Consider the following 56,751-nt stretch of genomic DNA (forward strand, 5'->3'; position numbering starts at 1 on the left):
ATCGAACTTCTCAGCCTTCAATTCCGACAACTCACGCTCGGCCGGGTCGAAGGCATGCGCATCCACCCCGCTGCGCTGCAAAGCAGCCAGCACCGCCGCACCGCTCTTCAGCGACACTTCGCGCTCGGCCGAACGGCCGCCCAACAACACCGCCACTTTTCCGAATCTATTCACTTGACGCTCTCTCCAACGATCTTCACTTCCGGATGCAAGTTGATGCCCGTCTTCTGCAGCACCGTCACTTGCACTTCACCAATCAGATTCTCGATATCCGCCGCGCTTGCTCCGCCCGTGTTGACGATGAAGTTCGCATGCTTCTCGGACACCTGCGCACCGCCGATGCTTTTGCCTTTCAGCCCGCATCCCTCGATCAACTTCGCCGCATGCTCGCCCTGCGGGTTGCGGAACACGGAGCCCGCATTGGGCATCTGCAGGGGCTGGCTTGCGCTGCGCTTCTCCATCAGCGCCTTGATGTCCCGCTTCGCCGCCTCGACGTCGCCTTCGCCGAACTTCAGCCAGGCAGCAACGAAGAACTCCTCGTTCTGCTGCTTCAGTGTGACGTGGCGATAACCGATGTCATATTCCTGCGGCGTACGCTCGACCAACACTCCGCTGCGCGTCAACACCTGCACACGCTGCACCGCGCTCCAGGTCTCTCCGCCGTAGCAACCGGCGTTCATCGCTAGCATGCCGCCCAAAGTGCCGGGGATCCCGACAAAGAATTCCGCGCCACACAACTTGTTACTCGCCGCGAACCGCGCCAGCTTCGCCCCCGGCACGCCGGCCTGCGCGTAGATCGACCCATCTTCCATGCGCAGCTCGGTCAGCGCGCCCACCATCAGGAGCACCGTGCCGCGATATCCACCGTCGCGCACCAGCAGGTTGCTGCCCAATCCGACCGCCAGCAGCGGTTCGTCCGCCGGGATCTGCTGCAGGAAGACTTGCAGATCCGCCAGATCGGCCGGCTGGTACACGCGCTGCGCGACACCGCCCGCACGCCAGCTCACATGGCGCGACATCGGTTCGTCATGGAGTAACTCTCCACGCAGAACTTCCGTATTGAACTGTGTCGGCTCACTCATATTCATTTGCTGGTCAGTTTCACCACTTGGTTCGGCACACCGCCGATGGAACCTGCGCCCATGTTCAGCACCACATCGCCGTCCTGCGCCATCTGCATGATGGCCTGCGGCATGTCGGCGATGTTCTCCACGAACACCGCATTGGTCTGCCCCGCCACCCGCAAGGCATGCATCAGCGCACGACCGTCTGCCGCCACGATGGGCGCTTCGCCTGCCGCGTAGATATCTGCCAGCACCAGCGCATCCACACCCGACAGGACTTTGACGAAATCTTCGAACAGGTCGCGTGTGCGCGTGTAGCGATGCGGCTGGAAGGACAGCAGCAGACGTTTGTCCGGGAACGCGCCGCGCACCGCAGCGATGGTCGCTTTCATCTCCACCGGGTGGTGTCCATAGTCATCGATCAAGGTGAATGAGCCACCGGATGACAGGGCGATCTCGCCATAGCGTTGCATACGACGGCCCACGCCCTCGAACTCGGCCAGCGCATCGGCGATGGCTTGCGGTGCGACACCCACTTCAAGGCCGATGGCGATTGCCGCCAACGCGTTCAGCACGTTGTGCTCGCCCGCCAGATTGAGCGTGATGTCCATATCCAGCGGCTTGCCGTCGAACAGACATTTCTCGTCATGGCGGCACTGTGCGGTGAAGCGCATCCGACCGGCTTCATGTCGCACGTTCACCGCTCGGATCTGCGCTTCCTCACTCATGCCATAGGTGGTGATCGGCTTGCTGATGCGCGGCAATATCTCGCGCACGTTCGGATCATCCGCACACAACATGGCGCGACCATAGAAGGGCAAGCGCTCCAGGAAATCGACGAAGGCCTGCTTCAATCTGTTGAAGTCGTGACCATAGGTTTCCATATGGTCGGCATCAATGTTGGTGACCACGGCAAGGATAGGTGTCAAGTGCAGGAAGGACGCATCCGATTCATCCGCCTCCGCTACGATGAACTCGCCAGTACCTAGGCGCGCATTCGCCCCGCTGCTATTCAGGCGTCCGCCGATGACGAAGGTCGGATCGAAGCCGCCCTTGGCCAGCACACTGGTCACCAGCGACGTGGTGGTGGTCTTGCCGTGCGTGCCGGCGATGGCGATTCCCTGGCGCAGACGCATCAGTTCGGCCAGCATCACCGCGCGCGGTACCACCGGCACATGTTGTTCACGCGCGGCGATGACTTCCGGGTTGTCCGCCTTCACCGCCGTGGAGGTCACCACCGCATCCGCGTCGCGCAAGTGCGTGGCATCGTGTCCGATGCTGATGTTCGCGCCCAGATCACGCAAACGCATGATGACCGTGCTGTCCGCGATATCGGAACCGCTCACCTTGAATCCCAGGTTGAGCATCACCTCGGCGATACCGTTCATACCGGAACCGCCGATGCCCACAAAGTGGATGTTTTTGACTTTATGTTTCATATCTTCTATCCCGCTAAGGCAACGCAAACTTGCGCTACTTGTTGTGTCGCATCCGGTTTGGCCAGACTGCGTGCGGCTTGCGCCATCGTCAGCAGCTTTTCCCTATCCAGCTCACGCAATAGTTGCGCCAGCTTTTCCGCACTCAATTCTTTTTGCGACAACAGGATCGCCGCGCCGCGTTCGCTCAGGAAGCGTGCGTTGTGCGTCTGATGATCGTCCACGGCGAACGGGAACGGCACCAGCACACTCGCCACGCCGGCCGCCGCCAACTCTGCGATGGTCAGCGCGCCTGCGCGACAGATCACTACATCAGCTTGCGCATACTGCTGCGCCATGTCGTCGAGGAAGGCACGCACATCCGCCTGCACGCCGGCCTGCGCATACAACTGCTGCACCGACTCGAAATGCCGCTTGCCGGTCTGGTGGATCACCTGCGGACGCACGGTCTCATCCATCATCGCCAGCGCCTTTGGCAGCGCTTCGTTCAATGCCTGCGCACCCAGACTGCCACCCACCACCAGTACGTTCAGCTTGCCGCTGCGCTGTGTGAAGCGCGCTTGCGGCGTCGGCAACGCGGCTATGTCAGCACGCACCGGATTGCCGCACCATTCGGTGTCCCGCAACACATCCGGAAAACCGCTCATCACGCGCGACGCCAACTTGGCCAGCACCTTGTTGCTCATGCCCGCGATGGAGTTCTGTTCATGCACCACCAGCGGACGGCGCAGGAAAGCCGCCATCAGCCCGCCCGGCATGGTGATGTAGCCGCCCATGCCCAACACCACATCGGGACGATGGCGCAGGATCGCGGCCGCACTTTGCCCCAGCGCGCGCAGCAAAGTGAATGGCAGGGTCAACAGACGCAGCACCCCTTTGCCGCGCACACCGCTGAAGTTCACCCACGCCACCGGGTAGCCGTGCTTGGGCACCAGCTCCGCTTCCATACTGTTCGGGGCACCCAGCCAGACTACGTTCCAGTCCTGCGCGCGCAATGCATCGGCCACGGCCAAGCCAGGGTAGATGTGCCCGCCGGTGCCGCCTGCCATGATGAGGATGGTGCGGCTCATATCGGCAACCCTCGCGCAACGCGTCTGTTCTCGTAGTCAATGCGCAGCAGCACCGCGACCGCCACCATGTTCACCACCACACCGCTGCCGCCGAAGCTGAGGAAAGGCAGGGTCAGGCCCTTGGTCGGCAGTACGCCCATGTTCACGCCGATGTTGATCATCGCCTGCACACCCAGCCACACGCCGATGCCCTGTGCCACCAGTGCGGCATACAACCGGTCGGACATCGCGGCCTGACGGCCGATGGCGAAGGCACGCACGATCAGCCAGCCGAACAGCAGTAGCACGGCGGTCACACCGAACAGGCCCAGCTCTTCAGCGATCACCGCCAGCAGGAAGTCGGTATGCGCTTCCGGCAGATAGAACAGTTTCTCCACGCTGCCGCCCAGGCCGACGCCCAGCCACTCGCCGCGTCCGAAGGCGATCAGCGCATGGCTCAACTGGTAGCCCTTGCCGTAAGGATCGGACCAGGGATCGAGGAAACCCAGCACGCGCTGCATGCGGTATTCGGAAGAGAAGATAAGTGCGGCGAAGGCCAGCGGCAGTGCGACGGTCAACGCGCCGAAGATCTTCAGATTGAAGCCGCCCAGCCACAGCATACCCATCGCGATCGCGCAGATCACCACGAAGGCCCCCATGTCCGGCTCCAGCAGCAGCAAGGCGCCGACTAGCGCCATCACGATGAACATCGGCACGAAGGACTGCACGAAGCGGTGACGCACCGCGCCTTTGCGCACTGCATAGTCGGCCGCATACAACACCGCGAACAGCTTCATTAGTTCCGAAGGCTGCATGTTGAATACGACCAGCGAGATCCAGCGTCGGCTGCCGTTCACCGATTTGCCGATGCCGGGAATCAGCACCAGCATCAGCAGCACCACACCGATCACGAACAGCACCGGCGCGTATTTCTGCCATTTCTGCGTGGGCACCATGAATGCCGCCATCGCAACTGCCAGACCGATCGCCATGAACAGACTGTGTCGCACCAGATAGTAGGTCGCCTGATGACCGGTATAACGGCCCGCCTCGGCAGTGGCGATGGATGCGGAATACACCATCACCAGACCGATGGCGAGCAGCGCGGTGACCAGCCAGGCCAGCACGGTGTCATATTCGGCCATGGCGCGACGCGGCGCGTTCAATGCGGTGTTCAGCATGTTGCCTCCGCTTGCAGTTTCCGCACCGCAGCGATGAATGCTTCCGCGCGGTGCAAGTAGTTGCGATACATGTCGAAGCTGGCACAGGCGGGCGACAACAGCACCGCGTCACCGCGCTGTGCGTTGGCTGTTGCGATATGCACCGCTTCATCCATATCGCGCGCATTCAATACCGGCTTGCCGCAAGCTGCGATGGCGTTTGCAATCAGCGGCGCATCGCGACCGATCAGCACTACAGCACGCGCATGCTTTTTCACTGCCTCTTTCAATGGCGAGAAATCCTGCCCCTTACCGTCACCGCCGAGGATGACGACGGCCTGCTTGCCCAAACCATTCAGCGCCGCTTCGGTCGCGCCGACGTTAGTACCTTTGGAATCGTCGTAATAGGTGATGCCGTTCACTTCGGCCACTTTTTCCACGCGGTGCGGCAAGCCCTTGAAGGCGCGCAGTGCCGCGACCAGCGGCGGCAGCGGCAGATCGAGCGCACGGCACAGCGCCAGTGCAGCCAGCGCGTTCGCCACGTTGTGCAGACCGGCCACTTGCAATTCGTCGGCGCGCATCACCTTCTGCGCGCCCTGCATCAGCCAGGTGATGGCGCCTTCTTTGCCGATCCCCCAGTCCAGCTCGCTGCTCGGCGGTGTCAGCCCGAAGGTCACTTGTTTACGTCCGCTCAGACCCATCGCAGCACTGCGTGCATCGTCACGGTTCAGCACCTGCACGCCGTTGCCGTTGAAGATCCGTGTCTTTGCGGCAGCGTACAGATCCATGTTGTTCGCATAGCGGTCCAGATGATCTTCGCTCACATTGAGCACCACGGCCGCGTCGGCATCCAGCGTGTGCGTGGTCTCCAACTGGAAGCTGGACAGCTCCAGCACCCATGCTTGCGGCTGGTGCCCGCCGCGCTCGCGCAAGGCATCCAGCACGGCCGGCGAGATGTTGCCCGCCACTTGCGCATCCAGCCCAGCGGCGGCACACATCGCACCGACCATGCTGGTGGTGGTGGTCTTGCCGTTTGCACCGGTGATGGCGATGACTTTCGGTGTCGGCTGCGCCTTCGCGATCTGCTGCGCCAGCAATTCGATGTCACCCTCGACCGGGATACCCCTTGCGACCGCACGCTGCACGAACGGTTCGAACATCGGCACGCCGGGGCTGATCGCGATACGGTCTATTCCTTGCAGCAGCGCATCATCAAATACACCGCAACGCAATTCGGCCTGCGGCATCTCGCTGCGCAGGATGTCCACGCCCGGCGGCGAGGTGCGACTATCGGCGACGCGCAGCCGCGCGCCCTGCGCGTGCAGATAGCGCGCAAGCGACAACCCGGTCTCCCCCAGACCGAGTATCAGCACCGATTTGTCGCGCAAAGTTGTCATCTCAGTTTTAGTGTCGACAGTCCGATGAGCACCAGCAACATGGTGATGATCCAGAAGCGGACGACCACCTGCGTCTCCTTCCAGCCCTTTTGCTCGAAGTGATGATGCAGCGGTGCCATCAGCAGGATGCGCTGGCCGGTGCCGTATCGCTTCTTGGTGTATTTGAACCAGGACACCTGCAACATCACCGACACCGCTTCCACCACGAACACGCCCCCCATGATGAACAGCACCAGTTCCTGACGAATGATCACCGCTACTGCGCCCAATGCCGCGCCCAACGCCAGCGCGCCGACGTCACCCATGAACACCTCTGCCGGATAAGCGTTGAACCACAGGAAGGCCAACCCCGCTCCCGCGATGGCGGCGCAGAACACGGCCAGTTCGCCCGCGCCGGGAATGGCGGGCTCACCCAGATATTTGGCGAACTCGGCGTGGCCCGCGACATAGGCGAAGATGGCCAGTGCCGCCGCCACCATCACAGTCGGCATGATGGCCAGGCCGTCCAGACCGTCAGTCAGGTTCACCGCGTTGCTGCTACCGACGATGACCAGATACACCAGCACGATGAAGCCAACCATGCCGAGCGGGATGACGAAATTCTTGAAGAACGGCACGATGACCTCGGTGTGCTGCGGCAGCGTGGCATGCGTCCACAGATAGATGCCGACCGACAGCGCGATCAGCGACTGCCAGAACAACTTGGCGCGCGCCGACAGGCCGTCCGGATTGCGGTTCACCACCTTGCGGTAGTCATCCACCCAACCGACTGCGCCCACGCCCAGCGTGGTCAGCAACACCACCCACACGTAGGCGTTGTGCAGATCGCCCCACAGCAAGGTGGTGATGGCGACCGACATCAGGATCAGCGCGCCACCCATGGTCGGCGTTCCAGCTTTCACCAGATGCGTCTGCGGGCCGTCGCTGCGCACCGACTGGCCGATCTTCATCGCGGTCAGTTTGCGTATCATCCACGGCCCGAGCACGAAGGAGATCATGAGTGCGGTCATCGCCGCCATCACCGCGCGCAGCGTGATGTAGTTGAACACGCTGAACGCGCGTACATCCTGGGATAGCCATTGGGCTAATGCGAGCAGCATGTTTCCTCCTGTTTGGCCGCGCACGCCTGCACGACACGTTCCATCTTCATGAAGCGCGAACCCTTGATCAGCACGGTGGTCTGCGCATCCATTACGTCTTTCAATACAGCAAGCAATCCGTCGACATCGTCGAAATGTGCTGCTCCTTTACCGAACTCGGCGACTGCCTGTCTGCTAAGTTCTCCCAGCGCATACAGGCGCTCGATGCCCAGTTCGCGCGCGGTGATGCCGATCTCGCGATGGAACTGCGCCGCGTCTTCACCCAACTCGCCCATATCGCCCAGCACGAAGATGCGCGTACCTGTCGCCTGCGCCAGCACTTCCAGTGCGGCATGCATGGAAGCCGGATTGGCGTTGTAGGTATCGTCGATCAGCGTCGCGCCGGACAGCGCCTGTTTGCGTTGCAAGCGTCCGGCCACACCGCCGAAGGATTCCAGCGCATGTTCGATGGTTTCCAGCGGCACATGCACTGCCAGAGCGGCCGTCGCAGCAGCCAGCGCATTGCGCGCGTTGTGTTCGCCTGGCACCTGCAACACGGCACGCAGTTCGCCCGCCGGGGTATACGCGCGCAACTCGCCGCCAAAACCCTGTGCCTGCCATTCGCCTTTCACTGCTGCGGTGTGTACCAGCGCGAAATCGAACACACGGTGTTTGTCTGCCAGCGTGCGCCACAGTCCGGCGTGCGCATCGTCCGCATTGATGACCGCAGTGCCGTTGCTTTGCAGTCCCGCGAATATCTCGCCTTTGGCGCGCGCCACACCTTCCACCGACCCCAGCCCTTGCAGATGCGCACCGCTGGCGTTGTTGACCAGCGCCACATCGGGCTGTGCAAGATGTGTGAGATATTCGATCTCGCCGGGATGGTTCATACCCATCTCGATCACGGCATAGCGATGTTGTTCGCGCAGCTTGAGCAGAGTGAGCGGCATGCCGATATCGTTGTTGAAGTTGCCGCGCGTTGCCAGCACAGACTCTTCACCGGCATGCGCGCGCAGGATCGCAGCCAGCATCTCCTTCACCGTGGTCTTGCCGTTGCTGCCCGTGATAGCAAGCAGCGGAATGTCGAAGTGCTTGCGCCAGAAAGCAGCCAACTTGCCCAGCGCGAGGCGCGTATCGGGTACGAACAATACGGGGCAGCCCACTTCTTCCAGCACACTACCTTCCTTCACGATGGCCGCGACCGCACCGGCTTGCGCGGCCTGTGCGACGAATTGTGCGCCGTCGAAGTGCTCGCCCCGCAACGCGACGAACAAGTCGCCCGGCGCGATGTTGCGCGTGTCGGTCGAGACTGCGGAAAAGCGCACATCCGCTCCATCCATGCGGGCATGTAATGCGCTAGCGGCCTGGGAGAGCAGCATCATGACCAGCGCTCCTCGGGTTTCCACATGCTCAGCGCGCGCTGCGCCAGCTCGCTGTCGGAGAAGGGATGACGCACACCGGCGATCTCCTGATAATCCTCGTGCCCCTTGCCGGCGATCAGCACAGTATCGTTGATGCGGGCATGGTCGATGGCCTGCGCGATGGCACGTGCGCGATCTTCGATCACCTGGCACTCGCCCTGCATGCCGCCGCGGATCTGCCCGATGATCGCCAGCGCATCCTCGCTGCGCGGATTGTCGCTGGTGATGATGCGCACATCGGCAAATCGCTCGGCGACCGTGCCCATCATCGGACGCTTGCCGCGATCACGGTCACCGCCGCAACCGAACACACAGATGACACGGCCGCCGGCCGGTTCCGTCGCCGCGCGCAATGTCTGCAGCACGTTCTCCAGCGCATCCGGTGTGTGCGCATAATCCACCACCACCATCGGCACATCCTTGCCGCCCAGTGTCTGCATGCGTCCGGCGACCGCTTTTTGCAGCCCCAGTTCGCGCACCGCGTCTTCTATATCCACCTCGCTCACCAGCATCACTGCCAGCGCGCCCAGCAGGTTGGAGGCATTGAACTCCCCCACCAGACGGCTGTTCATATCCGCCGCACCCCAGCTGGTATGCAGCGACAAAGACATGCCCTGCATATCTGCGCGCACCAGCTTGCCGTGCACCATGCGCAGGCCGAGACGGCCTGCGCGCTGCAGCGCCTCGTCGCTCAGGCCATAGCCGATCACTTCCGCCGCGCCGTCGCGCAACGATGCAGCCAGCTCGTCGCCGAAGGCATCGTCCAGATTGACCACGGCGAATTTCAGGCCGCTCCAGTCGAAGAGTTTTCGCTTGGCCGCAGCGTAGTGCTGCATGTCGCCGTGGTAATCGAGATGGTCGCGTGTCAGATTGGTGAGCAGTGCCACATCGAACTGCATGCCATTGACCCGGCCTTGCGTAAGCGCATGCGAAGAGACTTCCATCACCGCAGCCTGTGCGCCCTGCTGTATCCCCTCTGCCAGCAGCGCATGCAGACGCAGCACATCCGGCGTGGTGTTCACACTCGCCTGCAGCGCATCCGGAAAACCGTTGCCCAGCGTGCCGATCACCAGACTCTTGCTGCCTACCGCCGCGAAACTGCGCGCCAGCCACTGGCTGATCGAGGTCTTGCCGTTGGTGCCGGTCACGCCCACCGTCCACAGCTTGGCGGACGGGTGGCCATAGATGTTGTCGGCGATGAATCCGGCCTGTTGACGCAGACCATGCACCGGCAGATTGGGCACCGCCCACTCCGGCATCCAGGCGAAATCCTGCGCTTCCCAGATCACGGCATTGGCTCCGTTCGCGATCGCCTGCGCGATGTAGCGGCGGCCATCATTACCTTCGCCAGGATAGGCGACGAAGGTGTCGCCCGCCTGTACCGCGCGACTGTCCGAGACGAGGCGTGTGACCTCGACACCCAACATACCTAGCTCACCGAGTCGAAGCGCGTTCATGTCTCCTCCTCCACCAGTTGTGCGGACTGCAAGACATTGTTAAGCGGTGCATCGTAGGGGACGTCCAGCGCGCGCAACGAGGCACTCATCACGCTTTGGAAGACAGGTGCGGCGACCAGGCCGCCGTAGTATTGGGCACCGGACGGCTCATCCACCATCACCGCCACGATCAGGCGCGGATCGGAGGCCGGCGCCATACCGACGAAGGACGCGACGTATTCATCCACGTAACGACCGTTCTGCAATTTGTGCGCGGTACCCGTCTTGCCCGCCACGCGATAGCCGCGAATCTGCGCCAGCGGCGCGGTGCCACCCGGCTTCACCACCAGTTCCAGCATGTCGCGCACCGCGCGCGCGGTGCGGATCGAATAGACCGGCTCGCCCGCCGTGCGCTCGACTTGTCGCAACATGTTGATGGGCCTGAGTTCGCCGTCGTTGGCGAACACGGTGTAGGCGCGCGCCAGTTGCAGCAGGTTGACAGAGATACCGTTGCCGTAGGACATGGTCGCCTGCTCGATAGGTCGCCATGTCTTGAAGTCGCGCAGGATGCCGCTCGCCTCGCCGGGGAAGCCGCTGCCGGTGCGCATGCCAAAACCCGCCTCGCTCAAGTGCCCCCAGAATGTCTGCGGCGTCAGCGACAAGGCCATCTTGGCCGCCCCCACGTTGCTCGACTTCTGGATAACCTGCGACACCGTCATCACACCGTCCGGATGTGTGTCATGGATGGTTCGACCGTTGATGGTCATCCTGCCGTCGCCGGTATCGATACGCGTATCCGGCTTGTACTTGCCCTCTTCCAGCACGGCGGCCGCCGCGAAGGCCTTCATGGTCGAGCCGGGTTCGAACAGATCGGTGACGGCCCGATTGCGCATCACTGACAACGTCGCGCCTTTGCGATTGTTCGGGTTATAGGTGGGCCAGTTCGCCAGCGCCAGCACTTCGCCGCTGCGCGCATCCAACACGACGATGGAACCGGATTTGGCTTTATTGTCGATCACCGCCTGCTTGATCTCGCGGAAGGCCAGGAACTGCAGTTTGCTGTCTATGCTGAGCGCGACATCGCCACCCTCTTTCGGGGCGCGCAGACTGGCCACATCTTCGATGATCTGTCCGCGCCTGTCCTTGATCACGCGCTGGCTGCCCGGCTTGCCGCCCAGCTTATCCTGCAGCGCCAGCTCGATCCCTTCACGTCCGTTGTCGTCCACATCGGTGAAACCGAGCAGATGCGAAGTCACCTCGCCAGCCGGGTAATAGCGCTTGTATTCACGCTGCAGCGACACACCGGGAATGTTAAGTGCCGCCACTTTGCGCGCCTGCTCGGGCGGCAACTGGCGCTTCAGATAAACGAATTCACGGCGCGCCTGCAATTTATCCCGAAGTGCTTCGGGCTTCATATCCAATGCCCGCGCGAGATTCATCAGCTGACGCAGATCGATCTCCACCTCGGCCGGGCTGGCCCAAACGGACTCCACCGGCGTACTGATCGCCAGCGGCTCGCCGTTGCGGTCGGTGATCATGCCGCGATGCGCGGGTACCTCGATCACGCGCGCATAACGCGCATCGCCCTTCTGCTGCAGGAAGTCGTTGTTGATGCCCTGCAGGTAGACGGCACGGGCGAACAAAGCCAGCATCACCAGCAGCAACAGGACGAACAGCACGCGCGAGCGCCAGGCAGGCAAGGCGAGTTGCGCGGACGTCTGTGGCAGTGTGGCGTAATTCATGGCTGCACCCCGCTACCGTCGATACGCACCAGATGCATCTGGTCACCGGCGGGCAAGTGCATCTGCAATTGCTGGCGTGCGAGCTTCTCCACGCGCGTCGGCATCGCCAGCGTGCTTTGCTCCAGCTGCAATTTGCCCCACTCGACATCCATCTGTTGCGCCCGTTCTTTCTCGTACTGCAGATCCATAAACAACTGGCGCGCCTTGTGCTGGGAGGTGACGACACCCAACGCACATGCGATGACCAGAATTAACAACAAAACATTCAGCCTAGCCACCCAGCCGCTCCGCCACTCGCAATACCGCGCTGCGCGCGCGCGGATTGGCCGACAGTTCGCCATCCGAAGCAAAGACCGGCTTGCCGACCAACTTTATCTTTCCCTGGGGCACATCCACCGCGCGGATCGGCACGAACTTGGGCACCTTGTCGCCCTGCGCCATATCGCGCATGAAACGTTTCACGATGCGGTCTTCAAGGGAATGGAAACTGATGATGGACATGCGCCCGCCTTCTTTCAGCTGCTCCACACACTGCGGAAGGATGCTCTCGAGCTCTTCGAGCTCGCGATTGATATAAATCCGTATAGCCTGAAAGGTTCGCGTGGCCGGGTTCTTGCCCGGTTCGCGCGTGCGCACGCACTGTGCCACGATGTCGCTGAGCTGTTTGGTTGTCTCGATAGCCCGCTCCTGGCGCGCAGCAACAATCGTCCTTGCAACCTGCCTAGCAAACCGTTCTTCGCCGTAATCACGTATCACCTCCGCCAGTTCTTTTTCTTCCACCGTCGCCAGCCATTCCGCTGCCGTCTGCCCGCTACTCGTGTCCATACGCATATCCAGCGGCGCATCGAAACGAAAACTGAAACCGCGCTGCTCGTCGTCCAGTTGAGGCGACGACACTCCCAAGTCCAACAACACGCCGTCCACTTTGCCCACGCCCAACTCTTGCAACACCTGCGCCAACTGCTCGAACCCGCGATGCACCAGCGTGAACCGCGCATCTTCGATCGCCCGACCTGCTGCTATAGCTGCCGGATCCTTGTCCAGCGCGATCAAACGACCTTGCGCACCCAGCTGCTGCAAGATCAGGCGACTATGCCCACCGCGCCCGAAGGTGCCGTCCACATAGATGCCATCCGGCTGCACCTGCAACGCATCGACCGCTTCGTTCAACAGGACGGTCGCATGCGCGAACGCCTCACTCACAAGGTGAACCCTTCCAGCTCAGGCGGCAGATCGTCCATCGAGAAACTCGTCATCTTCTCGTACTGCGCCTGCCAGCGCGTTTCGTCCCACAATTCGAATTTGTTGCCCTGACCGACCAGCATCACGCGCTTGTCCAGCTTGGCGTAATCGCGCAGGGTCGATGAGATCAGAACGCGCCCGGCAGCATCCATCGCCACCTCTTCGGCATGGCCGACCAGGAAGCGCTGCAAGGCACGTATCTTTGGATTGAGCGCAGAAAGCTTCATCAGCTTCTCGCGTATGGGTTGCCACTCGGGCTGGGGGTAGACCAGCAGACAGCCATCCGCATCGGCGGTCAGCACCAACTGACCGGCGCAATGGGCCAGCAGCATGTCGCGATACCGTGTCGGTATCGTCAGCCTGCCTTTGCCGTCCAGATTGAATTGCGCCGCCCCTTGGAACATAAAACCCCTTGCCTCCCATTTATTCCCACTTTTTACCACTGGGACCCACTATATTGAAAACAATGGGGTCGGTCAAGCAGGAAAATGGATTTTTTCTTTTCAGGACAAAGAGTTAGCGGCCTTCTTTAATGAAAAACAAATTTGCTTAAAAAGCAATGAATTGCGCAAATCAGCTAAAGTTGTTTGTGATGGGAGGTCTATATACTTGGGAGGACGATGCGAGATTTCGCATCGTTTGATGGTGGTGCCGTGCAGCAGAAAAGACTCAGTTGAGTGTCGGCTCGCCGCCCTTGGGGAACAGCACCCACATGCGGCCGCGCTGCTTCATGCGCCCCGCCTTGGCACCAGCCAACTCACCGAAGCCCCAGAAGAAGTCGGCTCGCACCGCACCTTTGATGGCACCGCCGGTGTCCTGAGCGAACATGAGGCGATTGAGCGGCTCTTCGGAATTCGGCTGGGTCGTGGAAAGGAACACCGGCACACCGAGCGGCATGGCGCTCCGGTCGACTGCGATACTGTATTCGTTGGTGAGCGGCACGCCCAATGCGCCTACGGGTCCCGAGATCGCATCCGGCAGTTCACGGAAGAACACATAGCTGGGATTGTGTCCCAACAGCACTGCCAACCGCTCCGGATTCATCTCCGCCCAACGCTTGATGCTTTGCATCGAAGCCTGATCCGCCGTCATCTCACCCATATCGATCAAGCGCCGCCCGATGGAGGCATAGGGATGACCGTTCTGATCGGCATAACCGATCTTCACCCTTGTGCCGTCTTCAAGCTGAACACGCCCAGAACCCTGTATCTGCAGGAAGAACAACTCCACTTCATTGTCCACCCACAGGAAGGCATGCCCTTGCAGCGCCTCGGCCTGGCCGGCATCGATCTCGGCGCGGTTGTAGTAGGGCACGACACGCTTGCCATCCAGACGCGCACGCACGCGCTTGCCGCGGAATTCCGGATACAGCTCGCCCATCTCTACCATCAGCATATCTTCCGGCGGCGCATAGATCGGGTAGGGATATTTGGCGCTCTGCTTGCGACTGCCGTGCAGCAGCGGTTCGTAATAGCCGGTGACCAGACCGGTATCCGTACCGTCCGGATTGAGGATGCGATAGGGCGTGAACCAGGTCTCATAGAAAGTGCGCTGCGCCATCAGGTCGTCCGGTGCGACGGCTTTGGCCGCATCGCAGATCGGTAACCACAGCGTCTTGTAGCGCAGCGCACTGCAACTCTGCTCGAACGCGGGCCACGAGGCCGGCAACTCCTGATTCAGCCAGTCCGGCAACTCTGCCCAGCTCGCCAGCATGAAATCAGGCGACACCTTGCCCACCGGCGGCACCGGTTCGACCACGGCAGGCTTGAATATGTTACAGGCTGACAACCAGACACTGAGAACCAGCAACAAGGCCAGATTACGAACAGAGGAAAAAGACTTCATTGCTTCCTATCTAATGCAGCGTGCGCGGCACGCTCAATACGAACTGGGGCACGGGGATCGTGAACTCGCCACCGTCCAGCACTTGCATGCGGTAGCTGCCGGACATTGTACCGACTTGGGTGGCCAATACGGTGCCGCTTGAATATTCGAACTTCTCGCCCGGCTTGATCACCGGCTGCTCACCGACCACGCCCTTGCCTTTCACTTCCTGCACGTGATTGTTGGCATCCGTGATGATCCAGTGGCGGCTCAACAACTGCACCGCCTGCGAGCCCTGATTGGTGAGGGTGATGGTGTAGGAGAATACGAAGCGTTCATCGGCTTCATCGGATTGTTCCGCCAGATGGCGCACCTGCACGGCAACATGAATACGATATCGAGAAGGATCTTCCATCGCTGCATTTCACCGTATTTTGCATGACATGACAAGCCGCACAGCGGCGAAGTACGCATTTCAGGTAAAATGCGCGTCCAAAATTCAAACCCCTCTCAATTAAAGGAACTCTCATGGATTATCAGATCGCCCCCTCCATCCTTTCCGCAAACTTCGCCAAACTGGGCGAGGAAGTGGACAACGTGCTGGCCTCCGGCGCCGACATCGTGCACTTCGACGTGATGGACAACCACTATGTACCCAACCTGACCATCGGCCCGCTGGTCTGCGAAGCGCTGCGCAAGCACGGCGTGACCGCCGACATCGACGTGCACCTGATGGTCAAGCCGGTGGACCGCATCATTCCCGACTTCGCCAAGGCCGGCGCGACCTACATCACTTTCCACCCGGAAGCTTCCGAGCACATCGACCGCACCATCGGCCTGATCAAGGAACTCGGCTGCAAGGCAGGCCTGGTATTCAACCCCTCCACACCGCTGGACATCCTGGAATACACCCTGCCCAAGCTGGACATGGTGCTGCTGATGTCGGTCAACCCCGGCTTCGGCGGTCAGAAGTTCATCCCGCACGTGCTGGATAAGGCACGCAAGGTACGCGCCATGATCGATGCGGGCGGCTACAAATGCCGTCTGGAGATCGACGGCGGCGTCGGCCCGGCCAACATCAAGGAAGTGGCTGAAGCAGGCGTGGATACTTTCGTAGCTGGTTCCGCCGTGTTCGGCAAGAAGAACGACAAAGACGCCAACCACTACAACACCATCATCGCTGAGCTGCGCGCCGAGCTGGCCAAAGTCGGCAAGTAATGGCGTTCAAGGACTTTCCGCTGGCCGTGTCGGCCATCGTCATCGATCTGGACGGTACGCTGCTGCATACCGCGCCGGAGTTGGCTGAATCCGCCAATCGCATGTTGCGTGACATGGGCCGCGCGCCCGTGTCGCAAGACCTGCTGATGAGCTACATCGGCAACGGCATCCACTGGTTGGTGAAGCGTGCGTTGACCGGCGACATGCATGCCGAGCCCGATGCAGCGCTGTTCGATACAGCCTTGCCGATCTTCGAGAAGCACTACACCGAACTGGCCTGCACGAGCAAGACGTTCGCCAATGTGGTGCAGGGGCTGGATGCGATGAAGGCAGCGGGCTACCGTTTGGGGTGCATCACCAACAAAGTGATGCGCTACACCGACCCGATCCTGCAAGCCTCCGGCCTCGCGCCATATTTCGAGATCGTGATCGCGGGAGACACCTTGCCCGAGAAGAAACCGCACCCGATGCCTTTGCTGCACGCGGCCAAATTCTTCGGTTGTGCCATCGAGCATCTGCTGCTGGTCGGCGATTCGCTGAGCGATGCGCAGGCCGCGCGTGCCGCAGGATGCCCCATCATCTGCGTGCCTTACGGCTACAATCACGGCGAACCGGTCGAGACATTGAACGTGGATGCAGTCATCCCCGATCTCACCGGCATATTGCCACTCATCAAAAAACTTTGACATGACACATACAGACCTCTCTTTGCAGACGACCTATTGGCGATGGTGATCCAGCATCACCGGACTTCGCGTCCGCCCATGGTCATCGAACGAACTTTAGAGAGGTCTTTATGTTGTCACCTATCACACTAGAAGAATTCAACGCGCTAGCCGCGCAAGGCTACAACCGCATCCCGCTGGTCGCCGAGACCTTCGCCGATCTGGACACGCCGCTGTCGCTGTATCTCAAGCTGGCCAACAAGCCGTTTTCCTATCTGCTGGAATCGGTGCAGGGCGGCGAACGCTTCGGCCGCTATTCCTTCATCGGCCTGCCGGCCGAGACACGCATCTCGGTGCGCGGACAGGAAGTCACGCTGAGCAATGCGGCAGGCTCGACCACGCAGCAAGTGGAACATCCGCTGGATTTCATCAGCGACTACCAGAAGCGCTTCAAGGTCGCCCCCTTGTCCGGTCTGCCGCGCTTCACCGGCGGTCTGGCGGGTTACTTCGGCTACGACACTGTGCGCTACATCGAACCAAGACTGGCCAAAACACAGAAGCCGGACACGCTGGGTACGCCCGACATCCTGCTCATGCTGACCGAGCAACTGGCGGTGATCGATAACCTGTCCGGCAAACTTACCTTCATCGTCTATGTCGATCCGGCGCAGGACGATGCCTATCCGCTTGGACGCGAACGTCTGCGCGAGCTGATCGGCATGATGCGCTTGCCGGCCGACATCCCGTTCGCACCGCCCGCCAAACATATCGAAGCGAAATCGGAATTCGGCGAGGCCGCCTTCAAAGCGGCGGTGGAGAAGTCCAAGCAATACATCTTCGACGGCGACATCATGCAGGTGGTGTTGTCGCAGCGCATGTCGCAGCCCTTCCCCGCTTCTCCGTTGTCGCTGTACCGCGCGCTGCGCAGCATCAACCCCTCGCCCTACATGTTCTATTACGACATGGGCGACCATCATGTGGTCGGCTCCTCGCCGGAGATTCTGGCGCGACTGGAAGGCGAAACCGTCACCGTGCGCCCCATCGCCGGTACCCGCCCGCGCGGCAAGACGATGGAACAGGATGCCGCACTCGCCGAAGAGTTGCTGGCCGATCCGAAAGAACTGGCCGAGCACCTGATGCTGATCGACCTCGGCCGCAACGACATCGGCCGTGTGGCCGAACACGGCACCGTGAAGCTCACTGACAAGATGGTGATCGAACGTTACTCGCATGTGATGCATATCGTGTCCAACGTAGAAGCCAAACTGAAACAGGGTCTGGATGCGATGGACGTGCTGAAAGCCACTTTCCCAGCCGGCACTGTTTCCGGCGCGGCCAAGGTACGAGCGATGGAGATCATCGACGAACTGGAACCCTCCAAGCGCGGCATCTACGCAGGTGCGGTGGGCTACCTCGGTTTCAACGGCGACATGGACGTAGCCATCGCGCTGCGCACCGCCGTGGTGAAAGACAAGACGCTGTACGTGCAGGCAGGCGCCGGCATCGTTGCCGACTCGGTGGCGGACAGCGAATGGATGGAGACACAGAACAAGGCACGCGCGGTGTTGCGCGCGGCCGAGATGGTGCTGGACGGGCTCGACGCCCAGTCGCACCGCTAGGAGAACACCATGTTATTGATGATAGACAACTACGATTCATTCACCTACAACCTGGTGCAGTACTTCGCCGAACTCGGCGCGGATGTAGTGGTGAAGCGCAACGACGAGATCACAGTCGAGGAGATCGCGCAGATGAACCCGCAACATCTGGTCATCTCGCCCGGTCCCTGCACGCCGAACGAAGCCGGCATCTCGGTCGCAGCCATCAAACAATACGCTGGCAAGATCCCGCTGCTCGGTGTGTGCCTCGGCCACCAGAGTATCGGCCAGGCTTTCGGCGGGCGTATCATTCATGCCAAGACGTTGATGCACGGCAAGACCTCGCTGATCAACCACCACAGCAACAGCGTATTCACCGGCCTGCCGAATCCGTTCACCGCCACGCGCTACCATTCACTGGTGATCGAGCGCGAGACGCTGCCGGAATGTCTGGAGATCACGGCGTGGACCGACGATGGCGAGATCATGGGCGTGCGTCACAAGACGCTGGCTGTGCACGGCGTACAGTTCCACCCCGAGTCCATCCTCACCGAACACGGGCACGACATGCTGAAGAACTTTCTGGAGGGCAAACCATGAAGCCGCAAGACGCACTCAAGCGCATCATCGAACATCGCGAAATATTCCATGACGAGATGGTGTCGTTGATGCGCCAGATCATGGGCGGCGAAGTCACGCCGGTAATGATTGCCGCCATCATCACGGGACTGCGCGTAAAGAAAGAGACCATCGGCGAGATCGCCGGTGCGGCCAGCGTGATGCGCGAGCTTTCCACCAAGGTCGACATCGCAGACGACGCCCGGCTGGTGGACACCTGCGGCACCGGCGGCGACGGCGCGCACACCTTCAACATCTCCACCGCCTCGGCTTTCGTGGCGGCGGCAGCGGGCGCGAAGATCGCCAAGCACGGCGGGCGTTCGGTATCTTCGCAGTCCGGCAGCGCCGATGTGCTGGAAGCGCTGGGCATCAACATCAACCTCACACCAGAACAGACCGCGAAATGCATCAGCGAAGTCGGTTTCGGTTTCATGTTCGCGCCCAACTATCACAGCGCGATGAAACACGCCGCGCCGGTGCGCAAGGAACTGGGCATCCGCACGCTGTTCAACATCCTCGGCCCGCTGACCAACCCAGCTGGTGCGAAGCAGCAACTGCTGGGCGTGTTCCATCGCGATCTGGTCGGCATCCAGGCGCGCGTGTTGCAGCGTCTAGGCAGCAAGCGCGTGATGGTGGTGCACGGCGCGGACGGACTGGACGAGATCACCATCAGCGGCGAGACGCTGGTGGCAGAACTCAAGGACGACATCGTCAGCGAGTACACCATCCGCCCCGAACAGTTCGGTTTGCGCAGCGCCTCGCTGGACGACATCCATACCGACAGCGTGCAAGCCTCGCGCGACATGATCCTCGACGTGCTGGACAACCAGCCTGGCGCACCGCTGGACATCGTGCTGCTGAACGCGGGCGCTTCGATCTATCTCGCGGGACTGGCCGACACGCTGGCACAGGGCATCGAAAAAGCCGCCGAGGTCATTGCCAGCGGCGCGGCAAAAGCCAAGCTGGCGCAACTGGCACAGGTGAGCAACACCTGAGCGGAGATGAACCCACTCGCACATAACGGGACTACCCTGCACAAAGCGGCCTGGCCGCTGGCAGTGCTGGCAGTCTTGTTTTTGATCGTCTGGTTCGCCCCGCCGCAGCATGCCTTCGAAGTTATCTCGAAGTACCAGAGCATCCACCTGCCAGTCGAGACTGCATCACTGATCATCTCCATGCTGATATTCGGCGTCGCCTGGAACGCCTACAGCAAGGATCGCGCGGCGAACATCATCATCCTCGCCTGCGCCTCGCTTGCGGTCGGGCTGATCGACTTTGCGCACATGCTGTCCTTCGCCGGCATGCCGGATTGGGTGACGCCCGCAGGGCCGGAAAAAGCCATCAACTTCTGGCTGGCGGCGCGCTTTATCTTTGCCGCCGCTTTGCTGACCGTCGCACTGCGCTCCTGGCAGCCGCTTGCGCGTCCGAACACCCGCTACACGATGCTGGCGGTTGCGATCCTCGTCAGCGCACTGGTGTACTGGATCGGCCTGTTCCATCAGGATGCCTTGCCGCGCACCTTCATCACTGGCTTGGGGCTGACGACCTTCAAGATCGCGGCGGAATATCTCATCGTCGCGCTGCTGCTAGTGGCCGCCGTGCTGTTCTGGCGTCAGTCACGCCTCGGCAAGCCGCGCGAGGCGGTCGGCCTGTTCAGCGTGGCGGCCATCACCATCCTCAGCGAGTTGAGTTTCACGCTCTATTCCGATGTGACCGACGTGTTCAATCTGCTGGGGCATGTGTACAAGATCATCGCCTATGCCCTGCTCTATCGCACCGTGTTCGTCGGCAGTGTGCAGGAACCATTCCTGCGTGCTCGCACGGCAGAAGACGCCTTGCAGCATGCCAACCGCGCGCTCAAGACGCTGAGTGCGGGCAACAAGACACTGCTGCATGCGCGTGAAGAGCATGCCTTGCTGGAAGCCATGTGCCGTGCCGCCGTGGAGAAAGGCGGCTATCTGCTGGCCTGGGTCGGCTATGTTCAGGAAGACGAGGCGCACTCCATCAAGCCTGTGGTCTGGCATGCCGTGCAGCCCGGCTATGTGGAATCCCTGCTCTCGACCTGGCAGGACATCGCGCTGAACAACGGCCCCTCCGGCGTCACCGTGCGCAGCGGCGAAACCACCATCTGTCAGGACATCGCGACCGATCCGCTGTTCAGCCCGTGGCGCGAACTGGCAATTCAATACGGTTACCGCGCCAGCATCTCGCTGCCACTGCATGACAACGGCACGACGTTCGCGACGCTTTCACTGTATGCCGCCACGCCGCATGCCTTCACCGGTGACGAGATCGGCCTGCTATCCGAGATGAGCGAAGACCTTTCCTTCGGCATCCGCAATCTGCGCATACGTGCCGAGCGCGATCAGGCCCTGCTGGAGAAGCAACGTTTCATGGAAGAGATACAGACCGGGTTGCAGGACACGGTGCAAGCCATCGCCGCTACCGTGGAGATGCGCGACCCGTATACCGCCGGGCACCAGCGGCGCGTGGCCGATCTTGCCGCCGCCATCGCGGGCGAGATGGATCTGCCGCACGAAGAGATATTCGCCATCCATCTCGCCGGTGTAGTGCATGACCTCGGCAAAATATCTATCCCTGCCGAGATATTGAGCAAGCCCGCGCGCCTGAGCGAGATCGAATATTCATTCATCAAGACCCATCCGCAGGCCGGTTACGACATCCTCAAGGACATCGATTTCAAATGGCCGGTGGCCGAAATGGTGTTGCAGCATCACGAGCGCATGGACGGAACCGGCTATCCGCAAGGCCTGCAAGGCGAAGCCATCATCCTCGGCGCGCGCATCCTCGCTGTCGCCGATGTGATCGAAGCGATGGCATCGCATCGCCCTTACCGCGCCGGACTCGGCATCGATTCGGCACTGAACGAGATACGCGATCACCGCGGCGTGCGCTACGATGCGGACGTGGCGGATGCCGCATTACGGCTCTTTTCAGAAAACAAATACCAGCTCTAAACACGACCGATGGTTTCAGTTCAGCATCAATTCCCGCCGCTCACCGGAGACGACAACGCGGATATCCAACACTGGATGTCCGCCCTATCCGATACATTCGCCCCGAAAGAGATCGAACTGATCCGGCAAGCCTGCGAATTCGCTGCCCCGCTCTACCGGGGCAGCACCGACATCACCGGCACACCGTTGTTGCAACACGCACTGGGTTCGGCTGCCATCCTGATCGGCCTGAATATGGACGCAGAGGCCATCGCTGCCACCGCACTGCATGCCGTGCCGAACTTCATCAAGGATGCACACCTCGTACTACGTGAGAACTTCGGCCCCAATGTCGCGGGGCTGGTGGAAGGCATCTCGCGCATGGAACACGTGCGCCAGTTCAGCGAAGTGCGCGCGCAGCCCAGTGCCGAGGAAGCCGCGCAGCAAGTCGAGACCATGCGCAAGATGCTGCTGGCGATGGTGGAAGATATCCGCGTGGTGCTGATCAAACTCGCCGAGCGCACCCAGACGCTGCGCCACCTCTCGCAAGCGAACCCTGAGCTGCAACGACAAGTCGCGCAGGAGACACAAAGCATCTTTGCACCGCTCGCCAACCGTCTCGGCGTGTGGCAGATCAAATGGGAACTGGAAGACCTCTCCACACGTTATCTGGAACCTGTGCTGTACAAACAGATCGCCAAGTCGCTGGACGAGAAGCGCGTGGATAGAGAACGCTACATCACCGACCTCGTCGCGCAGCTGCAGCAGACGCTTAAAGATGCGGGCATAGACGGCGAAGTGAGCGGCCGCCCCAAACACATCTACAGCATCATCAACAAGATGAAGCGCAAGCATCTGGCCTTCGAGGACCTGTACGACGTGCGAGCTGTGCGCATCCTCGTGGATGACATCGAGCAATGCTATGCCGCGCTGTCGCTGGTGCACGAACTGTGGCTGCCGATTCAAAAAGAATTCGACGACTACATCGCCAAACCCAAACCCAACGGCTACCGCTCACTGCACACCGCCGTGCTCGGCCCGCGCCGCCTGTCGGTGGAAGTGCAGATACGCACACGGCAGATGCATCACGATTCCGAACTCGGTGTGGCCGCCCACTGGCGCTACAAAGAGAACAAGAAATCCGAAGGTGGACTGGACGAGAAAGTCGCCTGGCTGCGTCAGGTGTTGGCATGGAAAGCCGAACTGGCAGACAGCGGCGAGATGCAGGAACAGTTCCGCAATGAACTGATTCAGGATCGTGTGTACGTGCTGACCCCACAAGGCAAGGTGATCGACCTGCCGACTGGTGCGACGCCGGTGGACTTCGCCTACGTGTTACACACCGATCTCGGCCACCGCACACGCGGCGCGAAAGTGGACGGCAACATCGTGCCGCTCAAGCATCAATTGCAGACCGGCCAGCGCGTCGAGATACTCACCGTCAAACAAGGTGGCCCCAGCCGCGACTGGGCCAATCCGAAACTCGGTTATCTGAAGAGTTCACGCGCACGCGCCAAAGTGCGCCACTGGTTCTCGGAACAGACGCTGGACGAAAGTATTTCGCAAGGCCGCGCCCTGCTCGATCGCGAGTTGCATCGCATCGGCGTCAACGACATCAATCTGGAAAAGCTCGCGCAGCAACTGCGCTACAACAAACCGGATGACCTGTACGCCGCACTCGGTCGCGGCGACATCACACCGCGCCGCGCCAGCCTCGCGCTGGTGCAAGAAGCGCCCCCACAGCGCAAGGCCCCATCAAGCAGCGGCCAGTCACAAGCGCCAAAACGCGTGTCGATCGAAGGCGAAAGCAGCCTGACCTACAAACTGGCCCTGTGCTGCCACCCCGAATTCCCCGCCCACATCGTCGGCTATGTCACCCGTGACCGAGGCATCACCATCCACCGCCACGACTGCCCCTTCATGCAGCGTGTGCCGGAAGAGCGCGAGGACAGGTTGCTGGATGCAAAGTGGACGAGTTGAAGGGCTGCTTTGCGGCGATGAGAACTCAGGGATAGACTTCGCCTATCGGCCATTAGCAGACATTTGAGAACCCCATCCAATTCTGACATTAGAGACTACCAAGGAGGAGCATGAGCACCCATCAAATAATCTTGCAGCGTCTCACGAAGCTTGGATTGCTGTTGATGATGGGTGTAAGTATGAGTGGCTGTTCAAATACAATGGAATGGAAAGAAGAAGTAAAGTTGAATGACGGCCGAGTGATGGTTGTTGAACGCCACTTTAATCTTGGCGGCTATCCGACGCTGGACGCTCGCGAACGCACTCCACTCGATGAAACCATCGCCTTCATTTTGCCGGATTCAAATATAAAGATTATTTGGAAAACGGAATTTAATGATCATGTGCCAGAACTTAACAGTCTGAGCCCGCTGTTGCTGGATGTGGTTGGGGGCATTCCATACCTTGCCACGAGCCCAGCTGGATGTATCGCCTACAACAAATGGGGGAGACCCAATCCGCCCTATGTACTTTACAAGTATGTCAATGATGAATGGCATCGCATTCCTCTGAAAGAGTTTCCAACTGTGCTAGTTCATTCAAACCTGATAGGCAAGCCGGCTTCAAGCTTACTCAAGCCATACTACACTGTAGAAGCAGCTAAGGCGGAGCGAGAGGATGGGAATATCAGTGATTATGCGAAAACGATTCTGCGGGAGGCGTTATCCAAGGAGCGGATAAATGAAATGTGTCATGACTGGAGTGATCCTAAATACCGATTTCAAAAAGCACCTGACACGGAAACACACTAAAGAGGCTCGAATTATTATTGAGCGTCCGTTATCTGGAAGCTGTTATGTCTCTTATGGGTTAGTTTCTGCCGCCCACCATCGTCTGCTTTCGGGCATTTCATTATTCACCACCTCAGTTTTCAGCAGCTAAATCCTGCCAGCCCAGACCTTCATCCACCCCACCTCTGTTAAACTGCGCGCCGCTGTCGTTTCTGGTTTTGTTCGGCTCGCCGTAGCGCCGTTCCATTTGCATGGATCGGGTCAGACGGTCCGCGTGTAGCTGACATCATCCCGAAGCGATGGAATGTGCCGTATCAACGCGCTGCCAGTGTGCAGGTCTGCAGATCCTATGAGGTACGAAGCTTTGTCGCCGCGCTTGCATCGCAAGCACGCACTCGCTTTTTTCGTCCATGTTACATGGACGTCGTTCGTCATTTCTGTCTTCCCCTGCTCTGTCGGCGCCCATAACTAAAAGGGTCGTCATGTCTTCTTCAAAAATCATCAAAGCATTCTTTGCTATCGCTTTCGCTTCGGTCACATTGCTGACCGCCAGCCTGTCTCAAGCCCAACCGGTGTTGCGCGTTTCCGCCATCCCGGACGAGTCGCCGACCGAGTTGCAGCGCAAGTTCAAACCGCTGGGCGAGTATCTGGAGAAGAAACTGGGCATGAAGGTCGAGTTCACCCCCGTCACCGATTACGCCGCTTCCGTTGAAGGTTTGATCAACGACAAACTGGATATGGTGTGGTTCGGTGGTTTCACTTTCGTGCAAGCCAATGTACGCAGCCACGGCAAGGTGACCCCGCTGGTGCAGCGCGCTGAGGACGAGAAGTTCCAATCCGTGTTCATCACCACACATGCTGACATCACTTCGCTGAAAGACCTGAAAGGCAAGACCTTCACTTTCGGCTCCGAGTCTTCCACTTCCGGTCACCTGATGCCGCACTCTTTCCTGCTGGCCGCGCACATCAATCCGGAAAACGATATGAAGCGCATCGCTTTCTCCGGCGCGCATGATGCGACTGTCGCTGCTGTTGCCGGTGGCAAGGTGGATGCGGGTGCGTTGAACATCTCGGTGTGGAACAAGCTTGTGGCAGCAGGCAAGGTCGATACCAAAGCCGTGCATGTGTTCTACACCACACCGGGCTACTACGATTACAACTGGACCGTACGTTCCGACATGGCTCCCGCGCTGCGCGAGAAGCTGGCCAAGGCTTTCCTCGACCTGAATGCGAACGATACGCACGACAAAGCGATCCTCGATCTGCAACGCGCTTCGAGTTTCATCCGCACCAAGGCTGAGAACTACAGCGCGATAGAGACTGCTGCTCGCAGCGCAGGTCTGCTGAAGTAAACATGTCGTTCGTATTACGCGGCATCAGCGTGCGCCATGTGTCAGCGGCGCGCGCCGATCAGGGCCATGCTTTGCACGGCATCGATCTGCACATCGAACAAGGCGAGCAGATCGCGCTGATCGGCCCGTCCGGTGCGGGCAAGACCACCTTGCTGCACACGCTGGCTTGCGCCCATGCACCGACAAACGGCGATCTATCCATGTTCGGAGTGCAACCGTGGATGCTGCCACATGCGGCGCGCCATGCACTGCGCACACGCCCGTTCCTCGCACCGCAAACACCGCCGCTGCCGCCACGGCAGCGCGTGGTGACAGCGGTGCTGGCCGGACGTTTGCCGCAATGGGGTTTCTGGAAATCCATCGCTTCGCTGATAAAGCCTGCAGATCCCGATGTGGCGTATGACGCCTTGTCGCGCTTCGATCTGCAAGACAAGTTGTATGCACGTGTGGATAGGTTGTCGGGCGGTGAACGTCAGCGTTGCGGCATGGCGCGCTTGCTGGTCTCCAGTGCCGATGCGTTCCTGGTGGATGAGCCGCTATCCGCGCTCGACCCGACCTTGTCGCGGCAGACACTGCATACCTTGCAAGCGGAAGCCGCGACGCGCAACGCCACACTGGTGTGCAGCCTGCATCAGGTAGAACTGGCACTGGAATATTTCCCGCGCATCATCGGTCTGCGTGATGGGCGTGTGGTGTTCGATGCACCGCGTGCAGAGGTGACGCAAGAGATGATCGCCGCGCTGTATCGCAATGCAAAAAATGATGCGCCAGCTGCGGTGGCAACACCTGCACTGGAACCGGCTGAAACACATTTCGCATGAAAGTACGCAGCGCCCATCCCGACCCCGCTTGGCGAGGTCGCATCACCGCCACGGTGATCGCACTGATCCTGCTGTGGCCGATGTTGGTCGCCAGCGAATTCAAACCGTGGATATTGTTCGATGCGCAGAGTTTGAATGCGACTTGGGGATTCCTGTCCGGCTTCTTCCCGCCTGCGCATTCCAGCGAGTTTCTGGCACTGATGCTGGAAGCGACATGGCAGACCATCGCCATCGCCACCGCCGGACTCACGCTGGCATTGCTGGGAGCGATTCCGCTGACATTGCTGGCGACAGAGTCCTTATCCATTTCGCGATTGGAATCGGGACGCATGCGTATTGCGGGTGCGTTCGTTCGACAATGCGCACGCTGGTTGCTGGTGGTGTTGCGCAGCGTGCCGGAACTGGTGTGGGCGTTGTTGCTGGTGCGCATCGTCGGCCTCGGCCCGACGGCGGGTGTGTTGGCTATCGCACTGACCTACAGCGGCATGCTCGGCAAAGTCTATGCCGAGATATTGGAATCATCCGAGACGCATGCCAGCGAAGCTTTGCTGCAAAACGGCAGCAGCCGACTGGCTGCATTGTTCTATGGCGCGCTGCCCGCAGCGGGTTCAGAGTTGGTGTCGTACACCACCTATCGCTGGGAATGCGCGATACGCGGTTCGGTGGTGATGGGTTTCATCGGCGCGGGCGGCATCGGCCAGCGCATGGATGAATCGATGAAGATGCTGGCGGGTGCGGAAGTTTCCACCATGCTGATCATCTTCGTGTTGCTGGTGGCGGGTGCCGATCTGGTCAGCACTTTCTTGCGCAAGCGATTGGGCTGAGATGGATACACGCCGCCCCACGCCACCACCCGTCATCGCACCTGCCACGCTGGCCTTACTGGTCGGTTTGCTGGTGCTGGTCGCTGCCAGTTTCTATTCGCTGAACATCAAATGGGGCGAACTGTTCACGACAAGTGCCGTGCGTTCCAGCATGGAATTCCTGCAAGGTTTTGCGCCGCCTGAGATGGCGACGCCGTTCCTGATCCGTGTTGCCGAGGGCACATTAGAGACGCTGTCCATGTCGGCGCTCGGCACAGGTATCGCGTTCGTGATCGGCCTGGCATTGGCATTGCCAGCCAGCGGCAGGTTCGGCGCTGTTGCGCGCGGCAGTGTGCGACTGGTGCTGAATGTGCTGCGCTCCATCCCGGAGTTGGTGTGGGCGGTGATCCTGTTGATCGCAGCTGGACTGGGGCCGTTCGCGGGAACACTGGCCTTGGCGATACACACCAGCGGCGTGCTCGGCAGATTGTTCGCCGATGCGCTGGAGAATCTGCCGCCCGCCTGCGAGGACACGCTGCGCCTGAATGGTGCCGGTGCGCTGAGCGCGTTCTTCTATGCCGCGCTGCCGCAGATCGCGCCGCAACTGATGTCGTACACCTTGTATCGCTGGGAGAACAACATCCGCGCCGCCGCCATCCTCGGCATCGTCGGGGCGGGTGGCCTGGGGCAGATGCTGAAATATCACCTGTCGCTGTTCCAGATGCAGCAGGCAGCCACCGTCATCATCGCGATGCTGTTGATGATCACTGTGGTGGATGCGGTGAGTTTCTGGTTGCGACGCAGGCTGACTGTAAAATAGCGTTTACGCGATAAAGCGCTGCAATGCTTCAACATCGAACGGCCAGCCGAGTTCGCTGCCGTCATCCATTCTCTTCACCACCGGGATGCGCGTGCCATAGCTTTCCAGCAATGCGTCGTCCTCCACGATATCGACATGTTCCGCCTCGACACCGATCTGTGCGAGCAAGACTTCTGCCTGCTCGCACAGATGGCAATGCGAAGTGCTGTAGAGGACCAGCTTCATCAGTAGTCGGTGTAACCCTTCTCGCCCGGCGTGTAGAACGTCGCCATGTCTGGCGGCGTCAACTCGGCACCGCTTTGCAGCTTGCTCACCAGATCGGGATTGGAGATGAAGGGGCGACCGAAGGCGACCAAATCGCCTTTTTGCGCATCGAGATCGGCATTGGCGCGCGCCGCATCGTAGCCGCCGGAGAGGATGTATTTTCCTTTGAAGTTGGCGCGTATCTTCTGCTTCAACTCGGGGCTGACTTCCGGTGCGCCCATGGAGCTGTGATCGACGATATGGATGTAAACCAGACCGATGGCATTCAGTTCTTCGACCAGTCGCAGATACAGCGCATCCATCTTGGCGTCGGCTGCAGTGCCGTTGAACACGCCGTAGGGAGAGATTCGCAGACCGATACGATCCGCGCCGATCGCAGCCGCACTGGCCTTGGCGACTTCCACCGCGAAGCGGATACGGTTCTCCACGCTGCCGCCCCACTGGTCGGTGCGCTGGTTGGTGGCGGTGTTGAGGAACTGATCGATCAGATAGCCGTTCGCGGCATGTAACTCAACCCCATCGAAACCGGCAGCGATAGCATTCTTCGATGCTTGTGCATATTCGACGATGGCGGTGGTGATGTCTTCCTCGCTCATCTCGGTCGGCGCAGGATAAGGCTGCATGCCGTTGCTGTCCGTCCACATATCACCGGCTAAAGCGACCGCTGACGGTGCGACGATCCTGGTTCCGGGTTGCATATTGGCCGGATGGCTGACGCGTCCGGTGTGCATCAACTGCACGAAAATCTTGCCGCCCTTGGCATGCACCGCATCGTTCACCCTCTTCCATCCCTGCACCTGCTCGCCTGAGAACAGCCCCGGGATACGTGCATAGCCCAGACCGTTGGCTGATGGCGAGGTACCCTCGGTGATGATGAGTCCCGCGTCCGCACGCAGCGCGTAATACTTTTCCATCAGTTCGTTCGGCACGTTGCCGGTGGCGCGCGAGCGCGTCATCGGTGCCATCACGATACGGTTCTTGAGTTGCAGTTTCCCGAGCATGGTCGGGGTGAATAATGTTTGCGTCATATCGTTTCCTTTGTTGCTGCTCTGTTTCCCGCCGGCCTCGTGACCGGCGGCTTGTTCTTTACTGTTTGATCGCTTCCACCGGGATGGTCAATGTCACTTCATCGCCGACGTAAGGAACATTCTTGGCCATGTCGAAGTCGGAGCGTTTCACCTTGGCCGTGGCCGTCGCGCCGCAGGCTTCTTTCTTCACCATCGGGTGCGGCATGCAATGGAAGGAATCGATGGTGAGCGTGACCGGCTTGGTGATGTCCTTGATCGTTAGCTCGCCTGCCACTGACACCGGCTGGTCTCCCTTGAATTTGACCTTGCTCGATTTGTAAGTGATGGTGGGGAACATCTCGGTGTCGAAGAAGTCGGCAGCCTGGATGTGCTCGTTGAACAGGGCAGATCCAGTGTTGACAGACTTGGCATCGATGGTCACATCGACTGTGCCGGTCTTCTTCGCACGGTCCAGCGTGATGCTGCCGGAGACTTTGTCGAAGCGGCTGAGTTGGATGGAATATCCGAGATGGTTGTATTCGAAACGCGGCATGGAATGTGTCGGTTCGATCATGTAGGTCTCCGGGGCTGCATAGGCAGTCGCGGCAAACAATGTGGCGATCAATGTAGTCAGGGTGTGCTTCATGTTGTTCTCCTTTTCGTGGGTTGAGATTACTTCTTATTCGGTGCTGCGGTGACGACAAAATGGAACTCGATCTGTATCTCGTTGGCAACGGTGCCGACATCCGACCATGCTCCTTCGCCGATGGCATAGTCGAGACGCTTGATATTCAGCGCCCCGTCGAACTGACCACGTGCGCCGACGTTTATGAAGGTGACCGGCACGACGACATCCCGCGTCCGGCCTTTGATGCTGAGTTTTCCGCTGGCCTCATAGCGATTTCCGCCCACAGATTTCATGCCGGACGAAACGAAGCTCGCCGTCGGATGAGTTCGGGCATCGAACCACTGCTTGCCGACCACTTCCTCGTTCGCCTCATCCACACCGGTGTCGATGCTGGCGATGTCGATCTCGATACTGGCCCGCGCTTTATCCAGTTTGGCCGGATCGAAAGCAAGTTGCGCAGTGAACCTGCTGAACTTGCCTTCCATAGACACCCCCATCTGGGTGTATCCAAACATCACCGTGCTTTCGTTCGCCTGAACCTGACGATATTCGACAGCATGGGACACGCCGACAGACATCAGTACGAATGCCACGGCCAGTTTCACTATTGCTCCAAACATAGAACTCTCCCTTGGATTCACGCCAACCGCCCGCTGCGATAATCATCCAGCGCCTGATGGATCTCTTCCTGCGTATTCATCACGAATGGGCCGTATTGCACGATGGGTTCGTCGAGCGGTTTGCCTGCCACCATGATCAGGCGCGCATCACCGGCGGTGGAGATCGTCACGCCATCCGCATCGGGCGCATTGCCCAATATCCCCATGCGTTGCGCGTCCACCTGCGTATCGCCGACCTGCACCGCACCGCGATAGACATAGACGAATGCGTTATGCGTGGCCGGTAGCGCAGTGGATAGTCGAGTCGCCGCAGGCAGATGGATGTCCAGATAGACCGGCTCGGTGACTTCTCGCGTCATCGCGCCCACCACACCGTTGCTCTCGCCCGCTATCACGCGCACGGTCACACCCTCCGGCGTGGTGTATTCGGGAATCTCTGCCGACGAAAAATCCTTGTACCAAGGCGCGGCCATCTTGTTGCGTGCGGGCAGGTTGAGCCAAAGCTGAAAACCTTCCATCAGCCCGTCTTCCTGTTCGGGTATCTCGGAATGGATCGCACCGCGTCCGGCGATCATCCACTGCATACCGCCGTTCTCCAGCAGCCCTTCGTGCCCAGCACTATCGCGGTGGCGCATGCGCCCGGACAACATATAGGTGATGGTCTCGAAGCCGCGATGCGGGTGATCGGGAAAACCGGCGATGTAATCGTCCGGATCGTCGCTACCGAATGCATCCAGCATCAGGAATGGATCGAGGCGGCGTTGCAACTTGCCGGTCAACACACGCGTCAGACTGACGCCCGCGCCGTCCGATGTGGCCACGCCCTGCACCAGACGTTCGATGCTGCGTGATCGCTTGAGGGTTGTTGGGGTTGCCGTGTTCATGGCATTTCCTTGGTTGACTAAAGTGGTTGCATATTATGCGTTCCAAAAACATAGATAAACCCAGCATACCGAGATAGACTATCCCACAAATGGAACAAAAGAATATCTCGGCCGATGACATGATCCTGTTCGCCAGCATCGCGGAACAGTCCAGTCTGGTGCGCGCCGCAGAGCAACTCGGCATGCCGAAAGCCACCGTCTCGCGCCGCTTGGGCAATCTGGAAGAGTTGCTGGGACAGAAGCTGCTGATCCGCACCACGCGCCGCCTGTCGCTCACCGAATTCGGACTGGCCTTCCTCGATCACTGCCGCCGCGTCACTGAAGAAGTCGCAACTACCCAGGATTTCGCGCGCAGTCAGGATGTGCAACCGCGCGGCAGCCTGCGCGTTTCCATGCCGGAAGACTATGCCAGACGCACCTTGTCGCGCGCACTGGCCACCTTCATCGAAGCCTATCCGGAGATCGAACTGGAACTCGATTTGAGTTCGCGTCTGGTAGACCTGATCGGCGAACGTTTCGACCTCGCCATCCGCATGGGCGAACTGGCGAACGATTCCACGCTGGTCGCGCGCAAACTGGACGAGCAGCATCTTGCCTTGTATGCCAGTCCCATCTATCTGGCACTGCATCCCGCACCGCGACATCCGGACGAATTACAGCGTCACACCTCGCTGCGCATGGCCTCCAACCTCGGACAGCCGCAACCGTGGAAGCTATTGCGCGGCAAAGAAGAATGGGCGGGTGTGCCGCCGGGACGCATGACGCTGAATTCCATCAGCGTCATCCAGCAATTACTGCTGGATGGCGCTGGCATCGGCATGCTGCCCGTACCTTTCGCGGAAGAAGATGTGAAGAAGAATAGATTGGTGCGCGTGCTGCCGGACTGGTGTTTCCCATCCGTCACCGCGTGGGCGGTGATGCCGATGCGACGTTTCCTGCCCAGCAAGACACGCGCGTTCCTGGACCATCTTGAGAACGCAATGAAACTTGCATGATCTCTGCTCGCACAAACAAAAAGCCTCGCAATGATGCGAGGCTTTTTGTTTGTTGGTGGGCCCTCGCGGACTTGAACCGCGGACCAAAGGATTATGAGTCCTCTGCTCTAACCAACTGAGCTAAGGGCCCGTGACACTTAACTTTCGCCGTCGAGGAAGCTCTTCAGTTTTTCGGAACGGGAAGGATGACGCAGCTTGCGCAGGGCCTTGGCTTCAATCTGACGGATACGTTCGCGGGTGACGTCGAACTGCTTGCCGACTTCTTCCAGTGTGTGGTCGGTGTTCATCTCGATACCGAAACGCATGCGCAGCACTTTGGCTTCGCGCTGAGTCAGGCTGTCGAGGATGTCCTTGGTGACGTTGCGCAGGCTATCGAACACGGCCGCATCGATCGGTGCCAATGAGTTGGCATCTTCGATGAAGTCGCCCAGATGGGAGTCGTCGTCGTCGCCCACAGGCGTTTCCATGGAGATGGGCTCCTTGGCGATCTTGAGGATCTTGCGGATCTTGTCTTCCGGCATCTCCATCTTGACTGCGAGCGTGGCCGCATCGGCTTCGATACCCGTCTCCTGCATGATCTGGCGCGAGATGCGGTTCATCTTGTTGATGGTCTCGATCATGTGCACCGGGATACGGATGGTGCGCGCCTGGTCTGCGATGGAGCGCGTGATGGCCTGACGGATCCACCATGTCGCGTAAGTCGAGAACTTGTAACCGCGGCGATATTCGAACTTGTCCACGGCCTTCATCAGACCGATGTTGCCTTCCTGGATGAGGTCGAGGAATTGCAGACCGCGGTTGGTATATTTCTTGGCGATAGAGATGACCAGACGCAGGTTGGCCTCGATCATGTCGCGCTTAGCGCGGCGTGCCTTGGCTTCGCCGTTGGTCATCTGGCGGTTGATCTCTTTCAGGTCGACGATGGGGATACCCACGCGCTGTTGCAGGGCGATCATCTGTTTCTGCTGGTCGATGATGGCGGCTTCGTGGCGTGACAGCGTTTCACTGTAAGGCTTCTTGGCCGCGATCTCGCGATGCACCCATTCCAGATTGAGTTCGTTGGACGGGAAAGATTTGATGAAGTGCGGACGCGGCATGTGCGATTTGGTGACGCACAGTGTCTGGATGGCACGCTCGCTGGTACGCACGTCCTCCACCATCTTGCGCATGGTGTCGCACAAAGCATCCACTTGTTTTGCGGAGAAACGGAACTGCATCAGCTCATCGGAGATCTGTTGCTGCAACTTGTCGTATTGCTTGCTGCGGTAGCCGAATTTCTCGTATGCCTTGCCCATTTTGGTGAACAGGTCGCTGATCAGCGCGAAGCGTGTCAGCGCATCGACCTTCATCTGCGCCAGATTGGCCGCTACGGCAGCTGCGGCGGCTTCGGCCTGCGCTTCTTCGTCTTCTTCTTCATCGTTATCGGAGTCGTCGCTCTCCGCATCGGCGTCGTCGTTCGAATCGCTGCTGCTGTCGTCGGCATCGCTGCCGATCTTGGCTTCGTCTTCGCCATCGACGAACCCGTCGATCAGTTCCTCGACACGCATCTCGTCATTGGCGATCTTTTGAGCCAGCAACAGGATCTCGGCGATGGTCGCCGGGCAAGCGGAGATGGCCATGATCATGTGCTTCAGGCCGTCTTCGATACGCTTGGCGATCTCGATCTCGTCCTGGCGGGTGAGCAGATTGACCACCCCCATCTCACGCATGTACATGCGCACCGGATCGGTGGTGCGTCCGAATTCGGAATCAACGGTAGAGATGGCGGCCTCGGCTTCGGCGGCAGCATCATCATCGGCCACGGGTGGAGCGACTTCGTTCATCACCATCGACTCGCTGTCCGGTGCGACGTCGCACACGGAGATGCCCATGTCGTTGATCATGCTGACCACGCCCTCGACCTGCTCGACTTCCAGCATGTCGGGCAGATGGTCGTTGATCTCGGCAAAGGTCAGATAGCCGCGCTCCTTGCCCAGCAGGATCAGCGCTTTGAGGCGCGTGCGACGCTCTTCGATATCTTGAGAGCTATCGCTCTGCTTGCTTGCCACCTCTGCTGCTTTGGCTTTTACGCTGGTAGTTTTGCTGGCACTTTTTTCCGTAGCATTCGCTGTCTCGCGTTTGGCTTCCGCCGTGGTTTTCTTTGCCGGAGTAGTGGTTTTCTTGTTTTGCTGAGTCGCCATGCTCGGTTCCCAGAATTAAAATTGATTAGCCGGCAGTCGTGTCTCGACCACCAAAAGGGCGCGGATTATAGCAGATTTATTCAACTTTTCCGAAGGTTAGCTTCGAACAGCGTCTACACGGACGGATGCAATTACCGTGCCTACCCCCTGTTTTCAGCTCAGTGTGGCCTTCAATTGCGCTAGCGCATCTTTAAGCTCCGCATGCCGCTCACGCTCGGCAGGACTCATTCCTGACAAGCCTTTGGCCAGCAGCAGAGTCATTTCACTTTCGATCTCGGCGCGCCGTATCTTACGCAGCAAGCCAGAGAAGTCCGAGTCGATGTCGTAATCGTCTCCCAGCTGCATGACTTCGCCCCGCACGGAGGCGAATACCGAAGCGTGCACCGTATCCTGGAAATGCTGGATCAACGCAGCCGTGCTGACTTCGTCGGCACCTTCATGCAGCCAATCCGCCAGCGCTGTGATGGCTGCGCCCTCGGCAGTCTCACTTGACCAATCGCGCGGCAATTCACGGGCCAGTTCCGGCTTCATCAGCAGGCAGCGCAACATGTGACGCAACTCCGAGGGCGCATTGCGCTTTGCCTTCTGTGGCGCGATGCGTTTGGGCGCTGCGACCGGCTTGATAGACCAAAGGGCCTCCAGTTCCGCCTGCTCCAATCCGGCCAAAGCAGCAACCTGTTTGCGCAACAGCAGGGCAGTGGTCGGTGCTGTGATGGCCGTCAGCAACGGCTGTGCATTCTTTACCAAAGCGCTTTTACCTTCCTGCGTCGTCAGGTCGACTTGCGCCGCCAGTTCGCGCAGCAGATAGCCGGACAGCGTCATTGAATCATCCAATTCGTGCTCGAAGGCTTCCGTGCCGAATTCGCGTATGTACGAATCAGGGTCATGCTCTTCAGGCAGGAACAGGAAGCCGATGCGCTTGCCGTCCTGCAATTGCGGCAAGGCATTCTCCAGCGCGCGCCATGCGGCTTTCTGGCCGGCGCGGTCTCCGTCGAAACAAAACACCAGCTGGTCACACACGCGCATCAGCTTCTGAATATGGAATGGCGTCGTTGCCGTACCCAGTGTCGCCACTGCATATTCCACGCCGTGCTGCGCGAGCGCCACCACGTCCATGTAACCTTCCACCACCACCACACGCTGCTGGGCACGGATGGCCTTCTGCGCCTGATACAGACCGTACAGTTCGTGACCTTTCTCGAACAGCGTGGTCTCAGGCGAGTTGAGATATTTCGGCTCGCCCTTGTCCAGCACACGCCCGCCGAATCCGATCACGTTGCCACGCACATTCACGATGGGGAACATGATGCGATCACGGAAGCGATCGTAGCGTTTGCCGCCCTCTCCTTCGATCACCAGACCGGTCTCGACCAGCGAAGCATCCTGATAGTTGGAGACAGCGGCTTTGAGAGGTTGCCAATCGTCGGGGGCATAGCCGATACCGAAGCGTGCTGCAACTTCACCGGAGAGTCCGCGCCCCTTGAGGTAATCGATCGCACGCGGATTGTTCTTCAGTTGCTCACGGTAGTAGCGCGTGGCTGTCTGCATCAGCTCGTACAGATCGGGAGCGACTTTTATCTGCGGCGTGCTCGAGGCTTCGCGTGGCACTTCGAGACCTATGCCTTTGGCCAGATCTTCCACCGCTTCGACGAAGCCGCTGCCGGTGTGCTCCATGACGAAGCCGATCGCAGTGCCATGTGCACCGCATCCGAAGCAGTGATAGAACTGCTTGCTCTGGCTGACGGTGAACGACGGGGATTTTTCGTTATGGAAAGGACAGCAGGCGACGTAGTTTGCGCCGGCTTTCTTCAGCGGAACATAGCGCTCGATGACATCGACGATGTCGAGACGATTGAGCAGATCCTGAATGAAACTTTTTGGAATCACTCCCGCCCCCGCTCGATAGAGAACCACTGCATCCCGGTCAGCGCCGGAATGACGGAATCACTTGGACAACGCAGCCTTAACTTGCCCGGACACTTTGCCCAGATCGGCGCGTCCTGCCAGTTGCGGCTTGAGGATGGCCATCACCTTGCCCATGTCCTGCACGCTGGCTGCACCGGAAGCGGCGACTGCCTGTTCGATGGCGGCTGCGACTTCCGCTTCGCTCATCTGCTGCGGCATGTAGGTTTGCAACACAGACATCTCAAACTTCTCGACATCCGACAGGTCCTGCCGACCGGCCGCTTCATATTGAGTGATAGAGTCGCGGCGCTGCTTGAGCATCTTGTCGATGATCGCCAGCACATCCGCATCACCAAGTTCGACGCGCTCGTCGACCTCTTTCTGCTTCATGGCGGCAAGTAGCAGACGAATAGCACCGAGTCGGGCCGTTTCTTTGGCGCGCATCGCTGTTTTCATGTCTTCAGTGATCTGCTGTTTCAGGCTCAAGCTCTACTCCTCAAAACAAAAGCAAAACGCCGCAACCCCGAAAGATTGCGGCGTCCGGATGAATCAGAATCAATACATCTTCGGCGGCAGAGTCTGGCTGCGCAGACGCTTGTAATGACGCTTCACGGCAGCGGCCAGCTTGCGCTTGCGCTCGGCTGTAGGCTTCTCGTAAAACTCGCGGGCGCGCAGTTCGGTCAGCAGACCAGTCTTCTCTACGGAACGCTTGAAGCGGCGCATTGCTACTTCGAACGGCTCATTTTCTTTAACACGTACGGTTGTCATGGACAAACTACCTTTAACCAAAAATTCGAGGGCGCGATTCTACCGAAGACGCACCCGGCGCACAACCGGTATTTATAAGACCGTGACCCGGCCGAATTTACGCTTGCCGACCTGTGCCACTACCACCGCACCGGCCTTAATCTGCAGGGCTTTGTCGCTGACTTTCTCGCCATCCAGCTTCACGCCGCCCTGGCCGACCATACGGATCGCCTCGGAAGTACTGGCAACCAGATCGGCCTGCTTCAACAGATGGGCGATGCCGATGCTGCCATCGCTGGACTGCACGGATATCTCGGGCATGTCGTCCGGCAGCACGCCTTTCTGGAAGCGCGCCTCGAATTCGGCCAGCGCGTCTTCGGCGGCTTTCTGCGTATGGAAACGCGCCACGATCTCCTGCGCCAGCATCACCTTGATGTCACGCGGATTGCGCCCCTGGGCGACTTCTTCCTTGAAATTCGCGATCTGCGCCAAGCTGCGGAACGAAAGCAGATCGTAATAGCGCCACATCAGATCGTCGGAGATGGACATGATCTTGCCGAACATCTCGGTCGGGGTATCGGTGATACCGACATAGTTACCCAGCGATTTGGACATCTTGTTGACGCCATCCAATCCTTCCAGCAGCGGCATGGTGAGCACGCACTGCGCGGGCTGACCATGATGCTTTTGCAGTTCGCGCCCCATCAGCAGATTGAATTTCTGATCGGTGCCGCCGAGTTCCAGATCGGCCTTGAGCGCGACGGAATCGTAACCTTGCACCAACGGATAGATGAATTCGTGGATCGCTATGGGCTGGTTGCCCTTATAGCGCTTGGAGAAGTCGTCGCGCTCCAGCATCTGCGCCACGGTATGCGTCGCAGCCAAGCGGATCAGATCGACCGCGCTGAACTTGTCCATCCAGGTGGAGTTGAACACGACCTCGGTCCTGTCCGGGTCGAGCACCTTGAATACCTGATCTTTATAGCTCTCGGCATTGGCGAGCACCTGCTCGCGCGTCAAAGGCGGACGGGTGGCGTTCTTGCCGGTCGGGTCGCCGATCATGCCGGTGAAGTCGCCGATCAGGAACAGGGCATGGTGTCCCAAGTCCTGCAACTGACGCATCTTGTTGAGTAGCACGGTATGACCGAGGTGCAGATCCGGAGCAGTCGGATCGAAACCTGCCTTGATGCGCAGAGGGCGATTTTGCTCCAGCTTCTTGATCAGTTCGGCTTCGATCAGCAGCTCATCACTGCCGCGCTTGATTTGATTGAGGATTTCTTGTTGACTCATGTCGAAAGACCGCTTGTCTGTTTCTTGCCCGGGTGCCGGGCGGATTTTGATGGGGTGTCGCTTTCTGTTAAAGTGGCGCCGTATTCTGCTTGTTGGTCGCCATGCCTTTCGCATATGCGCCAACGACGACGCCGAGGAAGCGCGAATGTTACCGCAAAACACCCTGCTACACGCGCACAAGATGAAGCTGCGCTGGTTCGTCACCCTGTCCACCCTGCCGTTGCTCGGGGTGGTGACGGCGTTCGGCATCATGCCCCAGACCGCCGGCCTGTCTGCCTCACAATACAGCGTCATCGAGCACATCGAACTGCCCGCCAACACTGCACAACAGCCCGAAGCTTCCGTGTTCTGGCGCAATGACCGCGTACAACGCGGGGACACCGTGGGCGAGCTGTTGCGCCGAGTGAATGTGCAGGATCCGGCTGCAGATGAATTCCTGCGTCGCGCCTCATCGGCCAGTTCGTTCCGCCAATTGCGCGTGGGCAGGACTTTTCTGGCCGAGGCGGACGATGCGCACAATCTGCTTGCCCTGCGATACACCGACAACGATGGCAATCAGGTTCAGATACTCAAAGACGGCGCAAGCTTCAGGGTGACGGAACATGTCGCCGAGACTGAACGCCGTGTCTTTGTGCAGACCGGCGAGATCAGAAGTAGCCTGTACGCCGCCACGGATGAGGCAGGATTGCCGGATTCGATCGCCAATCAGATGGTCGAAGTCTTCGGCGGTGATATCGACTTCCATCGCGACCTGCGTCGGCACGACAAATTCAGTGTGATCTACGAGATGGACTACGTGAACGGCGAATCGGCGCATAAAGGGCGCATCTTGGCTGCAGAGTTCGTCAACCACGGCCGCACCTTCCGCGCCTTCTTTTTCCAGAACTCACGTCATGGCGGTGACTACTTCTCACCGGACGGCAAGAGCATGCGCAAGGCCTTCCTGCGCTCTCCCATCGAATTCTCGCGCGTGAGCTCCGGCTTCAGTCGCTCGCGCTTCCATCCGGTACTCAACAAATGGCGCGCCCACAAAGGTGTGGACTATGCAGCCCCCATCGGCACCAAGGTGCGCGCCACGGCTGATGGCGTTGTGAGCTTCGTCGGCAAGCAGGGAGGTTACGGCAATGTGGTGATACTGAAGCATCAGGGCCATTATCAAACGGTCTATGGCCATCTCTCAAGATTCGCCGCCAGCCTGCATCGCGGTCAACGCGTAGGGCAAGGCGAGGTCATCGGCTATGTGGGCAAGACCGGCTTGGCAAGCGGTCCCCACCTGCATTACGAATTCAAGGTCAGCGGCGTCCAGCGCGATCCGCTGAAGATGGTGCTGCCGGATGGCAAACCGATTAGCGATGCCCAGCGCACTGCCTTCAGCGAATCCACACGCGATCTGAATGCTCGACTTTCCTTGCTGCACAATACGCGCATCGCCAAACTCGATTAGTGAAAACCGCTTCGGAGCTTTATCTCGGCATCATGTCAGGCACCAGCCTGGATGGTATCGACGTCGCACTGGTCGAATTCAAAGACGACAAGCCACGGATGCTGGCTAGCCATTACCAGCCGTATCCGCCATCGCTGAAAGCTGTATTGCTCGAACTGCACCAGCCCGGTTTCGACGAGATACACCGCACACAACTCGCTTCCATCGCACTGGCCCGCGCTTACGCCGATGCCAGCCACGCTTTACTGAGCAAGGCAGGTGTTTCACCCCAACTCGTACTGGCCATCGGCTGCCACGGCCAGACCATCCGCCATCGGCCCGAGCAAGGTTACACGGTGCAACTTGGCAATGGCGCGCTTCTGGCTGAGCTGACCGGCATCCACGTCGTGAGCGACTTCCGTTCACGCGACATCGCTGCAGGCGGTCAGGGCGCACCATTGGTGCCCGCATTCCACGACATGATGCTGCGTCATCCCGCGACCCATCGCGTCATACTCAACCTTGGCGGCATCGCCAACCTCACCGACCTGCAACCCGGGCACGGCACGACTGGATTCGATTCCGGACCGGGGAATCTGTTGCTGGATAGCTGGATCAGCAAACACCATGGCAAGCCCTATGACGAGAATGGCGAGTGGGCTGCCAGCGGCAAGGTCATTCCAGAGTTGCTGCAACGCATGATGGCCGAGCCATATTTTTCCGAGCCACCTCCCAAGAGTACGGGACGCGACCTGTTCAATCTTGCATGGCTGGAGGATCGACTTGATGGCACAGAGTCGCCCGCAGATGTACAAGCGACCCTGCTGGCTGTCACTTGCGACAGTATCGCTCAAGCGCTCGGCAGATTCTGTGCGGGGGCCGAGGAACTGTATCTGTGCGGCGGCGGTGCGCACAATGCCGCATTGGCATCGGCACTGCAGCAGCGTTTACCGCACTGCCGCATCCGCAAAACCGATGCACTCGGCATTCCCACAGACTGGATGGAGGCGATCGCTTTTGCCTGGCTGGCACGCCAGACCATGACCCTGCAACCAGGCAACCTGCCCGCCGCCACAGGCGCATCACACCCCTGCGTATTGGGCGCTATCTACCCTGCATAAAACAGAACGGGGCGCTTGCGCGCCCCGTCCGTCCTTCAACCGCCGTCAGCTTATGCCGAGAATGAAGAACCGCAACCACATGTGGTTGTTGCATTCGGATTCTTGATCACGAACTGAGAACCTTCCAAACCTTCGGTGTAATCGATCTCCGCACCGACCAGATACTGGAAGCTCATAGGGTCGACCAGCAACTGCACACCGTTCTTGTTCATGACGGTATCGTCCTCGTTGACGACTTCATCAAAAGTGAAACCATACTGGAAGCCGGAACAGCCGCCGCCGGTGACGAATACACGCAGCTTCAGCTCGGCATTGCCCTCTTCTTCGATCAGCTGCTTCACCTTGTTGGCAGCGCTGTCGGTAAACAACAGCGGATCTTGCATTTCAGTCACTGCATTCATGGTTGTACTCCTTGTCTTTTATTACGATTCAGCGCCACTCACCTTGAGCGACACGACTTTTTCAGAGGTCTCATTGATGTGCACCAGCTTACCCTCGACGATTGCACCCAACTGTATCTCCAGCGTTTTGTACCTTACATCGCCAGTGACCTTGGCTTTGCTCTGAAGTTCCAGGTACTCGGATGCCTGAACGGGGCCGGTCACCATACCATTGACCACCAGATGCGTAACGCTGATCTCTCCGTGCACTTGAGCCTGCTCGCTCAACACCAGCGTGCTGGCCTTGGCAGGGTCGGCGATCACGCTGCCGGTGACTTCTCCGTCTACGCGCAACCCGCCAGTGAAATGGATGTCACCATTGACCCGAGTCCCTACACCTATCAAAGAATCGATGCGATTTTGCGGTTTGCTGTGTTTACTGAACATCTAGCCACTCCATTATGAAAGCAATACCGTCTGCGTCACCTTGGGCTCCTGCATACCCTTCTCGAAGACCCGTATCTCCACGCTATCGATATGCACACCTTCCGGCAAGCGGAAAATGCGTTCGACGCGCTGGTAATACTTGAAGTTCAGGTGCTGCGCAGCGACTTCAGCGGAATCAGGTTCCGGGAATTGTAACACCACTTTTCGCCCCCCCTGTTCGCCGTTGACCACTATCTGGAGGTTGCCCTGGAATACCCTTCCGCGTCGCTGCACCCCCTGCACCAGCAGCATCTGGCAATGATATTCGCCGGGCAGACTGGCAGGTTCCAGTTTAAGACTGTGTATGGAAAGCTCCGCATCACGACCCGCAGTGAGCGGCAAGCTCTGGAAGAACGAGAGATCCTCCCGCAAACGCAGATTCTCATCATGCAGGGCATTCACCTGTTCCAGCACTTCGTCCGCCGCGGCTTGCTGGATCTGGGCCTGACGCTCATGCACTGCTATCTGATTGGCTTGACCGGCGTTCTGCATCTCCAGTTCCTGCACGCGCTCTCGCAGCACGGTGATCTCCTGCTCGGCCTCGCCGCGATGGAAACCCGCCAGCGCCATACCGGCATCATAGGCCCACCACACCAGGAACCCCATCACCAGCACGAAGGGCAGCATGATGGCCCAACGCACATACCAAGGCACGTGGGGGCGCACTGCGAGACGCGGCGCGGAGATACTGAAGCGGCGTTTGAATCCTTTGATCATTCTCTTTTCAGGGCAACAATGGGACCAGATCGATACCGGTGCTTTCCGGCAACCCGAACAGTATATTCATGTTCTGTACCGCCTGCCCGGCCGCTCCTTTGACCAGATTGTCGATCACTGACAGTACCACCACGGTATCGCCACCTTGCGGACGATGCACCGCGATACGGCAGATATTGGAACCGCGCACGGAACGCGTTTCCGGCATACCGCCTGCCGGCAATACATCGACAAAAGCCTCGCCGGCATAACGCTGCTCGAACAACGCTTGCAGATCGACATCCTTGGTCAGCCGCGCATAGAGCGTGGCATGGATACCGCGTATCAGCGGGGTCAGATGCGGCACGAAAGTCAGCCCGACCGGCGTGCCAGTCACGTTCGCCAACCCTTGTTTGATCTCCGGCAAGTGGCGGTGTCCTGCCACACCGTAGGCCTTGAAGTTGTCGCTCGCCTCGGAGAACAGGGCGTGCACTTCGGCCTTACGGCCGGCGCCCGACACCCCGGATTTGGCATCGGCGATGAGGGAGCTTGTCTCGACGACGCCAGCCTCCAGCAACGGGATGAATCCCAATTGGACCGCCGTCGGATAACAACCCGGATTGGCGATCAGGCGCGCACTTTTTATCTGCTCCCGATTCACCTCGGGCAGGCCATAGACGGCTTCTTCCACTAGATCAGGACAGGCATGGCTCATGCCGTACCATTTCTCCCATTCCGCCACATCCTTGATACGGAAATCGGCAGCCAGGTCGATGACTTTGACACCCGCATCCAGCAGGGCTCTCACTTGCTGCATGGCGATGCCATTGGGTGTGGCGAAGAACACCACGTCGCACTGGTCCAGATGCGCCTCATCGGGATGCGAGAACGCGAGATCTACACGTCCGCGCAGACTGGGGAACATCTGGCTGACCGGCATACCCGCATCGGCACGCGAAGTGATCGCGCGCAACTCGGCCTGCGGATGTGCCGCCAGCAAACGGAGCAATTCGACCCCTGTGTAACCCGTGCCACCTACGATACCGACCTTGACCACGCTACCCTCCCGGAAAGTGGGCGAATGATAAATGAAAAAGCCGCCAAATGGCGGCTTTCCCGGTTCCACACAAGCTTAACGCTTGGAGAATTGTTTCCTGCGACGCGCCTTGCGCAGACCGACTTTTTTACGCTCGACTTCACGCGCATCACGAGTGACCAAGCCAGCTTGGCTCAGGGTCGGCTTCAGCGATGCATCATAGTCGATCAGTGCACGTGTGATGCCGTGACGCACCGCACCGGCTTGACCGGATTCGCCGCCACCGGAGACGTTCACCATGATGTCGAACTTGCCCATCATCTCGGTCAATTCCAGCGGCTGACGCACGACCATACGACCGGTCTCGCGAGAGAAGAATACGTCCAGAGGCTTGTCATTGACGACGATCTCGCCCTTGCCAGCCTTCATGAACACACGAGCCACCGCGCTCTTGCGACGGCCAGTTCCATAGTTATAAGTTACGCTCATGATTAAGCCTTCAACAGATCGATAGGTTTGGGTTGCTGCGCGCTATGCGGATGCGTTGCACCTGCATACACCTTCAGCTTGCTCAGCATCGCGTAGCCCAGCGGGCCCTTAGGCAGCATGCCGCGCACGGCCTTTTGCAAAAGACGCTGCGGATGACGCTGTTGCATCTTGATAAAGTTGGTTTCGTAGATACCGCCGGGGAAACCGGTGTGGCGGTAATACATCTTGTCCTGGGCTTTATTGCCGGTCACGCGCACTTTTTCAGCGTTCACGACCACGACGAAATCGCCGGTGTCTACGTGGGGCGTATAAATAGCCTTATGCTTGCCGCGCAGGCGGGTAGCGATCTGGCTGGCCAAACGGCCCAGCACTTTGTCAGCTGCGTCGACCAGAATCCAGTCGTGCTGGACTTCCTGCGCTTTAGCGGAAAATGTTTTCATGGCATTTCCTAAAACAATAAATGAATAACGGACTGCGAAGGGCGCGCATTCTATGCGAGACCATTACACCTGTCAAACGCTTATCGAACTCATGGCTTCATCACCCCCTACGGGCCGGATCCTAGCAGATCGTCCAGCCACAACTTCCATCCCTCGAACTTCTGTCGTAGCCGAGCCTGGCTGCTGCCCACCGCTATCTTTTGAGCCTGCCTGAAGCCACCCGCCCCCGCTCCGGACGCCAGCTGAGCCACCCCGATCAGCCCAGCATCCGGCTGAGATAAACGGTACGCGACTGGCACAAGACTGGCGATGCCTTGCTGCAAACAGGGCAAATTGGACAGGCCGCCGGAGAGATAGACACTATCCACATCCGATTCTCGCCGAATGTCCTCAATTATCCGCGCCACGCGAAAGATGATGCTTTCCTGCAACAGCAGGGCGATGCGATGCGCGTCCAGATGATCGACCGATTCCGAGAACCTCAGCCCGATGTCGCGCCTGAAGTAAGGCGCGCCCAATCCACTAGGCTCTGCCACGCAATAGATGTCGTCACTCGCCAACTCATCCGGCGAACAGTTTTCTACCGGGTATGCGTCCAACGCAGCAGCGATCGAATTCAATGTCCCTTCGCAGGCCCTATGGACTTGCTGCTGCGCATCCATGCATACCAGCGTCTCCAAATACCCCGCCGACATGCTTTTTCCTTGCGAACGATATGCCGCAACAAAACCTCCCGTGCCGAGATTGACCATCGCTTCGCGACGCCCAGGCGCGATGCCATGCCACAGCGCTGCCGATTGATCCGCCACACTAGCCTGCAAACGCAAGCCATCGTCGAGCACGATCTTCAATCCGGTCGAGGGCAATATCTCAGGCAAGATGGCGGCATCCACTCCGAACAAGTCGCACAACTCAGCAGACCATCGCAAGCCATGCACATCCATCAACAGGGTACGCGCCGCCATCGAAGCGTCGGTGACATGATGCCGGCCACCCGTCCAGCGCCATATAAGAAAGGTATCCAGCGTACCCAGCATCCATTCCCCGCTAGCCAGACGTATCCGCCATTGCGGATGCTCTCCGAGTAACACACTCAGCTTGGGTGCCAGGTAATAGGGCGTGAGCGACAGGCCAGTGAGCGCCCGTATTCTTCCTTCCTTTTCGCGCAATGCTTCGCAACTTGCCATGCCCCGGTCGTCTTGCCAGGAGATAAGCGAGGTGATGGGGCGACCACTGGCACGCTCCCATATGACGAAGGAAGATCGCTGACTACATAGCCCGAGTGGCGGTCGTTCATCCGTCCGCGCGAGACATTCGGCAAGCACCGCATCCGCAGCTTCCGCATAGGCAGCAGCATCGCTCTCATAACGCCCCGCTTTGGCCGTCACCGGCGGTGCATGACTCACCACCACCCCGCTCAGTTCGCCCTCCGCAGACACCAGCCCTGCCTTGATGCTGGTCGTGCCCAGATCAAGTGCGACAGAGACAATCATATGAGACAGGCATTCATTTCATCTGCGACTCGTTGAGCATCCCAGCCGAATTCTGGCGCCAGCAGCTCGGCGAGATGTCGCAGCCGAGCTGCATCCAACTGAGTCAGGATCAGCAAGGGCATACGCCGTCGCAACAGATCGACAAGATGAACTGCCATCTCGTCGCGCGCACACAACAACAGATCCGCATAGATCAGAGGGACTTCCGGAACGATACGTGCAGCATATTGAGGAGCCTCTTTAACGATAGCGAACACGTCGGTGATGCGCGCGCCATGTCGACGCATCAGCCACCGACCACTCTCATCATCAATGCCAAGCCCATGAGACAACACGCTCGATTCAGACACCCACTCTGCAAAATTCCGATTCGGCGCCCACGGCAGACTCCCTTTGCTGGCGCATGCAGTGGCGACACCAAGCTTTGCGCACACAGCATCAACGATCACCGCCGCATCTTCGCGCGCCGAGGTGAGCTTGCCGCCGATAGCGTGATGCAACCCGTTCGCAGTCGTCTTCAACTCCCAGTCCCGGCTGACGGCAGATGGATTCGCATCATCGCTCTGCTTCATCACACGCACACCGGCATAGCTGCCGATCACATCCGCACGACTCCATGCCTGCATGAGATAGTCATTGGCCGCTTCAAGCAGATAATCGATGTCTGCTTCCTCGACTTGCACCTGATCGGCCGCGCCGCGATAGTCTGTATCGGTCGTGCCCAGCAGCGTACGGCCATACCAAGGGATGATGAAGAACACACGACCGTCTTTTTTCGACGTAAGCAAAACCGCCTCCCGCGTGGGCAGTGCAGGCAACACCAGATGCACACCCTTGCTCAAACGACACCATGCTTGCCCCTGCTCGCTCAACATCGCCCATCGCCCCGAGGTACTCACGCATTGTCTGGCGCGCACTTTCAGTGCGCTTCCAGTCAACATATCCCGAACATCGGCGCCACACACCTTGCCGCCTTCCTCATGCCAATCGACCAGCTTCGCGTAGTTGAGGCATACCGCGCCGCTCTCCATCGCGCCTGCCACCAATTCCAGCACCAAACGCGCATCGTCAGTCTGCGCATCGCCGTAAGTGAATCCGCCGTGCAGCCCGGCGTCATTCAAAAAAGGAAAACGGGATGAGAATCCCTGCTTGAAGAAATGGCGATGCCGCATAAGCTCGCCGGGAAAGCCGGCCAGCGCGTCATACAGCATCAACCCCGCTTTCAGCAGCAGCGTGCCGTTGCGGCTGTCCGCATACACCGGCACACCGAAACGCAAGGGCCATACCCGGTGCGGCGCAATATCGAGCAACAGTTGCCGCTCCTTCAGCGCCTTGCGCACCAATTTGAAATCGTAAGTCTCCAGATAGCGCAGGCCGCCATGGATAAGCTTGCTGGAAGCGGACGATGTCGCGCCCGCCCAATCGCCCTGCTCGACCAGCGCCACCTTGAGTCCGCGCAAGGCGGCATCGCAAGCCGTCCATGCGCCGTAGATACCGCCGCCACAGACGAGCAGATCGAACTCACCTTGCAGGGCAGCAAAATCGCGTTTCATGCGTCCCTCATCCGCAACGCCTTCTCCGGCAAGTCACTGATCAGGATATCCACCCCGAGGAGCAAGGCACGCCCGATCTCTGCATCGGTATCGCAGGTATAAACAGCGATGGACTTACCCCGCTCGCGCAGCAGCCCGACCATATCGACATCCAGCGTGGATATCTCGACACATAGTCCATGCAGGAACGGATGCAAGTCCAGCGCGCTGCGCGCATCCTTCACCGTATGCTCCGGCTCCAGATTGAGCACCAACGGGAAGTCTGGCGCGATGCCATGTGCATAGGCAAGACTGTTCATATTGAAAGAAGAGACCAGCACGCCATCGCCCGCGCTCCCGGCCAGTGCCAGCGTCTGTCGCACTTTCATCTCTTGCCGGGCGACTTCTTCCCAACTGCGGTTCTTGATCTCCAGCAACAAGCCGCAACGCGCGCGGTAGGCGTCGACGAATGTCTGCAGGCTCATCACACCTTCCGGTTCCGCGCCCGGAAAGTGCGCGGCGAAATCCATCTCCTGCAGCTGCTGAAAGTCGTAGTCATCGATACGTTTGTCAGGCAAGCCGAGCTTCTTCAGATCACGGTCATGCCACAGCACCGCAACCTCATCGCGACTCAACTGCACATCGGTCTCGATCCCGTCAATCGGATAGCGTAACGCTTGCTCGAAAGCCGTACGCGTATTTTCTGCCGCCTCGCGATTGGCTCCACGGTGCGCGTAGATCAAGGTCTTGCTCATGGCAGTCTTTCAATGAAGTTGCGCATGGCGGCCTCCATCGCCGCGTATTGCGGGTTGTACATGAGCCGCCGCAACAATCCATATTTCAGATTCTGCGGCGTCACCTCGCCCAACCACGCGACCTGGGATGACCGGCATGCAGAATAATGCTCGTCATCCTGAGCGAAATAATGCAGACAGTTCGCGTACTCGCCCGACTCACCGTAATGCGCATCGTCAGGAGACATGACGACGGCGGTATGCGCACTGGATAGGATACGTTTTTCTGGCAGCGCGCTCTTCACCCATTCCACATCCGCCTGTTGCGGATCGACAGCGGCGTGCCACAACATCTTTCGCAAGGCATGCTTCACTCGGCGCAGGAAGTTAAGCGTGGCGGCTGAAACCACCGTGGCATCGTCGGCACTGGCCACCACGAATACCGGAATCTGCAATTCTCCCTGCGGCAGAGCTTGGGTCAGTCGCCACATCTGCGTCACCGCATTCATGCAGAACGATTCATATTTGTAGATATCCTGATCCGGCATCACGGCCAACCATGAGCGGCGCGGCAACAACCAACCATAGAACCGGCTCAAGCTCGCCCAGCGGGCGCGGCGGGGTATCTCGAACGCGGGGGAATACATGAATAGACCGCGCACACGCTTGTCCTTGTCCGCCTGATACAGACTCAATGCAGCCCCCGCCGAGAAACCCGCCAGATAGACCTCGTCCACTTCCTCTGCCAGACACTGCACACCATAAGCCACCGTCTCCGCCCAATCCTCCCAGCGCACATCGAGCAGATCGCCGGGCTGCGTACCATGTCCCGGCAGCAACACCGCCATCACGCGGAATCCGTTACGCTGAAAGAACGCAGCCAAGTGGCGCATGTGATAGGGCGAATCACTCAGGCCATGGGTGAGCAACACACCGCGTCGGGTTGGCTTCCCGACTCCTTTCTGAAAGTCGCCTGAGGGCTGCAATGCAAATGGCGCATTACCGGCCACGATCTTTTCAATATCCGGCTTGCCTGCATGTACCCGTCGCAACATCGCCTCGGCCTGCTGGATATATTCACTGAAAGACAGCCCCTTTCCGGCGAAACGGGTATTCAGTCCGGAAGGATGATGGCGAGTCTGCAACGGGATGTTCATACGGGCATTGTACCTGCCGCGCGCTGGCATCAACTCACCTTGCAGGCGTATCATGCGCCACCGTTTTCGCAGCCCATGCCATGTCCTGGTTCCTTACCAATCTCGTCAGCGCCTTCCTGCTGCCGCCACTCAACCTTCTGGTCGTAGCAGGCATCGGCTTGTACCTTTGGCACAAACGCCCCCGCGCGGCGCGCATTCTGGTCTCTGTATCCGTTGCCGGCATTTGGTTGCTGTCCACCCCATTCGTGGCCGACAGCCTGCTGCAAAGCATAGAAGGCAAGCCAGCCGATCTCAGCAAGGAGCCCGCGGATGCCATCATCGTCCTGAGCGGCGGCCAGCATTTCAACGCACCGGAATATGGCGGCAACACCGTCAGCAAGGAGACGCTGGAACGCGTGCGCTACGCAGCCATGCTGTATCGCCAGACCGGCAAGCCGGTTTTGGTCAGCGGCGGGAACCCCCAAGGCATCGGTGCCGAAGCGCCGTTGATGAAGCAAGTGCTGGAGCAGGAATACTACGTGCCGGTGCGTTGGGTTGAAGACAGCTCGGACAATACGCTGGAGAACGCGCGCCACAGCCACGACCTGCTAGCACGAGAGGGGATGACACGCATCTATCTCGTGACGCATGCTTGGCATATGCCACGCGCTGTTCAGGTCTTCGAGCACGCCGGCTTCGAAGTCATACCCGCTGCCACCGCCTTCACCACGCGCCACAAGACCGACCTACTGAGTTTCATTCCCAATGCCGCAGCACTGCTGGGAAGTTACCGGTTCATGCATGAAGTCGTCGGCATGCTCTGGTATCGGCTAAAATCCTGACGCAACCAACTTACGAGGTGACCACATGAAGGCACGCATCAAATGGGTGGAAGAGGTTTCGTTCCTGGGCGAGACGGAGAGCGGACACGCTGTATTGATGGATGGCCCGCCTGCAGGCGGCGGCAGGAACCTCGGCCCGCGCCCGATGGAGATGCTGTTGATCGGCGCCGGCGCTTGCACCGCCTATGATGTAGTGCACATCCTCAAGAAAGCGCGCCAACCCATCACCGATTGCGTGGTGGATATCCAGTCAGAACGCGCAGAGACCGACCCCAAAGTGTTCACCCAGATCCACATGCACTTCATCGTGACGGGCAAAGGCTTGAAACACGAACAAGTAGAAAGGGCGATCAAGCTGTCGGCCGATAAATACTGCTCGGCCTCCATCATGCTGGGCAAAACAGCCGACATCACTCACGATTTCGAGATACAAGAGGGATAAGCGCCCTCTCACAAAGAACGATAAGACTCAGACCCAATAGACGGTCTTGGTCATCACCTTAGACATGCCGCGCATCGCCAGCTTCACCGGCAACGGCAACTCCGCCGCCCCCAGTTCCACCGCCATGTCGGCATGCCCTACCTCGTCCGTGTACATCTGCTGCGCTACGGCGCGACTTTTGGCATCCTGTGGCGGCAAGCCATCCAGATGGCTCTGCAGGTGCGCCCCGACCTGACGCTCGGTCTCGGCCAGGAACCCCAGATTCCACTTATCGCCCAACGCACCAGCGACTGCGCCGATCGCCAAAGAACCGGTGTACCACAGCGGATTGAGCAGACTCAGACGGCCGCCCAACTCATGTACGCGATGCGAGGTCCAGGCCAGATGCTCGGTCTCCTCCCATGCCGCATCATTGAGTTTCTCCTGCACCACCGGATCGCGCGCGGTCAACGCCTGCCCTTGATATAAAGCTTGCGCACATATCTCACCGGTATGGTTGATGCGCATCAAAGCCGCAGCATGCTTCTTTTCAGCCTCGCTCATCGTCGCATCAGGGATGTTCGCATCGGGATAAGGACGTGCAGTTGGCGCCTTGGCGAACAGCGTACGCAAGCCCTTGTCGAATTCAACGATCAAAGTATCCAGATTCAGCATGTCGATCTCCTGCTTTATAAATATGGCGCAAGGGTACTGGATTCCAGACCTCGCGGGAATGCCCAATGAAAAACGGGCCTCCGAAGAGGCCCGTTCTCATCCAAATCAGAGGGTAAGGCTGATTTAGAACTTCTTGCGCAGACCAACTGCAACCAGATTGGAGCTGCCGCCAGCTGTCAAGTTAGCAGTCAATGCACTGTTCACTACGCTGTAGCTAGAAGTGCCGCTGTCTTGGCTCACGCGGGAGTAAGCAGCATATGCAGTGACTGTCTTGGACAGGTTATGCAAATAGCCGACCGTCATGCCGGAGCCGTTGCGGCTAGAAGTAGCCATTTTGGTTCCTGCCATACTGGCCACCACTGCGCCCGCGCCGACAGGAGCTACTGCGCCGAAGCTGTATGCCTTGCTTGCGCTACCGCCATTAGGTGTCATGGACTGATAAGTACCAAACAATTTGGCCGCGCCCAGATCGAAGGAGCCGCCGAAAGCCACTTCCGTCAATGCGCTGTTTCCAGCAGTAGTAACAGAAGTGTACACACCGCCAACAGCCAGCGGACCTTGCTCATAATTCACTGAAGCCAGGAACGCTGTAGATTTTGTATCAGCTGTAGCAGTGACATTGCCCAGACCAGCCAGAGCAGTCGAATAGTTCACTGCCACAGTAACGGCTTCGGCGAACTTGGGAGAAATGTACGCCACTGCACGCTGTGCGCGTGAAGCGTTCGCTGCGGTACCAGTATAGAAACCGCCGCCTTTAGTCATGTTTTGCAGTGGAGAGACTGCAGAGCCGGCTGTCGGATCAAACTTAACTTGCAAATCGTAGCCTGTAGTTTGCAAGTAGCCTGTTGCGACCGTACCGAAATCACCAGCCACGGCCAGCATCTTCTTGCGTGCAGTCAAGGTGCTGCCAGTGTCTTGTGTGTCGATGCCATACTCGACAGCCCCAATCGCGGTCCAACCATTATCGAGACCTTCCGTAGCAGTCACGCTCAAACGAGAAGTAGACAGGCCACCGGAATAAGCGATCATGTCACTCTTTTGACCCGAGCCAGAATGGCTGATGATTGCGGCATCAATAATCCCGTTGGCAGTTACGTCGGCGAAAGCAGGAGCGGAGAAAGCGGCAGCAACAGCCAGTGCGATGATTTTCTTTTGCATGTGAAACTCCTCTAGTTATAAGTTGGTTTGCCATGAAGACGATTGTTGGTTTGCCTCATTCGTCTCGCAACGCACCGTACTATCGGCACCTTACGGGACGCTTACGACGTCACAATTCTGCAACACCGCCTAAGACTCCTAACAATCAAGCCCCTACAGCGAGCTCGGAGCGGATTCTGCCCTAACATTTACTACGCAAATTGACCTGCATCAAAATTCACATATTCTGTTGCCAAATTGCAACAAACACTTTCATGACAGGCCGACAACCACAGGGAAATAAGGGCAAAACACACCAAAGTGATACCCGAGCGGGGGATTGCAGCGCAAGCGGCGGGGTGATTACCGCCGAACACTGCTCCGTCACCGCAAGCACTACTTAAGAAGAAAAAGTGCGGGCCAGCTCTGCCCCCGGATCGGCGGCACGCATGAATGCTTCGCCGACCAAGAAGGTATGCACTTGATGTTCGCGCATAAGATTGACGTCCTGTGCGGTGAAGATACCGCTCTCGGTAACGACGATCCGGTCTGTCGGTATCTGCTCAAGCAGATCCAATGTGGTTTGCAGGCTCACTTCAAAAGTCCGCAGGTTGCGATTGTTGATGCCGATCAGCGGGGTCTTCAATTGCAATGCGATCTCCAGCTCCTTGCTGTCATGCACTTCGACCAGCACCGCCATGCCCAGTTGCTGTGCCAGCTTCTCAAAAGACTGCATCTGCTTGAGCGACAAGGCGGCAGCGATCAACAGGATCGCATCCGCCCCCATCGCGCGCGCCTGATATATCTGATATTCGCTCACCATGAAATCCTTGCGCAGCACGGGCAATTCGCATGCTGCACGAGCCTGCTTCAGATATTCGACGCTGCCCCGGAAGAACTGCTCATCGGTCAACACCGACAGACAGGCCGCACCGTGCTGCGCGTAACTCTGCGCGATCTCGGCCGGCTGGAAATCCTCCCGGATCACACCTTTGCTGGGGCTGGCTTTCTTGATTTCGGCGATCACCGCCGGCTGGCCGGCAGCGATCTTGCTGCGAATGGCCGCCACGAAATCACGAGCCGGAAGCGCATGCTGTGCCTCGCTGCGGATCACGGGCAAAGGCTTGGCCGAAAGTGCGGCGGCGACTTCCTGTGCTTTGACTGCGAGTATCTTGTTGAGGATGTCGGACATGCTGGATTCTCTTGAATAAGGCGCGCATTCTAACGCATGCGCAATGCTAAAATGCGCGCCACTGATATCCAGACACGCACCATGAACGACATCAAGGAATATATGAAAGGCGTCGGGCAGCAGGCCCGCGCCGCATCACGCGCAATGGCGATGGCGGATACCAACGCCAAGAACCATGCGCTGGAGAACATCGCCACGGCCATCCTGCTCAACAGCGCCAAGCTGATCGCTGAGAACGCCAAGGATGTCGCCGCCGCAAAGCAGAACGGACTCGACGACGCCTCCATCGACCGCCTCACTTTGACCGAAAAAACCGTCAAGAGCATGGCCGAAGGCTTGCGCCAGATCGCCGCGTTGCCCGACCCCATCGGCGAGATCTCAGACATGAAATACCGCCCATCCGGCATCCAGGTCGGCAAGATGCGCGTGCCGCTGGGCGTCATCGGCATCATCTACGAATCGCGTCCGAACGTGACGGCGGATGCGGCGGGCCTGTGCCTGAAGTCGGGCAACGCCTGCATCCTGCGCGGCGGCTCCGAGGCCATCCATTCCAATCAGGCCATCGCAGCCTGCGTGCATCAAGGCCTGCGTGAAGCGGGTTTGCCGGAAACGGCGGTACAGGTGGTGAACACCACCGACCGCGCCGCCGTGGGTGAACTCATCACCATGAAGGAATATGTGGACGTGATCGTGCCGCGCGGCGGCAAGAGCCTGATCGCGCGCATCTCGGAAGACGCCAAGGTGCCCGTCATCAAACATCTGGATGGCATCTGCCATGTGTATATCGATGACGAAGCCGATCTCGCAAAGGCGATCCGCATCGCCGATAACGCCAAGACACACCGTTACGGCGTGTGCAACGCGATGGAGACCTTGCTGGTGAACGCCAGCGTGGCGGCACAAGTATTGCCGGAGCTGTGCGGCATCTACCTCAAGAAAGGCGTCGAACTGCGCGGCGACGATGCGGCGCGCAAGATCGTCGCACAGATGAAGGTTGCCACCGAAGAGGATTGGCACACCGAATATCTCGCGCCTATCCTGAGCGTGCGCGTGGTGGCGAACGTAGACGAGGCCATCGAACACATCAATACTTACAGCTCGCAGCACACCGACAGCATCGTTACCGAAAACTACAGCAAGGCGATGCGTTTCCTGCGCGAGGTCGATTCGGCCAGCGTGATGGTGAACGCCTCCACACGATTCGCCGACGGTTTCGAATACGGCCTGGGCGCGGAGATCGGCATCTCCACCGACAAGATCCATGCGCGCGGCCCGGTCGGACTGGAAGGGCTTACGTCACAAAAATACATCGTGCTCGGCAACGGGCAGATCCGCATCTGACAAGAAAGAGAAAAATCATGAGCACAATCGAAATCAAAGTACCGGACATCGGCGGATTCAAAGGCGTGGCTGTCATCGAGATCGCAGTCAAAGCTGGCGAGACTGTCGAAGCCGAACAATCGCTGATCACGCTGGAGACTGACAAAGCCACTATGGATGTGCCGTCACCCGCCGCTGGCGTAGTGAAGGAGCTGAGGGTCAAACTTGGCGACAAGGTCAGCGAAGGCTCTGTGATCCTGCTACTGGAAAGCAGCGCTGCCGCGCCGGCACCGGCAAAAGCAGCACCAGCCCCTCAAGCCGCCACACCTGTCGCTGCACCACAAGTTGCTCCGACACCTGCGGCGGCTGTCGCCAAAGGCGACATCCACGCTGAAGTCGTGGTGCTCGGTGCCGGTCCCGGCGGCTACACCGCCGCTTTCCGCGCCGCCGACCTCGGCAAGCAAGTGGTGCTGATCGAGAAACATGCCTCGCTCGGCGGTGTATGTCTGAACGTCGGCTGCATCCCGTCCAAGGCGCTGCTGCATGTCGCCAAGGTAATCAACGAAGCTGAGGAAGTCAGCCACCACGGCGTGACTTTCGGCAAGCCGAAGATCGACATCGACCAGATCCGCACATGGAAAGAAAGCGTGATCGGCAAGCTCACCGGCGGCCTCGCCGGTTTGGCCAAGCAGCGCAAGGTGCAAGTGGTACGCGGTATCGCCAAGTTCACTTCGCCCAACTCCATCGCCGTGCAAACCGAGGAAGGCGAGAAGATCGTCACCTTCGACAACGCCATCGTCGCGGCAGGTTCCAGCGTGGCGCGCATCCCCGGCTTCCCCTACGACGACGAACGCATCATCGACTCCACCGGCGCACTCGCGCTGAAGGATGTACCCAAACGCATGCTGGTGATCGGCGGCGGCATCATCGGCCTGGAGATGGCGACCGTGTATGAAGCACTGGGCGCGAAGATATCGGTGGTCGAATTGATGGATCAAATCATGCCCGGCGCTGACAAGGACATGATCAAGCCGTTGCACACACGCATCGCCAAGCGCTACGAAGCCATCATGCTGAAGACCAAAGTGACCAAGATCGAGGCAGAGAAGAAAGGCCTGAAGGTCACCTTCGAAGGCGAACAGGCACCCGCCGAGCCGCAGTTGTATGACAAGGTGCTGATGGCCGTGGGCCGCCGTCCGAATGGACGCGAGATCAACGCCGAAGCG

At 59.2% G+C, this 56,751-nt stretch carries 57 protein-coding genes and 1 tRNA gene (2 of these 58 cut by a window edge); 19 read left to right on the forward strand and 39 right to left on the reverse strand.

All coding sequences use genetic code 11. The features are described from left to right. The 15 genes from ACYCZ5_RS07755 to apaG all read right to left on the reverse strand — a co-directional run. Positions 1-174, reverse strand: the start of a protein-coding gene (locus ACYCZ5_RS07755) for a D-alanine--D-alanine ligase (protein WP_461544224.1). Its footprint begins 738 nt before the window's first position; the window shows 174 of its 912 coding nt (coding positions 1-174); the start codon lies at positions 172-174; its stop codon lies off the left edge, out of view. Next, complete coding sequence (murB, locus tag ACYCZ5_RS07760; RefSeq protein ID WP_461544225.1) at positions 171-1,088, reverse strand: UDP-N-acetylmuramate dehydrogenase; 918 nt, start codon at positions 1,086-1,088, stop codon at positions 171-173. The genes ACYCZ5_RS07755 and murB overlap by 4 nt, the downstream gene beginning before the upstream one ends. Next, complete coding sequence (murC, locus tag ACYCZ5_RS07765; RefSeq protein ID WP_461544226.1) at positions 1,085-2,503, reverse strand: UDP-N-acetylmuramate--L-alanine ligase; 1,419 nt, start codon at positions 2,501-2,503, stop codon at positions 1,085-1,087. Before murC ends, murB begins: the two co-directional genes overlap by 4 nt. A 5-nt stretch (positions 2,504-2,508) precedes the next feature. Further along, a complete protein-coding gene (murG, locus tag ACYCZ5_RS07770) occupies positions 2,509-3,570 on the reverse strand; it encodes an undecaprenyldiphospho-muramoylpentapeptide beta-N-acetylglucosaminyltransferase (protein ID WP_461544227.1) in 1,062 nt (353 codons plus the stop codon). Next, entirely contained in the window at positions 3,567-4,730 is a 1,164-nt protein-coding gene (ftsW, locus tag ACYCZ5_RS07775) for a putative lipid II flippase FtsW (protein ID WP_461544228.1), read from the reverse strand. Before ftsW ends, murG begins: the two co-directional genes overlap by 4 nt. Beyond that, positions 4,724-6,106, reverse strand: a complete 1,383-nt coding sequence (gene murD, locus ACYCZ5_RS07780; RefSeq protein ID WP_461544229.1) for a UDP-N-acetylmuramoyl-L-alanine--D-glutamate ligase — start codon at positions 6,104-6,106, stop codon at positions 4,724-4,726. Before murD ends, ftsW begins: the two co-directional genes overlap by 7 nt. Beyond that, entirely contained in the window at positions 6,103-7,206 is a 1,104-nt protein-coding gene (mraY, locus tag ACYCZ5_RS07785; RefSeq protein WP_461544230.1) for a phospho-N-acetylmuramoyl-pentapeptide-transferase, read from the reverse strand. Before mraY ends, murD begins: the two co-directional genes overlap by 4 nt. After that, the gene (locus ACYCZ5_RS07790; protein ID WP_461544231.1) at positions 7,191-8,567 is read right to left on the reverse strand and encodes a UDP-N-acetylmuramoyl-tripeptide--D-alanyl-D-alanine ligase; all 1,377 of its coding nucleotides are present in this window, start codon (positions 8,565-8,567) and stop codon (positions 7,191-7,193) included. Before ACYCZ5_RS07790 ends, mraY begins: the two co-directional genes overlap by 16 nt. After that, complete coding sequence (locus tag ACYCZ5_RS07795; RefSeq protein WP_461544232.1) at positions 8,564-10,063, reverse strand: UDP-N-acetylmuramoyl-L-alanyl-D-glutamate--2,6-diaminopimelate ligase; 1,500 nt, start codon at positions 10,061-10,063, stop codon at positions 8,564-8,566. Before ACYCZ5_RS07795 ends, ACYCZ5_RS07790 begins: the two co-directional genes overlap by 4 nt. Then, a complete protein-coding gene (locus ACYCZ5_RS07800; protein ID WP_461544233.1) occupies positions 10,060-11,784 on the reverse strand; it encodes a peptidoglycan D,D-transpeptidase FtsI family protein in 1,725 nt (574 codons plus the stop codon). Before ACYCZ5_RS07800 ends, ACYCZ5_RS07795 begins: the two co-directional genes overlap by 4 nt. After that, entirely contained in the window at positions 11,781-12,062 is a 282-nt protein-coding gene (gene ftsL / locus ACYCZ5_RS07805; RefSeq protein ID WP_461544234.1) for a cell division protein FtsL, read from the reverse strand. The genes ACYCZ5_RS07800 and ftsL overlap by 4 nt, the downstream gene beginning before the upstream one ends. Beyond that, positions 12,055-12,987: a 16S rRNA (cytosine(1402)-N(4))-methyltransferase RsmH gene (gene rsmH / locus ACYCZ5_RS07810; RefSeq protein WP_461544235.1), complete on the reverse strand. Its 933-nt coding sequence runs from the start codon at positions 12,985-12,987 to the stop codon at positions 12,055-12,057. The genes ftsL and rsmH overlap by 8 nt, the downstream gene beginning before the upstream one ends. Next, entirely contained in the window at positions 12,984-13,430 is a 447-nt protein-coding gene (mraZ, locus tag ACYCZ5_RS07815) for a division/cell wall cluster transcriptional repressor MraZ (protein ID WP_461544236.1), read from the reverse strand. The genes rsmH and mraZ overlap by 4 nt, the downstream gene beginning before the upstream one ends. 265 nt (positions 13,431-13,695) lie before the next feature. Further along, positions 13,696-14,871, reverse strand: coding sequence for a murein transglycosylase A (gene mltA / locus ACYCZ5_RS07820; RefSeq protein ID WP_461544237.1), 1,176 nt, complete (start codon positions 14,869-14,871; stop codon positions 13,696-13,698). A gap of 10 nt (positions 14,872-14,881) precedes the next feature. Beyond that, positions 14,882-15,265, reverse strand: coding sequence for a Co2+/Mg2+ efflux protein ApaG (gene apaG, locus ACYCZ5_RS07825; RefSeq protein WP_461544238.1), 384 nt, complete (start codon positions 15,263-15,265; stop codon positions 14,882-14,884). 113 nt (positions 15,266-15,378) lie between these two features. On the opposite strand from apaG, the gene rpe reads away from it, so the two are divergent. The 12 genes from rpe (at position 15,379) to phnE (ending at position 28,452) form a co-directional block, all read left to right on the forward strand. Next, a complete protein-coding gene (gene rpe / locus ACYCZ5_RS07830; protein ID WP_461544239.1) occupies positions 15,379-16,068 on the forward strand; it encodes a ribulose-phosphate 3-epimerase in 690 nt (229 codons plus the stop codon). Beyond that, positions 16,068-16,754, forward strand: coding sequence for a phosphoglycolate phosphatase (locus ACYCZ5_RS07835; RefSeq protein WP_461544240.1), 687 nt, complete (start codon positions 16,068-16,070; stop codon positions 16,752-16,754). The genes rpe and ACYCZ5_RS07835 overlap by 1 nt, the downstream gene beginning before the upstream one ends. A 110-nt stretch (positions 16,755-16,864) precedes the next feature. Continuing rightward, a complete protein-coding gene (trpE, locus tag ACYCZ5_RS07840; RefSeq protein ID WP_461544241.1) occupies positions 16,865-18,352 on the forward strand; it encodes an anthranilate synthase component I in 1,488 nt (495 codons plus the stop codon). Between the two features lie 9 nt (positions 18,353-18,361). Beyond that, the gene (pabA, locus tag ACYCZ5_RS07845) at positions 18,362-18,931 is read left to right on the forward strand and encodes an aminodeoxychorismate/anthranilate synthase component II (protein ID WP_461544242.1); all 570 of its coding nucleotides are present in this window, start codon (positions 18,362-18,364) and stop codon (positions 18,929-18,931) included. Next, positions 18,928-19,944 (forward strand): anthranilate phosphoribosyltransferase, encoded by a 1,017-nt coding sequence (gene trpD / locus ACYCZ5_RS07850; protein WP_461544243.1) that lies wholly within the window; start codon positions 18,928-18,930, stop codon positions 19,942-19,944. Before pabA ends, trpD begins: the two co-directional genes overlap by 4 nt. A gap of 6 nt (positions 19,945-19,950) precedes the next feature. Beyond that, entirely contained in the window at positions 19,951-21,927 is a 1,977-nt protein-coding gene (locus ACYCZ5_RS07855; RefSeq protein ID WP_461544244.1) for an MASE3 domain-containing protein, read from the forward strand. A gap of 75 nt (positions 21,928-22,002) precedes the next feature. Continuing rightward, positions 22,003-23,886, forward strand: a complete 1,884-nt coding sequence (locus tag ACYCZ5_RS07860; RefSeq protein ID WP_461544245.1) for a RelA/SpoT family protein — start codon at positions 22,003-22,005, stop codon at positions 23,884-23,886. A 110-nt stretch (positions 23,887-23,996) separates the two neighbouring features. Then, a complete protein-coding gene (locus tag ACYCZ5_RS07865; RefSeq protein ID WP_461544246.1) occupies positions 23,997-24,677 on the forward strand; it encodes a hypothetical protein in 681 nt (226 codons plus the stop codon). A gap of 461 nt (positions 24,678-25,138) precedes the next feature. Then, positions 25,139-26,008 (forward strand): putative selenate ABC transporter substrate-binding protein, encoded by an 870-nt coding sequence (locus ACYCZ5_RS07870; RefSeq protein WP_461544247.1) that lies wholly within the window; start codon positions 25,139-25,141, stop codon positions 26,006-26,008. A 2-nt stretch (positions 26,009-26,010) separates the two neighbouring features. Beyond that, entirely contained in the window at positions 26,011-26,829 is an 819-nt protein-coding gene (locus tag ACYCZ5_RS07875) for a phosphonate ABC transporter ATP-binding protein (protein WP_461544248.1), read from the forward strand. Further along, positions 26,826-27,653 carry a PhnE/PtxC family ABC transporter permease gene (locus ACYCZ5_RS07880; RefSeq protein WP_461544249.1) on the forward strand — a complete coding sequence of 276 codons (828 nt, stop codon included), beginning with the start codon at positions 26,826-26,828 and terminating at the stop codon, positions 27,651-27,653. Before ACYCZ5_RS07875 ends, ACYCZ5_RS07880 begins: the two co-directional genes overlap by 4 nt. A gap of 1 nt (position 27,654) precedes the next feature. Beyond that, entirely contained in the window at positions 27,655-28,452 is a 798-nt protein-coding gene (phnE, locus tag ACYCZ5_RS07885; RefSeq protein ID WP_461544250.1) for a phosphonate ABC transporter, permease protein PhnE, read from the forward strand. A 3-nt stretch (positions 28,453-28,455) separates the two neighbouring features. On the opposite strand, the gene ACYCZ5_RS07890 is transcribed toward phnE, so the two are convergent. The 5 genes from ACYCZ5_RS07890 to ACYCZ5_RS07910 are packed head-to-tail and all read right to left on the reverse strand — an operon-like array spanning position 28,456 to position 31,855. Then, positions 28,456-28,677: a glutaredoxin family protein gene (locus ACYCZ5_RS07890; protein ID WP_461544251.1), complete on the reverse strand. Its 222-nt coding sequence runs from the start codon at positions 28,675-28,677 to the stop codon at positions 28,456-28,458. Then, the gene (locus ACYCZ5_RS07895; RefSeq protein WP_461544252.1) at positions 28,677-29,744 is read right to left on the reverse strand and encodes an alkene reductase; all 1,068 of its coding nucleotides are present in this window, start codon (positions 29,742-29,744) and stop codon (positions 28,677-28,679) included. The genes ACYCZ5_RS07890 and ACYCZ5_RS07895 overlap by 1 nt, the downstream gene beginning before the upstream one ends. A gap of 58 nt (positions 29,745-29,802) precedes the next feature. Beyond that, a complete protein-coding gene (locus ACYCZ5_RS07900; protein ID WP_461544253.1) occupies positions 29,803-30,369 on the reverse strand; it encodes a YceI family protein in 567 nt (188 codons plus the stop codon). 26 nt (positions 30,370-30,395) lie between these two features. Next, positions 30,396-30,971 carry a YceI family protein gene (locus tag ACYCZ5_RS07905; protein ID WP_461544254.1) on the reverse strand — a complete coding sequence of 192 codons (576 nt, stop codon included), beginning with the start codon at positions 30,969-30,971 and terminating at the stop codon, positions 30,396-30,398. Positions 30,972-30,988: 17 nt separating this feature from the next. Further along, positions 30,989-31,855, reverse strand: a complete 867-nt coding sequence (locus ACYCZ5_RS07910; RefSeq protein WP_461544255.1) for a pirin family protein — start codon at positions 31,853-31,855, stop codon at positions 30,989-30,991. Positions 31,856-31,944: 89 nt separating this feature from the next. Here ACYCZ5_RS07910 and ACYCZ5_RS07915 point away from each other — a divergent pair, with 89 nt between their 5' ends. Further along, positions 31,945-32,850, forward strand: a complete 906-nt coding sequence (locus ACYCZ5_RS07915; protein ID WP_461544256.1) for a LysR family transcriptional regulator — start codon at positions 31,945-31,947, stop codon at positions 32,848-32,850. 53 nt (positions 32,851-32,903) lie between these two features. Here the strand turns inward: ACYCZ5_RS07915 and ACYCZ5_RS07920 are convergent. The 6 genes from ACYCZ5_RS07920 to tyrS all read right to left on the reverse strand — a co-directional run bounded on the left by ACYCZ5_RS07920 (position 32,904) and on the right by tyrS (position 38,972). After that, positions 32,904-32,980 (reverse strand) — tRNA-Ile (locus ACYCZ5_RS07920). A gap of 7 nt (positions 32,981-32,987) precedes the next feature. Next, a complete protein-coding gene (rpoD, locus tag ACYCZ5_RS07925) occupies positions 32,988-35,030 on the reverse strand; it encodes an RNA polymerase sigma factor RpoD (protein ID WP_461544257.1) in 2,043 nt (680 codons plus the stop codon). Positions 35,031-35,183: 153 nt separating this feature from the next. Continuing rightward, positions 35,184-36,917, reverse strand: a complete 1,734-nt coding sequence (dnaG, locus tag ACYCZ5_RS07930; protein ID WP_461544258.1) for a DNA primase — start codon at positions 36,915-36,917, stop codon at positions 35,184-35,186. Positions 36,918-36,974: 57 nt separating this feature from the next. Beyond that, a complete protein-coding gene (locus tag ACYCZ5_RS07935; RefSeq protein WP_461544259.1) occupies positions 36,975-37,421 on the reverse strand; it encodes a GatB/YqeY domain-containing protein in 447 nt (148 codons plus the stop codon). A gap of 69 nt (positions 37,422-37,490) precedes the next feature. Continuing rightward, entirely contained in the window at positions 37,491-37,703 is a 213-nt protein-coding gene (gene rpsU, locus ACYCZ5_RS07940) for a 30S ribosomal protein S21 (protein ID WP_461544260.1), read from the reverse strand. Between the two features lie 72 nt (positions 37,704-37,775). After that, on the reverse strand, positions 37,776-38,972 hold the full coding sequence (gene tyrS / locus ACYCZ5_RS07945) for a tyrosine--tRNA ligase (protein ID WP_461544261.1): 1,197 nt from the start codon (positions 38,970-38,972) through the stop codon (positions 37,776-37,778). A gap of 145 nt (positions 38,973-39,117) precedes the next feature. On the opposite strand from tyrS, the gene ACYCZ5_RS07950 reads away from it, so the two are divergent. Beyond that, positions 39,118-40,416 carry a peptidoglycan DD-metalloendopeptidase family protein gene (locus tag ACYCZ5_RS07950; RefSeq protein ID WP_461544262.1) on the forward strand — a complete coding sequence of 433 codons (1,299 nt, stop codon included), beginning with the start codon at positions 39,118-39,120 and terminating at the stop codon, positions 40,414-40,416. Next, the gene (locus tag ACYCZ5_RS07955; protein ID WP_461544263.1) at positions 40,416-41,516 is read left to right on the forward strand and encodes an anhydro-N-acetylmuramic acid kinase; all 1,101 of its coding nucleotides are present in this window, start codon (positions 40,416-40,418) and stop codon (positions 41,514-41,516) included. The genes ACYCZ5_RS07950 and ACYCZ5_RS07955 overlap by 1 nt, the downstream gene beginning before the upstream one ends. 50 nt (positions 41,517-41,566) lie before the next feature. Here ACYCZ5_RS07955 and erpA read toward each other — a convergent pair whose 3' ends face one another. The 10 genes from erpA to ACYCZ5_RS08005 form a co-directional block, all read right to left on the reverse strand. Next, on the reverse strand, positions 41,567-41,917 hold the full coding sequence (gene erpA / locus ACYCZ5_RS07960) for an iron-sulfur cluster insertion protein ErpA (RefSeq protein WP_461544264.1): 351 nt from the start codon (positions 41,915-41,917) through the stop codon (positions 41,567-41,569). Between the two features lie 21 nt (positions 41,918-41,938). After that, a complete protein-coding gene (locus ACYCZ5_RS07965; protein WP_461544265.1) occupies positions 41,939-42,343 on the reverse strand; it encodes a bactofilin family protein in 405 nt (134 codons plus the stop codon). A 12-nt stretch (positions 42,344-42,355) separates the two neighbouring features. After that, positions 42,356-43,099, reverse strand: coding sequence for a DUF6776 family protein (locus ACYCZ5_RS07970; protein WP_461544266.1), 744 nt, complete (start codon positions 43,097-43,099; stop codon positions 42,356-42,358). Between the two features lie 7 nt (positions 43,100-43,106). Next, the gene (argC, locus tag ACYCZ5_RS07975) at positions 43,107-44,135 is read right to left on the reverse strand and encodes an N-acetyl-gamma-glutamyl-phosphate reductase (RefSeq protein ID WP_461544267.1); all 1,029 of its coding nucleotides are present in this window, start codon (positions 44,133-44,135) and stop codon (positions 43,107-43,109) included. Positions 44,136-44,210: 75 nt separating this feature from the next. Continuing rightward, positions 44,211-44,603, reverse strand: a complete 393-nt coding sequence (gene rpsI / locus ACYCZ5_RS07980) for a 30S ribosomal protein S9 (RefSeq protein ID WP_461544268.1) — start codon at positions 44,601-44,603, stop codon at positions 44,211-44,213. A 2-nt stretch (positions 44,604-44,605) separates the two neighbouring features. Beyond that, positions 44,606-45,043, reverse strand: coding sequence for a 50S ribosomal protein L13 (gene rplM, locus ACYCZ5_RS07985; RefSeq protein WP_461544269.1), 438 nt, complete (start codon positions 45,041-45,043; stop codon positions 44,606-44,608). Positions 45,044-45,150: 107 nt separating this feature from the next. Beyond that, positions 45,151-46,536 (reverse strand): FGGY family carbohydrate kinase, encoded by a 1,386-nt coding sequence (locus ACYCZ5_RS07990; RefSeq protein ID WP_461544270.1) that lies wholly within the window; start codon positions 46,534-46,536, stop codon positions 45,151-45,153. Then, complete coding sequence (locus ACYCZ5_RS07995; RefSeq protein ID WP_461544271.1) at positions 46,533-48,089, reverse strand: glycerol-3-phosphate dehydrogenase/oxidase; 1,557 nt, start codon at positions 48,087-48,089, stop codon at positions 46,533-46,535. The genes ACYCZ5_RS07990 and ACYCZ5_RS07995 overlap by 4 nt, the downstream gene beginning before the upstream one ends. Continuing rightward, positions 48,086-48,823, reverse strand: a complete 738-nt coding sequence (locus ACYCZ5_RS08000) for a glycerophosphodiester phosphodiesterase (RefSeq protein ID WP_461544272.1) — start codon at positions 48,821-48,823, stop codon at positions 48,086-48,088. The genes ACYCZ5_RS07995 and ACYCZ5_RS08000 overlap by 4 nt, the downstream gene beginning before the upstream one ends. Continuing rightward, on the reverse strand, positions 48,820-50,013 hold the full coding sequence (locus tag ACYCZ5_RS08005) for an alpha/beta hydrolase (protein WP_461544273.1): 1,194 nt from the start codon (positions 50,011-50,013) through the stop codon (positions 48,820-48,822). The genes ACYCZ5_RS08000 and ACYCZ5_RS08005 overlap by 4 nt, the downstream gene beginning before the upstream one ends. A 26-nt stretch (positions 50,014-50,039) precedes the next feature. Between ACYCZ5_RS08005 and ACYCZ5_RS08010 the strand changes: the two genes are divergently transcribed. Beyond that, on the forward strand, positions 50,040-50,780 hold the full coding sequence (locus ACYCZ5_RS08010) for a YdcF family protein (RefSeq protein ID WP_461544274.1): 741 nt from the start codon (positions 50,040-50,042) through the stop codon (positions 50,778-50,780). A 25-nt stretch (positions 50,781-50,805) separates the two neighbouring features. Beyond that, on the forward strand, positions 50,806-51,222 hold the full coding sequence (locus ACYCZ5_RS08015) for an OsmC family protein (RefSeq protein WP_461544275.1): 417 nt from the start codon (positions 50,806-50,808) through the stop codon (positions 51,220-51,222). A 27-nt stretch (positions 51,223-51,249) separates the two neighbouring features. On the opposite strand, the gene coq7 is transcribed toward ACYCZ5_RS08015, so the two are convergent. The 3 genes from coq7 to trpC form a co-directional block, all read right to left on the reverse strand. Then, positions 51,250-51,876, reverse strand: coding sequence for a 2-polyprenyl-3-methyl-6-methoxy-1,4-benzoquinone monooxygenase (gene coq7 / locus ACYCZ5_RS08020; protein ID WP_461544276.1), 627 nt, complete (start codon positions 51,874-51,876; stop codon positions 51,250-51,252). Between the two features lie 123 nt (positions 51,877-51,999). Next, positions 52,000-53,034 carry a porin gene (locus tag ACYCZ5_RS08025; RefSeq protein WP_461544277.1) on the reverse strand — a complete coding sequence of 345 codons (1,035 nt, stop codon included), beginning with the start codon at positions 53,032-53,034 and terminating at the stop codon, positions 52,000-52,002. A 379-nt stretch (positions 53,035-53,413) separates the two neighbouring features. Continuing rightward, positions 53,414-54,205, reverse strand: a complete 792-nt coding sequence (gene trpC, locus ACYCZ5_RS08030) for an indole-3-glycerol phosphate synthase TrpC (protein WP_461544278.1) — start codon at positions 54,203-54,205, stop codon at positions 53,414-53,416. Positions 54,206-54,286: 81 nt separating this feature from the next. Between trpC and ACYCZ5_RS08035 the strand changes: the two genes are divergently transcribed. Together ACYCZ5_RS08035 and lpdA are read left to right on the forward strand one after the other, a co-directional pair. Further along, positions 54,287-55,546, forward strand: coding sequence for a glutamate-5-semialdehyde dehydrogenase (locus ACYCZ5_RS08035; protein WP_461544461.1), 1,260 nt, complete (start codon positions 54,287-54,289; stop codon positions 55,544-55,546). Positions 55,547-55,563: 17 nt separating this feature from the next. Then, on the forward strand, positions 55,564-56,751 hold the 5' portion of the coding sequence (gene lpdA, locus ACYCZ5_RS08040; RefSeq protein ID WP_461544279.1) for a dihydrolipoyl dehydrogenase. Its footprint extends 567 nt past the window's final position; only the first 1,188 of its 1,755 coding nucleotides appear in the window; the start codon lies at positions 55,564-55,566; its stop codon lies off the right edge, out of view.

The sequence above is a fragment of the Sideroxydans sp. genome (assembly GCF_054604835.1).

Excerpts from the sequence above, each read along its gene's own strand:
- mraY (WP_461544230.1), bottom strand. The coding sequence starts at position 7,206 with ATGCTGCTCGCATTAGCCCAATGGCTATCCCAGGATGTACGCGCGTTC.
- apaG (WP_461544238.1), bottom strand. The coding sequence starts at position 15,265 with ATGGAAGATCCTTCTCGATATCGTATTCATGTTGCCGTGCAGGTGCGC.
- ACYCZ5_RS07915 (WP_461544256.1), top strand. The coding sequence starts at position 31,945 with ATGGAACAAAAGAATATCTCGGCCGATGACATGATCCTGTTCGCCAGC.
- murB (WP_461544225.1), bottom strand. The coding sequence starts at position 1,088 with ATGAATATGAGTGAGCCGACACAGTTCAATACGGAAGTTCTGCGTGGA.
- mltA (WP_461544237.1), bottom strand. The coding sequence starts at position 14,871 with ATGAAGTCTTTTTCCTCTGTTCGTAATCTGGCCTTGTTGCTGGTTCTC.
- erpA (WP_461544264.1), bottom strand. The coding sequence starts at position 41,917 with ATGAATGCAGTGACTGAAATGCAAGATCCGCTGTTGTTTACCGACAGC.
- ACYCZ5_RS07995 (WP_461544271.1), bottom strand. The coding sequence starts at position 48,089 with ATGAAACGCGATTTTGCTGCCCTGCAAGGTGAGTTCGATCTGCTCGTC.
- ACYCZ5_RS07900 (WP_461544253.1), bottom strand. The coding sequence starts at position 30,369 with ATGAAGCACACCCTGACTACATTGATCGCCACATTGTTTGCCGCGACT.
- ACYCZ5_RS07870 (WP_461544247.1), top strand. The coding sequence starts at position 25,139 with ATGTCTTCTTCAAAAATCATCAAAGCATTCTTTGCTATCGCTTTCGCT.
- ACYCZ5_RS07895 (WP_461544252.1), bottom strand. The coding sequence starts at position 29,744 with ATGACGCAAACATTATTCACCCCGACCATGCTCGGGAAACTGCAACTC.
- trpE (WP_461544241.1), top strand. The coding sequence starts at position 16,865 with ATGTTGTCACCTATCACACTAGAAGAATTCAACGCGCTAGCCGCGCAA.
- rpsI (WP_461544268.1), bottom strand. The coding sequence starts at position 44,603 with ATGAGCGTAACTTATAACTATGGAACTGGCCGTCGCAAGAGCGCGGTG.
- ACYCZ5_RS07905 (WP_461544254.1), bottom strand. The coding sequence starts at position 30,971 with ATGTTTGGAGCAATAGTGAAACTGGCCGTGGCATTCGTACTGATGTCT.
- ACYCZ5_RS07800 (WP_461544233.1), bottom strand. The coding sequence starts at position 11,784 with ATGAATTACGCCACACTGCCACAGACGTCCGCGCAACTCGCCTTGCCT.
- murG (WP_461544227.1), bottom strand. The coding sequence starts at position 3,570 with ATGAGCCGCACCATCCTCATCATGGCAGGCGGCACCGGCGGGCACATC.
- trpC (WP_461544278.1), bottom strand. The coding sequence starts at position 54,205 with ATGTCCGACATCCTCAACAAGATACTCGCAGTCAAAGCACAGGAAGTC.
- ACYCZ5_RS08035 (WP_461544461.1), top strand. The coding sequence starts at position 54,287 with ATGAACGACATCAAGGAATATATGAAAGGCGTCGGGCAGCAGGCCCGC.
- murC (WP_461544226.1), bottom strand. The coding sequence starts at position 2,503 with ATGAAACATAAAGTCAAAAACATCCACTTTGTGGGCATCGGCGGTTCC.
- rpe (WP_461544239.1), top strand. The coding sequence starts at position 15,379 with ATGGATTATCAGATCGCCCCCTCCATCCTTTCCGCAAACTTCGCCAAA.
- ACYCZ5_RS08025 (WP_461544277.1), bottom strand. The coding sequence starts at position 53,034 with ATGCAAAAGAAAATCATCGCACTGGCTGTTGCTGCCGCTTTCTCCGCT.
- ACYCZ5_RS07835 (WP_461544240.1), top strand. The coding sequence starts at position 16,068 with ATGGCGTTCAAGGACTTTCCGCTGGCCGTGTCGGCCATCGTCATCGAT.
- ACYCZ5_RS08015 (WP_461544275.1), top strand. The coding sequence starts at position 50,806 with ATGAAGGCACGCATCAAATGGGTGGAAGAGGTTTCGTTCCTGGGCGAG.
- rplM (WP_461544269.1), bottom strand. The coding sequence starts at position 45,043 with ATGAAAACATTTTCCGCTAAAGCGCAGGAAGTCCAGCACGACTGGATT.
- rpoD (WP_461544257.1), bottom strand. The coding sequence starts at position 35,030 with ATGGCGACTCAGCAAAACAAGAAAACCACTACTCCGGCAAAGAAAACC.
- tyrS (WP_461544261.1), bottom strand. The coding sequence starts at position 38,972 with ATGAGTCAACAAGAAATCCTCAATCAAATCAAGCGCGGCAGTGATGAG.
- ACYCZ5_RS08000 (WP_461544272.1), bottom strand. The coding sequence starts at position 48,823 with ATGAGCAAGACCTTGATCTACGCGCACCGTGGAGCCAATCGCGAGGCG.
- ACYCZ5_RS07880 (WP_461544249.1), top strand. The coding sequence starts at position 26,826 with ATGAAAGTACGCAGCGCCCATCCCGACCCCGCTTGGCGAGGTCGCATC.
- trpD (WP_461544243.1), top strand. The coding sequence starts at position 18,928 with ATGAAGCCGCAAGACGCACTCAAGCGCATCATCGAACATCGCGAAATA.
- ACYCZ5_RS08010 (WP_461544274.1), top strand. The coding sequence starts at position 50,040 with ATGTCCTGGTTCCTTACCAATCTCGTCAGCGCCTTCCTGCTGCCGCCA.
- mraZ (WP_461544236.1), bottom strand. The coding sequence starts at position 13,430 with ATGTTCCAAGGGGCGGCGCAATTCAATCTGGACGGCAAAGGCAGGCTG.
- coq7 (WP_461544276.1), bottom strand. The coding sequence starts at position 51,876 with ATGCTGAATCTGGATACTTTGATCGTTGAATTCGACAAGGGCTTGCGT.
- ACYCZ5_RS07910 (WP_461544255.1), bottom strand. The coding sequence starts at position 31,855 with ATGAACACGGCAACCCCAACAACCCTCAAGCGATCACGCAGCATCGAA.
- ACYCZ5_RS07865 (WP_461544246.1), top strand. The coding sequence starts at position 23,997 with ATGAGCACCCATCAAATAATCTTGCAGCGTCTCACGAAGCTTGGATTG.
- ACYCZ5_RS07890 (WP_461544251.1), bottom strand. The coding sequence starts at position 28,677 with ATGAAGCTGGTCCTCTACAGCACTTCGCATTGCCATCTGTGCGAGCAG.
- ACYCZ5_RS07790 (WP_461544231.1), bottom strand. The coding sequence starts at position 8,567 with ATGATGCTGCTCTCCCAGGCCGCTAGCGCATTACATGCCCGCATGGAT.
- ACYCZ5_RS07950 (WP_461544262.1), top strand. The coding sequence starts at position 39,118 with ATGTTACCGCAAAACACCCTGCTACACGCGCACAAGATGAAGCTGCGC.
- ACYCZ5_RS07875 (WP_461544248.1), top strand. The coding sequence starts at position 26,011 with ATGTCGTTCGTATTACGCGGCATCAGCGTGCGCCATGTGTCAGCGGCG.
- murD (WP_461544229.1), bottom strand. The coding sequence starts at position 6,106 with ATGACAACTTTGCGCGACAAATCGGTGCTGATACTCGGTCTGGGGGAG.
- ACYCZ5_RS07990 (WP_461544270.1), bottom strand. The coding sequence starts at position 46,536 with ATGATTGTCTCTGTCGCACTTGATCTGGGCACGACCAGCATCAAGGCA.
- ACYCZ5_RS07860 (WP_461544245.1), top strand. The coding sequence starts at position 22,003 with ATGTCCGCCCTATCCGATACATTCGCCCCGAAAGAGATCGAACTGATC.
- phnE (WP_461544250.1), top strand. The coding sequence starts at position 27,655 with ATGGATACACGCCGCCCCACGCCACCACCCGTCATCGCACCTGCCACG.
- ACYCZ5_RS07970 (WP_461544266.1), bottom strand. The coding sequence starts at position 43,099 with ATGATCAAAGGATTCAAACGCCGCTTCAGTATCTCCGCGCCGCGTCTC.
- ftsW (WP_461544228.1), bottom strand. The coding sequence starts at position 4,730 with ATGCTGAACACCGCATTGAACGCGCCGCGTCGCGCCATGGCCGAATAT.
- rpsU (WP_461544260.1), bottom strand. The coding sequence starts at position 37,703 with ATGACAACCGTACGTGTTAAAGAAAATGAGCCGTTCGAAGTAGCAATG.
- ACYCZ5_RS07855 (WP_461544244.1), top strand. The coding sequence starts at position 19,951 with ATGAACCCACTCGCACATAACGGGACTACCCTGCACAAAGCGGCCTGG.
- ACYCZ5_RS07795 (WP_461544232.1), bottom strand. The coding sequence starts at position 10,063 with ATGAACGCGCTTCGACTCGGTGAGCTAGGTATGTTGGGTGTCGAGGTC.
- ACYCZ5_RS08005 (WP_461544273.1), bottom strand. The coding sequence starts at position 50,013 with ATGATACGCCTGCAAGGTGAGTTGATGCCAGCGCGCGGCAGGTACAAT.
- pabA (WP_461544242.1), top strand. The coding sequence starts at position 18,362 with ATGTTATTGATGATAGACAACTACGATTCATTCACCTACAACCTGGTG.
- ACYCZ5_RS07965 (WP_461544265.1), bottom strand. The coding sequence starts at position 42,343 with ATGTTCAGTAAACACAGCAAACCGCAAAATCGCATCGATTCTTTGATA.